Origin of the sequence: Bacillus yunxiaonensis (assembly GCF_037104695.1) — a bacterium.
Classification (GTDB): domain Bacteria; phylum Bacillota; class Bacilli; order Bacillales; family Bacillaceae_G; genus Bacillus_A; species Bacillus_A yunxiaonensis.
Genome location: NZ_JBAWSV010000007.1, coordinates 1 through 57671, shown reverse-complemented (window position 1 = coordinate 57671; position 57671 = coordinate 1). Strand labels below are relative to the sequence as shown.

The window sequence follows — 57671 nt, the reverse complement described above, 5'->3', positions numbered from 1 at the left end:
CGTGAAGAAACAATAAGGATACCACCCGTTAGAATAAGATAAATTTTATATAGAGAAGGGAATTAAAAATATGAAGCTACAACCAGGAGCGATTGAACAAGTAACAGTTTTACGCGAAACAGAGATTGGGTATATGGTCGGTTACGAAGAAAATGAAGTGTTTTTACATAAAAATGAAGTAGCTGGAGAGATTGCAGAAGGTGACACAATTGAAGTGTTTTTATATCACGATCATCAAGAACGTTTAGCAGCAACGATGAAAACACCACTTATTACAACAGATGATTGGAATTGGGTAAAAGTTGTGGAAGTGAAGCCTCGTTTAGGGGTGTTTGTTGATATCGGCGTTTCGAAAGATATATTAATTCCAGCTGATGAGTTTCCAATTTATACACCAGTATGGCCACAAGAAGATGATGAATTGTATTGTACATTAAAATTAACGAATCGTGGTCGTCTTATTGCTCTTCCGGCAAGGGATTCAGATATGCAAGAAATCATCGTTGATGCAACGCCATCTATGCGCAATAAAAATGTAAACGGTCGTGTGTACCGTTCATTGCAAGTAGGATCGTTTGTATTAACGGATGAGCATTTCCGTGCCTTTTTGCACCACTCTGAGCGCAAAGAACAAGTGCGTATTGGAGAGCGCGTAACAGGCCGTATTGTTGATGTAAAAGAAGATGGAACAATCAACATTTCACTTCTTCCTCGTAAACAAGAAGGAATGGAAGATGATGCAGCGGTTATTTATGAGTATATGGAAAGCCGCGGTGGTGCAATGCCGTTTTGGGATAAGAGTCATCCGGAAGATATTCAAGAGCGTTTTAACATGAGTAAAGCAGCCTTCAAACGTGCTCTTGGTAAATTGATGAAAGAAGAAAAGATTTATCAAGAAGAAGGTTGGACATACTTTAAAAAATAATGAGAAAACAGCCGAACAAATTAGATTTGTTCGGCTGTTTTTATCGGAAAATGGGCGAGAAAACCCCATCTTCAAAACGCACAGTGCATAGCTCAGTTTAAGGTGGGGGATTGCCATTACATTCGTAAAAAAATTTTTGATATCGATGCGAATATATGTTCTTTTTCGTTGTTTTGTAGTATCATGAAGGCAAGAAGGAGGTGAAAATTATGACAAAAGAAAAAGAATATGCAACCTATCAAATTTGGATTAAGAAAGGTCACAAATTATACGCCTACTTCATGGGAATGTGCCAAAATGCAAAAAATCTCTACAATACAACAAACTTCTATATTCGCCAAGTGTATACGGCCTTACGTACTGAGAAACCATTACAGCCTCTTCAACAAGAAGTTCTTCATACATTACAAGCACATATTGAAATCATGAATGAAAATCAACTTCATGCGTATCAAAAACGTGTACAAAAACAGAAAGAAAAACCTGTTAACGAACAAAAAGAAATGAAATGTAACTTGTTTACATTCCCGACAAAAGAGAAATCGTTTCTATCCTATAACTTTCTAGATTGTTTGTTTAAAACAATGAAGCAACAAGATTATATGAATTTGCCAGCGCAAACGAATCAAGCAGTTATGAAGAAGCTATATCAAAACGGGAAATCATTCTTCGCTTCTATGAAAGCATATCAGAAACATCCTTCCACTTTTACTGGCAGACCTCGCATTCCTAAATATATTAAATTATCTATGAGAGAAATTGTATTCACAAATCAAGTATGTAAACTCCAAGATAAATACATTCGTTTTCCAAAAACAAGCATAAAATTAAATATTGGTAAATTGTTTGGACGGATTGGCAATCACAAAGAGGTACGTGTTTCTCCTGCTTATGGTAAGTTTAAAATTGAAATTGTGGCAGAACAATCTGAGCCAGTACCTGAGCGTGTCGACAATAATCGCTATATGAGTATTGACTTAGGTATCAATAACATTGCAACTATCACAACGAATACAGGGGCTACTCCTGTGTTAGTGAAGGGCAATGTGATCAAAAGCATCAATCAATACTACAACAAACAAAAGGCTCATTTACTGGGGATTCTTCGTCATGGAAAAGAACCAAAAGAAGGACCACACACATCAAACCGTTTAGAGAGGCTTCATGAGAAACGGTTTCTCAAAATAAAAGATATCTTCCACAAAATGAGTCACCACATTGTTCAGATGGCGATTCAACAGGAAATCTCTATGATTGTGATGGGGAAAAATACATCATGGAAACAAAACAGTGAAATGGGGACACGACAAAATCAATCATTTTGTCATGTTCCACATAGTCAACTCATTGAAATGATCATCTATAAGGCAAAACGAAAAGGTATTACTGTGCAAGTCGTAGAAGAATCGTATACAAGCAAAGCATCCTTCCTAGACAATGATGATATCCCCACTTATGGTGAGGAAGACATTCCTGTATTCAGTGGGAAACGTATCAAACGTGGCTTGTATCGCACGAAAGAGAACAAACTACTGAACGCAGATGTGAATGGCTCCTATAACATCTTAAAAAAAGCAGTTCCAAAGGCGTTTGCCGATGGAATAGAGGGGTTGTGCCATCAGGCAGCTGTGTCAACTCCACTCGTGTTAAGCATCTTTTGAAGGTGATACACGAGAAACCCCCACTTCAAGATCCGAAGGAGAGAAGTGGCGGGAGTTTTCATGATTGTAGAGCATGTGTAAATGTATCTTTTAAGTCACTATCTTTTACTTTAATATTTGCTTTCTTCAATTCGTCTGTTAATACTTTTTGGCGCCACGTATTATCTTGTATGCGTTCATTTTCAATCGTTTTACGAATCGAATCTTTTACTTCATCATATGGTTTTAATGCTTTTTTATCTGTTAATTTAATAATATGGTAGCCCTTTGATGATTTTACAGGATCGCTAATTTCACCGACATTTAATTTATAAGCGGCTTCTTCAAATTCGGGTACCATTTTTCCAGGACCGAAGTAACCCAAATCTCCGCCGTTTGCTTTTGAAACCGTATCTTCGGAATATTGTTTTGCTAATTCTTCAAATGATGCTCCGCTGTTTAGTTGTTTTTTTATATCGTTAGCTGTTTGTTCGTCGTTTACTAAAATCTGGCTAGCTCTAATGTCTGGTTTATACCGTGCTTTTATGTCTTTTTCCGTTACTGTTTCTTTGATTGCTTTGTCAATGGACAAGCTTGAACGAATTTGTTTTTTTAAGTCTTCTTCGTCTTTCATCCGATTGCTTTCGAGAAATGATTTAAAATTATCGCCTGCTTGATCTTTCACCTTATTAAATTCCTTATCAACTTCATCATCGGATACTTTGTATTTTTTAATCATAATATCTTGTGCCATCATTTCATAAAGCATATCTTTTCCGAACCGTTCTTTTAATGCTTGATCAAATTCTCCTTTTGTTACCGTACCGGCAGTTGAAGTTGCAACTGGATCGGAACTTCCTTTTGGATCGCATGCAGATAACATTAATGTGCCGAGCGTCGCTGCAGCGATAAATAATTGTCTTCGTTTCATGTAAACACCTCATCCAAAAATCGTTATTACTATTGTAAAAAAAGGAAGTGAACATGATGTGAATTTGAGGTGGTTTTTTGCATAAAAAAGTACATCAACGAAAATGTTGATGTACGGGGAGGAAGTATCAAAATGAAACAGAGGGTGTAAGACTGAATGATAAGAACGAAATGAGCACGATTAACCGTCAGTAAGAAAATTGCTTACTGATGAAAGTTCCACTTTACTTCATAGATGATCAGTCTTTTTGGAGTAAGCGTGTTTTCCTTGCTGGATATTTTTTTGCTGTTCTTCATTTTTTTGTGTACGTTTGGCGTTGTTATCACGCGCTTTTTTGTCGTTGTCGCTTGTGTGAGGCATATGGTTCAACTCCCTTCGTAACAGTTGTACGTTTATCATTTCCGTTTTCGTTAAGACTATGTATACAATGCAATTCATATAAAGGTGGGCTAGGAGATATGGATTTAAAGCTAAACTATGGTGAACTTGTAAAAAAATTAGTCGTTGTTATCGTTGCTGGTTTGTTGAATGCAATTGGGATGAACTTATTTTTAACACCAGCGAAAGTGTATGCTAGTGGTTTTGCTGGATTGTCACAATTACTCTCGCAAGTGTTAGCGGATTTTATGTCAATTCATATTTCCACAGGAGTTCTTTTTAGTTTATTCAATATCCCAGTTGTTATTTTAGCTTGGAAAAAAGTAGGGAAGTCATTTACTATATTTAGTTTTTTAAGTGTTGTATTTATGACACTATTTTTAGAAATAGTGCCAGTAAAAGCGATCTCTCACGATATCATTTTAAATGCCATTTTTGGAGGAATCATTTCTGCGTTAGGGGTAGGGATGGCCTTGAAGTGGGGGGCTTCAACCGGCGGTCTAGATATCATTGCGATGATTTTATCCAGAGTAAAAGATAAGCCAGTTGGAACGTATTTTTTCTTTTTTAATGCTATCATTATTATAGCGGCCGGTTATTTATATGGCTGGGAAAAGGCGCTCTATACGCTAGTGACATTATATGTATCTTCACGTATTATTGATGCCATACATACGCGCCATGTGAAAATTACTGCATTTATTGTAACGAAAAATGGTGGAGTAGTGCGAAAGGCAATTCATGAACGGTTAGTTCGCGGAATTACAACCATTCCAGCGATAGGTGGGTTTACGAATGAAAATAAAGAAATGCTAATGATTGTTATTACTCGCTACGAGTTGTATGAATTAGAAAGGGTTATAAAAAAGGTAGATCCAGGTGCGTTCACAAACGTCATCCAAACTGTTGGAGTGTTTGGATTGTTCCGTAAAGAATAATAAAAGAGGACCACATGTGGTCCTCTTTTATTTGTTCGTCTAGTCGGAGTTGCTCAGCTAAGCTTTATTCTGCTGTTGAAATGCTTTGAAGTTCTTCTTGCATTTCGTGTAATTGTACTTTTTCGGCAGTAGAAGAATTGGTATAAGCGGACAGCAAAGCATTTTTCGCTTTAGCAACAAGTGCTTGTTGTTCGCTATGGTTTGAACAAGATACAGCTTGTGAAACAGCATCTCGTGCTTGTTGGAACAGTAAGTTACCCATTAGAACCCTCCAAGAGAAGAGTTATTTCGTTCTTTTTCTGCTTCAGCTAATGTACCACGGTATGGGAATCTTGCGTCATGTTGCATAACAGAATCTGCCCCTTGTTGTACGAAACGTTTTGACTTATTCTTTTTGCCCATTCGTAATTCCCCCTTTTAGCAGAAAAGCATTGACACATTTGCTGTGTCTCCTATAGTATGTGCGCTTGGCGTCATACTATAAGCAGGGAATTTTCGCCTTACAATCCAAGTACCTCCTCTAAATACAGAGCGATTCCATCTTCTTCATTTGTTAATGTTACGTGATTTGCTAGTGATTTTAATTCTGGAATGGCGTTCCCCATTGCGATTCCGTGTCCGGCGAATTCAATCATTTCAAAATCATTGTCTTCATCGCCAAATGCGATGATATGTTCTTTTGGAATATTATAGTAACTTGAAATTTTTTGTAAGCCAATTGCTTTATTTAACCCGCTTTTTACAATTTCAATAATCGGCCAAGGAGCGCCCCATTTGCGGTGATCGATAACTTCTGCATGCATATCCGTCAAATGTTGGCGGATAGAATCTGATTTTGATTCGTGTGCATCGATTAATAAACAGGTAGGGTGTTCTTGTAAAATATCGAGTAAATCACCTGTGAAAATTTTAGGTGATCCAAATTCGAAAATATGTTTTTTATCTGAATCAATTTGTTTTACATATACATCATCAATAACTTCCGCGTAAATATTTTCTACACCAAAATCCATACATGCGCGAACGATTTCTTGCGCGGTAGCAAGTTCAAGCGGAGAGTGATGCGTTCCCCAATTTCTATCAAGTGGGTGATGGACGTATGCACCGTTGAAATTTACAATCGGTGTGTTCAATCCAAGTTCTTTATAATATGCATGACTCGCACGAAATGGACGACCGGTTGAAATAACAACGATATGACCTTGTTCTTTTGCTTTTGCAATAGTTTGTTTTGTACGCGCTGAAATAATTTTTTGATCTGTAAGTAAAGTACCATCTAAATCTAATGCAATTAAATGTTGTTTTTTCATGCGTCTCTCACCTTTTATAAAAAGTTTTGTATATCATATTCATCTTAATTCCTACATTCTTGTGCTGTCTACTATTTGTCACTGGTAAATGGAAAAGTCAAGTAATTTTATGAAAGTTTGAATAATGTTTCTTTCATTTTGTACAATTTGTGAAAAGGGTTACAATGAACAGATTATTGTGTTTATAATGAGAGTGTAATCTTCTCGTAATAAGTTGTTTGACTCTCCTTTGACACTGGTCGTTATGGCCAGTTTTTTTTGTTTCTACATATACTGATGTATCTCCTGCTAAAATGTGTAATTTCATTATATGAGTACGGTTTCCTAAACATAACAGAAAAGGTTTTCTAAAATGGGACATACTAAAGATGTAATGATGGAATGGAAGGAGAATGGATATGGGACAAAGTCATCGATTCCGAGCTGGTCAAAAAGCACCAAACGACGGCATATATGTTGAAATTGGTGAAACAGGAAGTATGGTTAAGGATCCAAAAATGGTAAAGCTTTCTGCTGGAGATAAATTTCCAGAAGTTACAAATCAAAACAGACAATGGACATATAAAAGAAGACCATAATAAATCCCGCAGTTATAAGCTGCGGGATTTATTATGACGTAATGAAATGGATTTTTTTCACAAATAAGATCGTGTTATAAAATCATCTTTATTGTATAAAATACGTGATTTGTCGTATAATCAAATCAAAGGTCAAAAAAAGTCAAAGTGTAAAGGAGCTGTGGCTGCAATGGACTTAAATCGAATGACAACAAAAACACAAGAAGCGATTATGAGTGCACAATCAATTGCTACTAAGCATCATCATCAGGAAATTGATACTGTACATCTTTTTGCCTCGCTTCTTCAGCAGCAAGATGGACTAGCAATCCGTATTTTTCAAAAGATGAATGTAAATATAGATCAGCTTATGCAAGGAGTAGAACGCTTGTTAAAGCAAAAGCCATCGGTTACCGGAGGCGGCGTCGAAGCAGGGAAAGTATATATTACAAGTGCGCTTCAAGGGCTGCTTGTAAGAGCGGAAGAAGAAGCGAAGCATTTGCAGGATGATTATATTTCGGTAGAACATATTCTTCTTGCGTTTTGTGATGAAAAGAAAACGAGTGATATGCATCAGTTGTTTACATCGCTTCGTATTACGAAAGAAGCGTTATTACAAGCATTAACAGAAGTTCGGGGGAATCAAAGAGTGACGAGCCAAAATCCAGAAGTAACATATGAAGCTTTGCAAAAATATGGCCGTGATTTAGTAGCAGAAGTACGGCAGGGAAAAATTGATCCGGTTATTGGACGTGATAGTGAAATACGGCGCGTTATTCGCATTTTATCGCGTAAAACGAAAAACAATCCTGTATTAATTGGTGAACCTGGTGTTGGGAAAACAGCAATTGTTGAGGGGTTAGCGCAGCGTATTGTCCGTAAAGATGTACCGGAAGGATTAAAGGATAAAACGATTTTTGCGCTTGATATGAGTGCGCTTGTTGCGGGTGCAAAATTCCGTGGTGAATTTGAAGAGCGTTTGCAGGCGGTCTTAAATGAAATTAAAAAAAGTGAAGGGAAAATTTTACTATTCATTGATGAACTTCACACCATTGTGGGAGCTGGAAAAACAGAAGGAGCAATGGATGCCGGGAATATGTTAAAACCGATGTTAGCACGCGGGGAGCTGCATTGCATCGGAGCGACGACACTTGATGAATATCGGAAATATATTGAGAAAGATCCGGCATTAGAACGTCGTTTCCAGCAAGTATTAGCAGAAGAACCAACTGTTGAAGATACCATTTCCATTTTGCGAGGACTAAAAGAACGCTTTGAAATTTATCATAGTGTTAATATTCATGATCGTGCTCTTGTCGCAGCTGCAATGTTATCAGATCGTTATATTTCTGATCGCTTTTTGCCAGATAAAGCGATTGATTTAGTTGACGAAGCATGTGCAACGATTCGGACAGAAATTGACTCATTACCAACAGAACTGGATGAAATAACACGTCGTATTATGCAGTTAGAAATTGAGGAAGCTGCGCTTAGTAAAGAAACGGACCGCGGAAGTCAGGAGCGTTTGCAAACATTGCAGCGTGAGTTATCGGATTTAAAAGAAAAAGCGAGTGGAATGCGAGCGCAGTGGCAAAAAGAGAAAGAAGAAATTCATAAAGTGCGGGATTTGCGTGAAAGTCTAGAGCGTTTGCGCCGCGAGTTAGAAGAAGCGGAAGGAAATTACGATTTAAATAAGGCAGCAGAGCTTCGTCACGGTAAAATTCCAGCTATAGAAAAAGAGTTACAAGCAGCGGAAGAAGCAAATGCCAATAAACAGCAAGATAATCGCCTTCTTCGTGAAGAAGTAAGCGAAGAGGAAATTGCAAATATCGTATCGCGTTGGACTGGAATTCCGGTTGCAAAACTCGTAGAAGGAGAACGTGAAAAGCTGCTTCGTTTAGAGCAAATTTTATCAGAGCGTGTCATTGGACAAGAAGAAGCGGTGGGTCTTGTGGCAGATGCGGTATTACGTGCCCGTGCTGGTATTAAAGATCCGAATCGTCCGATTGGCTCATTCATTTTCTTAGGACCTACAGGCGTTGGGAAAACAGAACTTGCGAAAACATTGGCGCAATCATTATTTGATAGCGAAGAACAAATCATTCGAATCGATATGTCTGAGTATATGGAAAAACATGCAGTATCCCGTTTAATCGGAGCGCCTCCTGGATATGTTGGATATGAAGAAGGTGGACAATTAACGGAAGCTGTACGCCGTAAACCATATTCTGTTATTTTATTAGATGAAATTGAAAAAGCGCACCCAGAAGTGTTTAATATTTTACTGCAAATGTTAGATGATGGGCGTATTACAGACTCGCAAGGACGTACAGTCGATTTTAAAAATACAGTGATTATTATGACGTCTAATATCGGATCGCAATATTTACTAGAAGGATTAGGAGAAGATGGTTCTATTCAAGAAGAAGCAAGAAATCTTGTAATGGGACAACTTCGCGGCCATTTCCGTCCGGAGTTTTTAAATCGAGTGGACGAAATTATTTTATTTAAACCACTTACAACAAATGAGATAAAAGGTATTGTCGATAAAATTGTGAAAGAGCTGCAAAATCGTTTAGCAGACCGTCATATTACGGTTGAACTGACAAATGCAGCAAAAGAGTTTGTTATAGAATCGGGATTCGATCCAATGTACGGTGCACGTCCGTTAAAGCGCTACGTACAGCGTCAAATTGAAACGAAGTTAGCGCGTGAACTCATTGCAGGTACAATTACAGATCATGGTCATGTATTAATTGATGTATTCAATAACGAGTTAGTTGTAGAAGCTCAATAAAGTGAAACTTCCATCGTTGGGGGTCTTACTGTCCGCGAATAGCGGGATAAAAAAAGAGTCCGGATCATTTCCGGACTCTTTTTTATTAATGCTGCTCTGCAGGTTCGTTTGGAATTAATGCTCCCAGTACGATTACAAGTACAGCAAGAATTACAGAAAAAATAGACGCTTGTTGGAAATCGTATGTAACGCCTGGCGTCATGGAGCTAAGTACGTAGCTCATCATTTGCACAAGCAGGAACGACCAGATAAGGGCCCAAATTACACGCATCTTTTCACACCTCTATTCGTTCAATTTATTTTTATTGTAACATAACTCTAAAAAGAATATAAAAAAATATTTGTTGTTTTCGCAAAGCAAATTGCCATTAGCATCATACATTATAAAAGAGTAATTTTGATGTTGTTATATAAGGCGGGAGAAGTATGGGGATCAAGGAACGTTTTTTCTTTTTAGAGCAAGAGCCATGTGTGATTCACTTGCCGGAAAAGCCGAATGGATTCGGTATATTGCTGCTAGGGGATTACAATTATTTTATTGAGAATGGTACAAGTTTATGGCTTCAACATGCAGGACGATTACACTTTTTAAATGAATTGCGTAAGGAAGGCTATACGATTTTTTCTTCTAATTTACACGGGAGACATTGGGGGAATGAACAGGCGGTTCTTTTGGCGAAGCGATTGTATCATGTTGTCATGAAAAAGGAGATTTTGAACGAAAAAATTCATATCATAGCAGAAGGGATGGGCGCGCTTGTTGCCCTGCAAATGATGAAACAATATCCAGAGTGTGTTCGTTCTGTTCTCATGTTTAATCCGTGTCTTCACTTACCGGCACATGTTGAACTTGAAAAAGAGCATAAATTTTTTTATAAGCGGTTAATTCGTGAATTGATGCAAGCGTATGATGCGACAGAATCAGAATTAGAATCGAAAATTGAAAAGAAAGCATTTCCGTACTTAGCATCATCTGTTCCGGTCAAAATAGTTGTATCCATTCAAGCAAAAAAAGAACGAAAACAGTTGCTGCGGGAGTATGAAAAGAAACGTTTGCAAGAGAATTGTCCCACTTTATTATCCTTTCATCTACAAGATAAAAAATATAAAACAGCGAAAAATGCGTGTCAGTTTTTTAAGTGGTATGAAGATTTATAAAGCTCCTATACATAAGGAGCTTTTTATATATATTTGAGGAGGATAGAAAATGAAACGAGTAATTGTTGTTGGGGCGTTGACATTTATAGGCTATCATCTTGTACAGAAGTTTCTTGAAGAAGAGGTTGAAGTGTATGCATTGGATTTTGATGATATGAAAAGTGTTTCCAAAGTGAATGAAGAAAAATTATGTTTAATTGGTCGAAATGCATTATTTACGTATTCTTCGCTGCGGGATGATGAAGGATGGGAAGTGTTGGAGAACACTGATATTGATGCTGCGTATTTTTGCTTATGTGAGCCAAATCAGCAAAAGGATTTTCGAAACGAACGTATCATATTGCAATATGTAAAGCGATTTGAGAGTTTTTGCAGAAGAAAAGAAATAAAATTAATCGTTTTATCTTCCGTAGAAGTGAATCATGTTTGTAGCAGTGATGAAAATAGTATGCTTTTTTCAAAAATTGAGAGAGAAGTAAAAAAGGGTAGTGCAGATTATTGTATACTGCGTGTTCCGACAGTATATGGACCATGGCAACCGTTGTTTATGACGTACCATCATTTAATTCTTTCGCAGATAAAGCAACAGACTATTTCTGCTTCCGTAGAAGAATATGCATGTGATTTATTATATGTTGAAGATGTTGCTAGATGTTTATATGACTTTGGCCGAAAAAGGACGGAAACCAAAATATATTCTCTTTGCAGCGGGGAGGAAAACCAGTGGCAAAAGGGCATTGAACTATTACAGGAAACAGGTAAAATTCAAATACATCGTAAAGAGTGCCAAAAAGATGAGGGAACAGAGAAAATTGCTATAAATCAGATGGCATTAGAAGACGGATTAAAACGTCAAATTTCTCATATAAAACAATATAAGGAGTTATACGAGGACAGCAACACATGGTAAACTAGAGAAGAAAGCTTTGATGTGGAAAGGATGAGAAGATATGAACGATAAAAACATGCAGTTTTTACAAATCGCAATGAAACATTTGCCGGAAGCAAAGGCAATTTTAGATGATCACGGTATTGCATTGGATATGGAAAAAGCACAGCCTGTATTGGAATTATTAATGAAGGTTATGAGTGAAGCTTATGAACTTGGGAAAGCGGATGCAGGAGAGTAATATATCTACGAAATATTTATAAAAGAGATCTTTTTGTACTATGTAATATTAAAGACAAGTGATATTACATGAGACTTTTAAAACCAATAAAATGTCTATAATGTTGCACATAATATTAATAAAAGTACATCACTAATAATTATTATCAAGACCTAAATAAAAAAAGATAAGTAAATAAAAGGGCATTACATATTTTATATGACTAATATGTAATGTCCTTTCTTTTTTTGCTAACGTACCCGTTAGTTCAATAAGGCTTTATCGTTTAACCTTTAACCCTAACAACGTTGCAAATCCAATTGCTTGTTCGGGGGAAACTTCACATCCAGCTAAACTCTCAAAAGCCACATTAAGTCTGTCAAATGTACATGTGCTAATATCTATACCTTTTAGTGAAGTTTGAGTAAAATCAACATCATTAATATCACTTTGATAAAATTTCACCTTGCTAAGTTTACAATCGTAATAGTTAGCACTCTGTAACGATGAACTATCATATATCACTTGTTTTAAACGAGCCTCTGTAAAATTACTTAAATTTGCAATACAATTTTCAAAAGAAACGTTTCCCAAATTACCTTCTGAAAAATCCACGCCCAATAATTTACAGTCTTTAAAAGTGACTCTATGTATGATACCTTCACTTAAACTGGTATTGGACAGGTCACAGTTTTCAAAAATTACATCAGTCATATCAATCTTCTTAAAAGAAACATTTATGAATGTTACATTTTTAAAAATAACTTTGGATAAAACTACCCTATCAATTTCCTCGTTATCAATTATTGTGTTTGTAATCATACAGTTCGATAAATATGGTTCTTCTTCATAAAAAATATCTTGAAAATTTGTTCTTTCTAAATTAGATGGGATTTTTGGAAGTTCAATTTTGAATCCTTTTGTCATAATACACACCTTTTAATGAGTTACTTAGTAATTAAGGATATTACTTAAACTTAACTCTACATAAAACAACTTAAAATTATAAGCCTTTAATTTTTTTTGGAATTATGCCCACATAATCTAATTTTAGATTTTTACATCTTCTACTAACCTGATCCGTTAGTTAACGAACGTACAGTAATAATTTGGTAAAAATATAGTTTTATATGATAACATAAAAATCATATGGGACAGTTAGGTTTTTTGGAAAAAGTATAAAGTAGGTGAATGAACTGGCAAATTATGAACAGAGAATGATTAATACAGAAAGAGGTTCCTTTGAAATCTTTATTAGTGGTACCGGCAAACCTTTGTGTATAACACACCTTTACCAAGAATTTTCTATTAGTGGATCAGCTTTTGCAGATTGTTTATCACCCTTTTATAAAGTTATCTTAGTTAATTTAAAACAGGCTGGGAATTCATCAAAAACTTGGAACTCAAATGAACTGACAATGAATGAGACAGTTAAAGACCTTGAAAGCATACGAACTGAGTTAGGATACTCAAAATGGTCTTTTGCTGGGCATTCTACGGGTGGTTTTTTAGGGTTAACATATGCTACTAGTAACCCGCAGGTTTTAGAGTCCCTTATATTATGTGATACTTCGGCATCTAAGGAGTTTTTAAATTCGGAAAGTTGCATATATAATTTCAAGACTGGTCAACATCGTAAGGAGGTATCCAAGATATTTTTAGCATTGATGTTACCCTTTGTTTCGAAAACAAAAAAAAGAATAGCTAATAAGAAGTTGATTGAACTGTCTCTCTATAAACCAGAAAAGTATAATGAGTATTTTAGTGAACGACCCTTTAGTAAAATTATTAGAAAAAGAATGAGGGCTTATAACAAAGATCTTAAAACATATGATGTTCGAGATAAATTAAAACATATTAATTTCCCTACTCTTATTCTTTGTGGTCAATATGATGTTCAATGTCCTGTTTTGTACTCAAAAGAAATGCACACATTGATTCCAGATTCTAAATTAGTAATTTTTGAAAATAGCAATCATTTTCCTTTTGTTGAAGAGAAGGAATCTTTCATAATAGCTATCCGAAAATTTACCACCATCTAAATAATTTGTAAAAAGTAAATAAGAAAAGTGTGTTACTACATTTTTTGTTTCGTTATTAGAGATGAATACCTTATATCTTGTCTTTCTTATTGAACTAATGGGTGCGTTAGTTCAATAAGGAAAAATGTTGTTGTGGTAAATGAGGTCATTTGTTGTACAAAAAAGGATAGATGTAAGCAGGTATTCCTCCTTGTTCATCTATCCTTTCTTTTTACACTATTTAATGTGTAACATTAAATCTAACTCTTTAATTTTAAAGATTTTTAATTACTTTCTTGACTATTAATAAAATCTTGATGGAAAGGTCTCGCTTTTTAGTCAGCTACTTTATTTTTTCGTTTCAATTTACTTAATACTTCATATACAATCGGTACAATTAATAACGTTAATAGCGTAGAGCTTGTTAATCCCCCGATTACTGTTACGCCAAGACCTTTGGAAATAAGACCGCTTCCTTCAAAGCCTAATGCAAGTGGAAGTAAGGCACCAATCGTTGCGATAGCTGTCATTAAGATTGGGCGTAATCTTGTTGCGCCAGCTTCTAGTAATGCATCGCGTGTTGTAAGTCCTTCACGTTCCTTATGAATAACGCGGTCGATTAATACGATGGCGTTTGTGACAACGATACCGATTAACATGAGAGCACCGATCATTGCAGAGATGCTTAATGTTTCTCCGGAAATTAATAAGGCAACAACGGCACCGATTATTGTAAATGGAAGCGAGAATAAAATCGCAAGTGGTGCTAATGCCCCGCCGAATGTTATAACGAGAACGAAGTATACAATCGCAATCGCAGCTAACATCGCTAAGCCAAGTTGTGTAAAGGATTCTTGAATATCTTTAGATACACCGCCCATTGAAACATCAATGCCAGAGGGTAATTTCATCTTATCTACTTCTTTTTGAATGTTTCTAGAAGCCTTTGCGACATCGTCTGTTGTTGGTTTTGCAGTTACTTCCGCATATACGCGGCCGTCACGTCTTGTTATTGTATTAGACGTTTCTCCTTCTTTTACAGTCATAACGTCTTTTACAGCCACTTCTGTACCAAGTGGTGTTTGTATTTTTCGGTTTGTTAAATCATCAATGTTTTCGTAGTTTTGTTTGTTCACTTCAACATACACATTCATCTCTTTGCCATCTTGTTTAACTGTTGTTAAGACAGGGCGTTCGTGAGAGTCGGAAAGTCCCATGCCTACCTGTGCAGCAGTTAGACCGAGTTTACTTAGCTTCTCTTGATCTGCGACTAATGTGTATTCATCGTATGTTTTTGAAAGACTAGAGTCGATATCTTTTAACGTTTTATCTTTTTTCATGATATTTTGGATGTCTTTTACGACAGGTTTAATCTCTTGTAAGCTGTCGCCGTATACATATAACTTAATTTCATTGCTGCTTCCGCTAGATGAGACGTCTTGGTTTTTCCATTCGCCTTTTTCCGTCATCTTTTGTAAGTCTTTAACAACTTTTTCTTTTTCCTTCTCGAAGTTCTTTGTATCGTTTTTGTATTGAACAAAGAATAATGCCTGGTTCGATTTACCTGGGCTCATTGGGTTTTCCCCGCCAAGTGAGAATTGAATTGTTTTCACATCTTTATTTTTCTTAAAGTAATCTTCTGCTTTTGTTGCGATGTTTTCAACATCTTGCAATGTTTGTCCAGGCTCTGGATTATAAGATGTAATTACTGTTTTCTCTTCTTCAGATGGTAAGAAGCTTACACCTACAATTGGGATAAGAGCAATGCTTCCTACTAATAATAAAACCGCGATGCTAGATGTAATAATTTTATGATTTAATACCCATTCTAGAAGGCGTTTATATCCATTAGCGAGTTTGCTTGGATGCTCTTCGTGATCATGCTGCTGTTTTTCTTTCGTACTTTCTTTTTTAAATAAAGAATGTGCCATCATTGGAACAATTGTAATAGCTACAAGAAGAGATGCTAATAAAGCGAAAACAATCGTTAAAGCAAATGGTAAGAACAGTTCACCGATCATTCCTTTAACAAGACCAAGCGGTAAGAAGACCGCGATGGTTACGATTGTAGATGACATAATCGGAACGAACATTTCTTTCGTTGCTTCGCGAATTAAGTCTTTTCCTTTTAATTTCTCATTGGATAAAGCCATGCGCCGGTAAATGTTTTCAATAACAACGATTGAGTCATCGACAACGCGGCCGATAGCAACGGTCATTGCCCCGAGCGTCATAACATTTAATGTAATATCCATTTCTTTTAATAGTAAAATTGCAATTAATAAAGAAAGTGGAATGGAAACAACGGAAATAAGCGTTGTTCGAATGTTACGTAAGAACAACATGATGATAATGATGGCGAAAATTGCCCCGAAAATAGCTTTACTTAACATTGTGCTAACCGATTTTTCAATTGGTGCACCCTGGTCGAATGTTGAAGTAATTTCGATGTTATCAAATTTCTTCTCAAAATCTTTTGTTTTATTTTTTACAGCATTTACAACGTCAACGGTATTTGCATCAGCAGCTTTTACAATTTGAAGGCTGATTGCATCTTTTCCGTTTGTACGTGAAATAGACTCTGCTTTCCCAACTTGTTTAATATCAGCAATATCCTGTAATGCTACAGTTGGAATTGCGAATCCTTGTCCCGTTGCAGCAGGATTCATATTAGGCTGCTGCGCCTGAGTTGGCCCTTGTGAACTTCCTTGGTTTGTAGAAGGAACAAGCGGGATTTTCATTTCTTTTAAAGCACTTAACGTTGTAATGTTGCCATCTACAACAACGGATTTTTCTTTATCTTTAAATGTATACAGTCCTAGCGGCATAGAAACATTTGAACCTTTAATCATGTTCTTAACTGTATCTTCGTTAAGGCCTAATTCTTTCATTTTCTCTTTGTTGAAGACAAGTTGTACTTCTTCAACTTGTTGTCCTGAAATTTGAACAGATGCAACGCCGTCTAGTCCTTGTAAGCCTGGAACAATATCTTTTTCTACTCGTTCTGTCAGCTGCGCAAGAGACTCATTCTTACCTGTGACACTTAATGAAATAACAGGGAAAGCATTAAAGCTAAGGCGAGAAACTTTTGGTTCTTTTACGCCCTCTGGTAAAGATAGATTAGCGAGTGCCTCTTTTACTTCTGTTTCTGCTTTTTCCATATTTTTATCAAAGTTATATTCTACTTGAATAGAAGACGCGTTTTGATAAGAAGAGGAGCTGACAACGTTTACTCCACTTAAGTTTTGCAGTCGTTGTTCGATTGGTTTTGAAATCTTTTCTGCTACTTCAGCTGGAGTAGCACCAGGATAAACAGTTGTTACTGTTACAAGTGGTGTTGTGATGTCCGGGATTGTTTCTAGCTTCATGCGAAGACCAGAATAGATTCCTGCAATCGTAATAATAATCGTTAATAGCCAAACTGCGAACTTATTGTTTAACGAAAAGTTAATAATTTTCTTCATTTCTACGCTCCTTTTTATTGAAACTGACTCATTGGTCATAATGAACAAAGTATAACTGACTGGTCGGTCAATGGTCAACTGAAAGGACTGATACAAAGTAAAACTTCCATCAGTGGAGGTCTTACTGCCCGCGAATAACGAGATAAAATGTTGAGAAATACTTGCAATTTTTGACCAATGAGTCATAATTCGAATAAGAGTGTTTTTTTAGGAGAGAAAAAGATGAAGGAAAAAGAGCGGTTAATTATTGAAACAGCAATTAAATTATTTGCAATGAAGGGTGTTAGTGCGACGTCTATTCAAGAAATAGCAACAGAATGCGGTATTTCCAAAGGCGCATTTTATTTGCATTTTAAGTCGAAAGACGCTTTAGTATTGGCAACGCTCGAGTATTACTACGATCGGATTCAAAATGAAATGATGGATATTGAAAAAGAATCATTACCTCCACGTGAGAAATTTGAAAAACAAATACAATGTCAGTTTTACGAATTACAACAAAAAAAAGAATTCATTATTATGTGTATGAGAGAAAATGTAATTCCCTTTAATAAAGAAGTAGAAACATTTATGACGAGAATGAAATTAGAATCACATGCTTTTTATCGAAACAGTTTACTTTCTATTTACGGGGAAGAGATTACCTCTCATCTTGTTGACTTAATTATCATGCTAGAAGGAATATCACGTGGATATTTAGAGCTAATTATCTTTAATACGGTAAATTTAGATATACTGTATACGGCAAAATTTATCTTAAAGAGAATGGATGATATCGTAGCGGGGCTGCAACGTTCAAAAGACGAACCAGTCATTACAGAACGAGAACTCAATCATTTATTATGCAATACGAATGTAATGAACGAGCATAAGGAAGAAATATTTATAAATGAAATTATTAAGTTAAGACGTACGCTAGTAGATCAATTAGGAAATGATGAATTAATGGTTACACTAGATGTGCTAGAGTCAGAAATGAAAACGAATCATCCGCGAGTTCCAGTTATTCAAGGGATGTTGTCTAACTTAAAATCGTATCCTGAATTGCATGATTTTCGTGAAAGACTTGCGTTGTATTATAAAATAACAAATTAATATTATAGACAAAAGGAAACTTATCATTTAAAATTAGTACCAAGTCATAATAATTGATATAAAACGGAGGGTTGCAATGTGAACGTAGGCATTTTAGGGATCGGGAGATATGTGCCGGAAAAAGTTGTCACAAACCACGACTTAGAGAAAATGATGGACACATCTGATGAATGGATTCGTACAAGAACAGGAATTGTAGAAAGACGAATTGCTGATGATACAATAGATACTTCATATATGGCTGCGGAAGCTGCAAAAAAAGCACTTGAAAATGCAGGGATTAGCGGGGAAGAAATTGATCTTATTTTAGTTGCAACAGTAACGCCAGATCGTTCGTTTCCAGCGGTTGCTTGCGTAGTTCAAGAGCAAATTGGAGCGAAGCATGCAGCAGCTATGGATTTAGGTGCAGCTTGTGCTGGTTTTATGTACGGAATGATTACCGCACAACAATTTATTCAAACTGGAACTTATAAAAATATATTAGTAATTGGTAGCGATAAGTTATCTAAAATTGTAGACTGGAATGACCGAAATACAGCGGTTCTATTTGGCGATGGAGCAGGTGCAGTCGTTATGGGAGCTGTTTCAGAAGGAAAAGGTATTCTTTCATTTGAATTAGGAGCGGATGGAAGTGGTGGTAAGCACCTTTATCAAGATGAATATATTACGATGAACGGAAGAGAAGTCTTTAAATTTGCTGTTCGTCAACTTGGTGATTCTTGCCTTCGTGTTTTAGAAAAGGCAAACCTTACGAAAGAAGATGTGGACTTTTTAGTGCCTCACCAAGCAAATATTCGTATTATGGAATCGGCGAGAGAGCGATTAAATTTACCACAGGAAAAGATGAGCACGACGATTTCTAAGTTTGGGAATACGTCAGCTTCTTCGATTCCAATTGCTATGGTAGAAGAATTGCAAAATGGACGCATTCAAGATGGTGATCTTATCATATTAGTTGGTTTTGGCGGTGGATTAACCTGGGGAGCACTTGCTCTTCGTTGGGGTAAATAAGGATTGAGAGAAAAGGAGTGTATTTTGTATGGAAAAAAAGCGTGTTGTAATTACAGGATTAGGAGCAGTAACTCCAGTAGGGACGGATGTAGAAACTGCTTGGGAAAATATTAAAAATGGTGTATCTGGAATCGGACGTATTACACGCTTAGATGCAGAACAGTTTCCGGCAAAAGTAGCAGCGGAAATTAAAGACTTTGAAGTCGAGAAATATATCGATAAGAAAGAAGCGCGTCGTATGGACCGCTTTACACAATATGCTGTTGCAGCTGCAAAAATGGCTGTAGAAGATGCGAAATTAGAAATTACAGAAGAGAATGCTCCTCGTATCGGAGTGTGGGTTGGATCTGGAATTGGTGGTATGGAAACATACGAAGAACAATTCAGAGTATATATGGAAAAGGGTGCACGTCGCGTGAGTCCATTTTTCGTACCGATGATGATTCCCGATATGGCAGCTGGTCAAGTGTCGATTGCTACTGGGGCAAAAGGAATTAATACTTGTTCAGTAACAGCTTGTGCATCAGGAGCGAATTCAATCGGTGATGCATTTAAAGTAATTCAGCGCGGTGACGCGGATGCGATGATTACAGGCGGAGCAGAAGCACCGTTAACAAATATAGCATTTGCAGGGTTTAGTTCTGCGAAAGCATTAACATTTAATGAAGATCCGGCAACAGCTTGTCGTCCGTTTGATAAAAATCGCAGCGGTTTTGTTATGGGCGAAGGTGCTGGTATCATTATCTTGGAAGAGTTAGAGCATGCGTTAGCACGTGGTGCTCATATCTACGCAGAAATCGCTGGTTATGGTGCAACAGGCGATGCATTCCATATTACAATGCCAGCTCCTGGCGGTGAAGGCGGTGTTCGTGCAATGCGTCAGGCATTAGCTGACGCTGGATTACAGCCGGAAGACATTGATTATATTAATGCGCACGGTACAAGTACAGAAGCGAATGAAAAGTATGAAACGATGGCAATTAAAGAAGTATTTGGTGAGCATGCATATAAAGTAGCGGTAAGCTCAACAAAATCAATGACAGGACATTTACTAGGTGCAGCTGGTGCAGTAGAAGCAATTATATCTGTTAAAACAATTACAGATGGTATTGTTCCGCCAACAATTAACTATGAAACACCAGATCCAGAGTGTGACTTAGATTGTGTGCCAAATAAAGCAAGACAACAAGAGGTACGTGCTGTATTAAGTAACTCATTAGGTTTTGGTGGTCATAACGCAGCATTAGTATTTAAAGCATATAAATAATAAAAGAAAAAAGTGCAGATGAAAATCTGCACTTTTTTTATGCCTTCTTTAAGTTAGTTGCATATGTATGGAACTAAGGGGGGGGAGAAAGATGGGCGTGGTTAAAACGGTAGAATGGATGCGTACGTATTATCAAGAGCCAGAAAAAATTTGTGAGAAGTTTACAAAATATTTTCCGCTTCAACAAGAAGCGTTGTATCGATTTCTTGTTTCAAAAGGAATGTTTCGCCCAGTGATAGATGGCGAGAAGGAAATCGACATATTGCAAAAAAAACGAGTATGGGAGAAGCTGGCATTAGAGTACAAAGAATTACGGGAATGGTTAAAAGGACCTGATATACCAGTATTTATTTTATTATCTGATCCATTTAACCGAACTATTCAGCGAGAGTATAACGGGAAAGCAGGATTATCAATTCGAGATGCTTTATTTTTATTTGTGAGTTCACAAAATTCGATTGGTGAGTTAAAGGCATTGCTTACCCATGAATACCACCACATATGCCGTATCCATGAAACTGAAATAAAAGAAGAACAGTATACGATTCTGGATACGATGGTTATGGAGGGCTTAGCAGAACAAGCAGTGTATGAAAGGTATGGAGATTCTTATCATGCTCCGTGGGTGTCTTATTATAGCAAACAGGAAGCAATTAGGCTTTGGCATCGGTTTCTACATGATAGCTGTAATGTGAACCGAATGACCCGGGAGCATGATATGTTGTTAAATGGATGGAGATTCTATCCACGTATGCTTGGATATGCTGTAGGATTTCATATCGTAAAGGATTGTGTAGCGCATACGAAATATAATACAAATGCTTTACTAGAAATGGATGCGAAAACGATTTTAAAAGAAGCAGTTTCTTTTGAATCATAAGAATGATGTATGGACTTAGCTGTGGCTAAGTTTTTTTATTTTGTCTCGCTATTCACGGCCCCACCTCAAGATTCAAAGGGAAACGTTGTCCAGCTCTAGCGGCTAGAATCTCCGGTTGTTTCGCCCCCTCGGACGAGGCAAAAAGCGCCTCTCTGCCTTGGGCGCGGGCGTCCTGCGATTCTGGGCGAGCCGCTTCCGTTTTTCTACAGAAAATAGGTGAAGGATAATGTGTCCGATTGGTTCAGTGGAAGATGAAAAAAACTACTAATGAAAGTTTACTTGATGAGAATGAAAGGTGAGAGACAATGAAGAAATTAATAATAAGAATATATTTCCTTCATTGGAATAAATTTTACGAAAGATGACCATAATGAGAGCTACAAACAGTTGTGAAGTGAGGGGTAAACAATGTTATATCTGCATGATGTATGGGTAAATTGGTTTGAAGGTGAAGAAAACGGGTATAACGTCTGTCATTTCTATGAATGGCGGAAGGATGATACGATCGAATTGTTAGATCAAGTACCATTAGTAAAAGTAGATTCCACATTATATCATTACATCGAGAACGAATTGCTAGAGCTTCCGCCAAAACTATTGGAAGACGTACATCATAAGGCGTATATTCGAAAAAACCATGAACGACTGCAACAAGAGTATTGTTTTGTTGTATCAGATGGAAAAGGAATTATTGCAATTGATACAATCGGATACAATATTCCGATACGCAAAAGCCGACTGATTCCAAGACAAGAGCAAATGGTGTATGAAATGGTAGAAAACGTACAGGCAGAAACATATGATTTTGAAGTGGAAGGATCGCAAAAGGAGCATCATATTTTATCACCTTCCCCGCATATGATGAATGGGCTAACGCGGAAAGAAAGACAATTAAAACAACTGCTCTTTATGGCGCTAGATCAACTACATACAACGAAAAACCCAGCGGAGATTCGCTATTGGTATACAGAATGGGATCCAGCAGCATATCCATCTGTGCAGCACTTGCCATTTGAAGAAGTGTGGAACCGTTTATATGAAGAAGCAAAGTATGGCTGGTCAGATAAACATGAACAGCTTTGTGAACGACTTGTGAGAGGACAACCGTTCTTTGAAAAGTTGTGGGAAATGGAAAACGAGCAAAAGGTAAATTAGAAGGTTGCCAAGTATTGTACTGCACCTCAATAGTTAGATTTTTGGTCTAACTATTAGGGTGTACATCAGTATTTGGCATTTTCTTTTATACATGCGGCAAAATATATCGGTGCTTGAACAAAAAATAAAGGACGTTCGATGATAAACAACATAAGAAAAAAGAGCTCATATTCAAAAAGAGCTCTTTTTGGTCACCGCTGTTTTCTTATTCTGCTGCGTCTACTTCGTCGTAAGATAGTTTCACGACTTTTGTATATTCTCCGCGTTCAATTTCTTCAGGGGCAGCGCTTCGTTCTAGTTCTTGTCCATCGTCCATGCCAGGTGCAAGGACAGGTTCTGCTTTTTGTGTTCTGCGACGGTCCATGGTTGTCACTCCTTTCAGTTTAGCTGTGTCCCATACAAGTAGAAGTATGCATATAAGAGATACATGAACGAAAAAAGAGGAGGTTGCAACCATGTCTTTGCAGCAGATTCTTTTTTATCCCGCTATTCGCGGGCAGTAAGACCAACACCTCAAGATTCAGAGAAAATCGTTGCCCAGCTCTAGCGGCTAGAATCTCCGGTCGTTTCGCTCCCTCGGACGAGGCAAAAAGCGCCTCTCTGCCTTGGGCGTGGGCGTCCTGCGATTCTGGGCGAGCCGCTTCCGCTTTTCTACAGAAGATAGGTGGGGATAACTGCTGGCATGCGCCCGATTGGTGAGTGCTTTCCATCAGTGGGGGATGAAGAAAAGCCCCACTGATGGAAGTTTCACTTTATCCGCTTATCGACGTTTGCGGCTTAATCCCATTGCATTTTCGACTTTACGAAGTTGTTTCATTGCGACGCGGTTTGCTTTTTCAGCACCTTTATCAAGGATTTCATCTAATTCGGCAGAGTTAATAAGTTCATTATATTTATCTTGAATTGGACGGATTGCTTCAACAACAACTTGTGCTAAGTCACCTTTAAAGTCGCCGTATCCTTTTCCATCATATTGAGCTTCTAGTTCTTCAATTGTTTTCCCTGAGAATGAAGAGTAGATTGTTAATAAGTTAGAAATACCAGGTTTGTTTTCTTTATCGAATTTTACGATACCGTCAGAGTCTGTTACGGCACTTTTAATTTTCTTTTCGATTGTTTTAGGATCATCAAGCATACTGATCATTGACTTTGGATTTGGATCTGATTTGCTCATTTTTTTCGTAGGTTCTGTTAATGACATAACGCGTGCACCTACTTTTGGAATGCGAATTTCCGGAATCGTAAATACTTCGCGATAACGATTGTTAAAACGTTCTGCTAAATCACGTGTTAACTCGATATGTTGTTTTTGGTCATCTCCAACTGGAACAATCTCTGTATTGTATAGTAAAATGTCTGCTGCCATTAATGGTGGGTATGTTAATAAAGCAGCCGGAACAGATTCTCTTCCTTGTGACTTATCTTTATATTGTGTCATACGTTCTAATTCGCCTACGTACGCAGTACATTGCATAATCCATCCAAGCTGACCGTGTGCTGGAACTTCTGATTGTACAAATAATGTAGCTTTCTCTGGATCGATGCCACATGCTACGTATAGTGCTGCTAGGCTGCGAATATTTTTGCGAAGCTGTACTGGGTCTTGCGGTACAGTAATCGCATGTTGGTTAACAATACAGAAGTAGCAATCATGCTCATTTTGCAGTTCTGTAAACTGCTTCATTGCTCCTAAATAGTTACCAAGTGTAATTGTTCCGCTTGGCTGAATGCCTGAAAAAATAACTGACATATGTATTTCCTCCTTAAAAAGTTGTATAGTTTTCATTTTTGATATTTTGGCTTAGAGTTCTAGCGCCTTGTAATTTTGAACAAGCCGCTTCCGCTTTTATAATACAAAAAAGCCCATTCATCCCTAAAAATAGGGACGAATGGACCGCGGTACCACCCTAATTATTTTGCTAAAGCAAAATCTCTTTATCCATTGTAACGTTGGATGTAACGCCAAAGCCTACTCCTAAAGCGTTTCGGTTTGGTGCTCAAAAGCCCATTCCATACTGTACAATTACTTGTTTTCACCGACCACAAGCTCTCTGAAATTGCCTCAATATGTACTCTTCTTTCTCATCGCATGCATATAAATTTGTAAAATGTTTTTGCACTATTATAACACACAATGAGTGGTTTGCAAATTATATAAGAACAGTGAAGGTAAGGATTGTTGATAGTGCTCCTAATATGATAGCAGTAATAACGATAGGATATGTCCATGCAAAAGAATATGTGCGGTACAATATTTCTTTCGGATCGCGCTTTTCTTCATCTTCAACTAAAGATTCAATTTTTTTATTTGATCGACCTAGTTTTTTAAAAGCATACATTGTTACATTGAAAAAACCACGCTGAAATAGAAATAAAAATCCTCCGATAATAATAAAGAGTAAAGCGATATAAAACATAATATTGACAAAATTCAACAAAAAGGAAGTAGAAAGAACAAAAGCCCATACACAAGAAACCGTAATTGTGATGCCTGTTAGTATACTAATGCGTGAAAAAAGCGTATTCAAATGCTGCACCTCCACAAAAAAATTACTAGAATTATTATACTATAAAAGTTATAATGAGTACTATAAAGAATTTTTAGAAAAATATACATAATTGCGTATTTTGTTGCAATTAGGCCACTGCAATGTTAATTTCTTTCTTTACAAAAGATACTAAAAATACATTTTAATTTAAAAATTTTAACAAAAAAATAAAAAACTATATTCACAATTGGCCTAATATATGTATAATGAAAATTGTAGAAACTTGGAGATTATTCTTTCAATTCTATATTTTCACATAGTGAGGGCGTAGGGGGTGCACGTAGGGGAGGTAATACAACTTGAAGAAGAAGCTGCTATTATTACTTGCATTGGCATGAATAGTTAGCATGCTAGGAGCTTGCAGACAAAAAGAGAATAAGCAAGCGAAGGCGGCAAGTAATAACAATGGGAAGCGAGGGTTTAATTTAACAGAAGTACATAAAATTCCGACAAGGGATGTATTTTTCGGTATAATATTCTGAATGTTCTAAAGTGTGAGGCGATAGGGTGGAAGAGCTATACCGAGTTGGAATGAACTGTTAAAAGTTGAGAAAGTTTTTATTCAAGAGGATGCAGTTATTGCTCCTGTGTTCCAAAAAGGAACATCATATATGCAACAAAGCGCTGTAAAAGATGTTGTCAAACATAATTATAGCGACAAGTTTTCTTACGAATGGGCTTTTGTCCAGCAATAATATACTTTATTCCATCGGTTACAACGGGTATATGCCTATGATGGGCATATACTCTTATTTTAAAAATAATAGTAAGAATATTTTAAACTATCTTATTGCTTTTGAGAAAATGGGGAGGTGCTAGTTATGGGACGTTATACATTGCAACGTTTCGCGTACATGATTATTACTTTATTTTTAATCACAACATTAACATTCTTTTTAATGAAATTATTGCCGGGTTCTCCGCTTAAAAACCAAGAGAAGTTATCGCCAGCACAAAGAGAAATCATTTTAGAAAAGTATGGTTTAAATGACCCTCTACCAGTGCAATATGCACATTACATGAAGAATTTAGTTAAAGGGGATTTAGGGGTATCATTCCAATATGACAACCGTCCAGTAACGGATATGATTGTTGGCCGTATTGGTCCATCTGCACAATTAGGTCTTCAAGCAATTGTTTTAGGGACTTTTATGGGATTACTACTTGGTATTGTTGCAGCTCTTCGTACGAACACGTGGGCTGATTACGGGGCGACGTTCATTTCGGTACTCGGAATGTCTGTACCAGGATTCGTTTTTGCGGCATTATTACAATATTATGTAGCGGTACAAGCTGGATGGTTACCGGTAGCGTTCTGGAAGGGATTTGAATATACAATCCTACCGACGATCGCATTATCTGTAGGTGTAACAGCTACAATAGCTCGTTTTGCACGTACAGAATTAATTGAGGTTATGCAAGCTGAGTACATTTTAACGGCAAAAGCAAAAGGGCTTAGTCAAGGTGTAATCATTGTAAAACATGCACTGCGAAATGCTCTTATCCCGATCATTACAATTTTAGGTCCAATGGTTGCTAACTTGCTGACAGGAACACTTGTTATTGAGCAGGTATTTGCTATACCAGGTTTAGGGGAACAGTTCGTTAAGTCTATCTCAGTGAACGACTATACAGTTATTATGGGTACAACCATTTTCTATAGTGCGATTTTCATTTTTGTTATATTTATTGTCGATGTACTATACGGTGTAGTTGATCCTCGTATTCGTTTAGCGGGAGGGAAAAAATAATGAAAGATGTGCAAAAATTATCGCCAGATTTATTTCAACCAGCAAATCGCAGCAATACTGATAATGAAGTCATTGCCCGTCCGAGTATAAAGTTTTGGCAAGATGTAAGAAGACGCCTGTTTGAACATAAAGGTGCAGTTTTTGGGATGATTATTCTCCTTCTCATTACGTTATTAGCGATTTTTGGTCCGATGATGAGTAAGTATTCGTATAAAGATCAAGATTTAAATCGTGCGAAATTGCCACCGAAAGTACGAGTGTTAGAGAATATTCATTGGTTGCCGTTTGATGGTGTGGATCAATACGGTGTAGACCAATATGAAAAACATGATGTTAAAGAATATTTCTGGTTTGGTACAGATGATCTTGGCCGTGATATTTGGACAAGAACATGGCAAGGGACACGAGTATCTTTATATATCGCATTATTAGCAGCGGCAATTGATTTAATCATCGGGGTTGCATATGGTGGTATTTCCGCATTCTACGGAGGCCGCGTTGATAACTTAATGCAACGTTTCGTTGAAATCTTAAACGGTGTTCCGCACTTAATTATTGTAATTTTAATGGTAATTATAATGGACCCTGGTATTTTATCCATTACATTTGCGATGGCTATTACAGGATGGATTGGAATGTCACGTGTTGTTCGTGGACAAGTATTGAAAATGAAAAATCAAGAGTATGTATTAGCATCACGTACACTTGGAGCAACAAATACACAACTAATTGTAAAGCATTTAGTACCAAACTTAATGGGCACTATCATTGTTATGACAATGTTCACAATTCCGAGTGCGGTGTTTGGAGAAGCTTTCTTAAGCTTCATTGGTCTTGGAATTCAGCCGCCGTTAGCATCATTAGGTTCTCTAGTAAGTGATGGGTATAAGTCAATTCAAACATATCCGCATATGATGTTTATTCCAGCGGCCGTAATTAGTATGTTGATTTTAGCATTTAACTTAGTAGCAGACGGTTTACGTGACGCGTTAGATCCGAAAATGCGTAAATAAGGAAGAAAGGAGAACGAATGATGAAAACATTGTTAGACGTAAAAGATTTACATGTTTCTTTTGACACACATGCTGGTGAAGTACAAGCAGTGCGCGGAGTTTCTTTTGACTTGAAAAAAGGAGAAACGATAGCAATTGTAGGGGAGTCTGGTTCTGGTAAGTCCGTTACATCTAAAGCGTTGATGGACTTAATACCAAAGCCGCCAGGGCGCATTAAAAAAGGAGAAATTCTTTTTGATGGTCGTGATTTAACGAAGTTATCAGAAAAAGAAATGCAGCAAATTCGTGGGAAAGAAATTGCAATGATTTTCCAAGATCCAATGACATCGTTAAATCCAACGATGACAATCGGTAATCAAATTATGGAAGGTCTTATTAAACATCAAGGAATGAATAAGGCTGATGCTCGCAAAGTTGCGTTAGAGCTCCTTGAACTTGTAGGAATCCCAAATCCGGAAGCGCGCTTAAAGCAATATCCACACCAATTTTCAGGTGGGATGAGACAACGTGTTGTTATTGCAATGGCGCTAGCTTGTAACCCAAAATTATTAATTGCCGATGAGCCAACGACTGCACTTGACGTAACAATTCAAGCGCAAATTTTAGAATTAATGAAAGACATTCAGCAAAAAACAGAAGCAGCTATCATCTTTATTACGCATGACTTAGGTGTTGTTGCGAATGTGGCGGACCGCGTAGCCGTTATGTATGCGGGGAAAGTTGTAGAAATTGGAACGGTTGATGAGATTTTCTATAATCCAAAACATCCATATACATGGGGATTGTTAGCTTCTATGCCAAGTTTAGATGGCGAAGAAGAGGAATTGTATGCAATTCCAGGTACACCGCCAGATTTATTAAAGCCGCCAAAAGGTGATGCATTTGCAGCGCGTAATCCACAGGCGTTAAAGATTGATTTTGAAATGGAACCACCTTTATTTAAGGTAAGTGATACACATTATGCAGCAACGTGGTTACTTCATGATGATGCTCCGAAAGTGGAGCCGCCTGAAATTGTCCAAAAACGTATTCGACAAATGAAAGCGGGTGAACAGCATGACTAATAATCGTGAAAAATTGATTGAAGTAAAAAATGTAAAACAATATTTCAATGTGGGCGGCGGAGTTGTAAAGGCGATTGATGATGTTACCTTTGATATTTACCGCGGAGAGACATTTGGACTTGTAGGAGAGTCTGGCTCTGGTAAATCAACAACAGGAAGAACGATTATTCGTTTATATGATGCAACAGCAGGAGAGGTATTATTTAATGGTGAAAATGTGCACGGTAAAAAATCACGTGCTGAATTAAAGAAATTTAACCGTAAAATGCAAATGATTTTCCAAGATCCATACGCATCTTTAAACCCGCGTATGAGCGTTGCGGACATTATTGCAGAAGGTATTGATATTCATGGTCTTGCAAAGAACAAAGAGGATCGTATGAAGCGTGTGTACGAATTGCTTGAAACAGTTGGTCTAAACCGTGAGCATGCAAGTCGTTTCCCGCACGAATTCTCTGGTGGACAACGTCAACGTATTGGAATTGCGAGAGCGCTAGCGGTAGAGCCAGATTTTATTATCGCGGATGAGCCGATTTCAGCACTTGACGTGTCGATCCAAGCGCAAGTAGTTAACTTATTGAAGAAATTACAAAAAGAAAAAGGGTTAACATATTTATTCATTGCGCATGATTTATCAATGGTAAAATATATTAGTGATCGCATCGGTGTTATGTATCACGGGAAAATTGTTGAGCTTGCAACGAGTGAAGAGTTATATGAGTATCCAATTCATCCGTATACAAAATCATTATTATCAGCAATTCCACTTCCAGATCCAGATTACGAGCGCAATCGTAAACGTATCGTGTACGATCCATCTCAGCATCAATACGGTAATGAAGAGCCAAAGATGCGCGAAATTCGCCCAGGACATTTCATTCTTTGTTCAGAAGCTGAATATAAGAAATATAAAGAAATTTATCAATAAGAGAAAACGAGCACATGAAAAATGTGCTCGTTTTTTTGGTTTTTAGAAGAAGGTAAATCATTTGTTCTTTTTTAGGTAATTTGATAAAAACATATATGATGAAAGTACAGTAATTATATTCTGATAATTTAAATAAATTAAAAAATAGTAGAAAGTGAGAGAAAAACGCGTTATAAAACGCTTACAAGACATAAAATATTAACAGAAAATTTTCATAAGATAGAAAAATAAGTATACAAATAATCAATTTGTATGTATAATATGAATTGTTAGAACTTAATTACTTTTTATTCTTTTTAATGGAAGGGCTAACATTTTTGGGGAGGGTATAATACATGAAGAAAAAGGTGCCGATGCTACTTGCATCAACATTGACAGTAAGTATGATTCTAGGGGGATGCGGATATTCAAAAGATGATTCGCAGGCGAAAGCAAAAGGGGACACAAGCAGTGCAAAGCAGGTGATTAACCTGGTTGAAACAGCTGAGCTTCCAACGATGGATACAACATTAACAACAGATGCGACATCTTCTAGCGTAATGAACAATACAATGGAAGGGTTATATCGTCTTGGAAAAGATCAAAAATTAGTTCCAGGTGTTGCCGAGTCGTATGAAAAATCAGCAGATGGAAAGAAATATACATTTAAATTACGTAAAGATGCAAAATGGTCAAATGGTGACCCTGTAACAGCAAAAGATTTTGTGTATTCTTGGCAGCGAGCAGTAAATCCAGATACAGCTGCAAAATCTGCTTACATAATGTTTGATGTGAAGAATGCAGAGAAAATTAATATGAAACAATTGCCAGTAGATCAATTAGGTGTAAAGGCAGTTGACGATTATACATTAGAAGTAGAATTAGACAATCCAGTTCCATACTTTGTGAATTTAACAGTATATCCGTTGTTCTTCCCACTTGATGAAAAATATGTGAAAGAACAAGGTCAAAAATATGGATTAGAAGCGAATACAACATTATATAATGGTCCATTTGTATTAAGTGAATGGAAACATGAACAAAGCTTCCAATTAAAGAAAAATCCATCTTATTGGGATAACAAAACAGTTAAATTAGAGGAAGTCAACTATAATATCGTAAAAGATACAGCAACAGCGGTAAATTTATATGAAACAAAAGCAATTGACCGTGTTGGTTTATCGGCAGAACTTGTAGATAAATATAGAAAAGGTAGCGATTTTAAAACGGTACACGATCCAACAGTATATTTCTTACGTTTAAATGAAAAAAATCCAGCTTTAGCGAATAAAAATATTCGTAAAGCCATTTCCATGGGCTTTGAGCGCGAAGCAATGGTAAATACACTGTTAAATAACGGTTCAAAAGGAGCATATGGTTTAGTTCCAGATGACTTTGTTAAGGGAGCAGATGGAAAAGATTTCCGCAAAGAGAATGGAAAGCTTGTAAAAACTGATGCAAAAGAAGCGAAAAAGTATTGGGAAGCTGGTAAAAAAGAACTTGGAAAAGACACAATTGAATTATCATTATTAAACTCTGATACAGACTTAGCGAAGAAAACAAGTGAGTATTTAAAAGGTGAATTAGAAAAGAATTTACCAGGTTTAAAAGTGAATTTGAAAACACAACCTTTTGCGCAATTGTTAAAATTAGAGAGCAGCGGTGATTATGATATCTCATTTAGCGGTTGGGGACCAGACTATCCAGATGCAATGACATTCCTTGATATGTTTGTGACAAACGGTGCGCAAAATAAAATGGGTTACTCAAATCCTAAGTATGATGAAATTATTACAAAAGCTAAACAAGATGGTTCAGACTTACAAGGGCGCTGGAACAATTTATTGAGTGCAGAGAAAATGTTATTCGACGATGCAGTCATTGCACCAATCTATCAACGCGGAAGATCGTATCTACAGCGCGAAACAATACAGGATATTTATATCAATAAATATGGCGGAGAGCTAAGCTTTAAATGGGCTTCTGTAAAGTAAAATGAACTTTTGATCCTAGAGTTAGTTTAAAATAATGAACATAAAAATGAAGCAGGATTAGAATCCTGCTTCATTTTTTTAGTACGTATGTTTTTTATAAATTCCTTTACCCCCGACTTGATTCCAACCGGCTTGCACTTCAGAGGATTTATCTACGAATTTCATTTTGTCTTTACCGCCAAACAATTTTTCCCCAATCCCATTTGTAATAATTCCGACTGTTGCGGTAATCCCAATGACTAATGCTGCAACGATTGCAAAATCAAGAAAAAATGCCCCCATACATAAGCCCCCTTTGTATATGTATATATGTATTGTATGTGAAAAAAGATAGAAAAGAAAGAAAAGAAAGAATTCTCTCATAAAATGTGAGTACTTTTATAAATTAGTATGTTGTTTGCTTTTTGCTACTTCAAAAAGAAGTTTAAATTTCTTTTTGAAGTAGCAATTGCTACAATTACAATACTTTTTACTCATAAAGTGGATGAGCAAAATGTTGTGAAATTGGATGGACCTTTTGAAAAAAATATCCCTTATTATAGAAGGAAAAGGTAGTATTCTTTCATTATATTGGTTATGTTCATAAGCATAGAACGTGTCTTTTATATTCAAGTGCCCCCTTAGTATAGATAAATGTCCTCATCTAGAAAATGTAAAATTTTTCGGAAATCTATCTATTAGGCTTTCTGTTCAAATAGGCTCATTTTAGAGAGGTGAAAACCAATGAAATTTGCATTTTTATTAGTCATTATTATTATAATTGTATCACTCCTGGGTACGGTATTAGTTGCAAGAAATACGGAGGAGAATTATGGTAACTCTACGAAGCAGAATGTGACTAATTTGTCTGTTATTTATATCGTACTTCTTTTAAGTCTTCTTATAGGAGTTACATGGTATGCGACTGTCATCTTGTAGTCTTTCTGCTTAATAAAATCAATAGTGGACGGAGATAAATGAATGATAAAGGTTAGCGAACATCATTGTTAGTCGCCGCATAATTATTGTGTCAATTCATTTCGAAAGGGGATTATCTCATTTTCGAAGATATGATTCAGGAGTGGGATCAACAGAAGAATCGAAATCAAAAAATATTATTTTAGAACGAAACGGAGATGATAAAATATGACGACCTGGTTTATACTTTCGTTGTTTCTTATGTTTTTTGTTAAAATAATAGTAACGTGTCTACCAACCTCTGTTGCGAACTCATTTGCACAAAAATTTGAATTGCATCCAAAATTTAGTGATGAGAAGGTCACTGTAACTATTGACGGAAAACGCTTGGAAGGTGAAGACAAAATTCAAGTTATTACTCATTTTAACGAAGCGTTATTTTTAGAGAAATATTATTTTCCTCCAAATAGCAGTGGGACGCCATTGATTATTGATACGAAAAGAGGCAAAAACGATGTTAGGTTTTCTGTGTACAGTTACGACGATCATGTTGATGTAGTCAAACAGTACAAGAAGAAAGTAGTCGCGTATAGTCTGCGTTCCAAAAGCCTCCAAAAACGTTCTATGTTAGTAACAGGGGGATTGAATGAAACGACAGCTCAAGCTCTATAAGCATTTGCAAAGTTTTCGTCTAAAATAGAAAGAAAAGGATTCCTAAAATATAGGGAATCCTTTTTGTTTATATATGGAATTGTTTTAGATAAGTGGATGATGAAAATACCATGGAAGTGGATGGTTATTTTTTTGAGATGTATGTTTATTATAAGAAGGATAGTACTTTTACATGTATTTTAATTATTCATGTCACCGAAGTATAAATAAAGAAATGATGATAAGGATGAAACCGAATGGAATGGAAACCTGATCGAGCGAATAAGAAGCCTGTCTACAAACAAATTGCAGACTATATTGAATATGGGATTTCTTCGGGAGAGTTTTCACCAAATAGTATGTTACCCTCGGAACGTACTTTAGCAAAAGAGTTGCAAGTTAATCGCAGTACTATAGTATCTGCATATCAGGAGCTGCAGTCGCTTGGGATAGTAGAGCGACAAAAAGGAAGCGGAACGCGTGTAAGCACAGATATATGGGGAATATCGCATAAACGCATCCCGAACTGGGGCCGATATGTAGAGGATGGCTCATTTCTCCCCAATTTGCCACTCGTTCAGCGTATTCGTACAGAAACTCAAAAGACCGATTTAATTAATTTAGCTGGTGGTGAATTGTCGCCGGATTTGTTTCCAACCGATCAATTTCGTGCCATTCTCTCAGAGCAAACATTTACAGGGCATTTAGGTTATGATCATCCACAAGGTAATGAGGTATTGAGGGAAACAATTTCTTGGCATGTTGATAGCTATAAAAATATAGATGCTGATCCATCCTCTATTCTTATTACGTCAGGTGCTCAACAAGCACTTCATCTTATTGTTCAATGTTTGCTTAAGCCGGGAGATGCCGTTGCGATTGAAGATCCATCTTATTGTTTTTCCCTTCCGGTATTCCAATCTGCTGGGTTAAGAACATTTCATTTACCTATGGATCAACATGGCATTAATCCGGATGATATTATAGATTTACACAAAAAACATAGATTACGAATGATATTTTTAAATCCCGATCATCATAATCCTACAGGAAGTGTTCTTTCGTTGGAACGTCGTAAAAAGATTCTAGAATTGTCGTCCGACTTTGGTATACCTATTGTAGAAGATGATCCCTATAGCCTAACTTGTTTCAATGGAAAAGTAAATCCAACCTTAAAATCCATGGATTATAATGGAAATGTTTTATATATTAGTTCATTATCGAAAATTGTAGCATCCGGATTACGAATTGGCTGGGTTATTGGACCTTCGCAAGTCATTCAACGTCTGGCGGATGGGAAGCAGCAAGTGGATTTTGGACATAGTGTATTTCCTCAATGGGTGGCAAATCAATTTTTGAGATCGGAACATTTTAATGCACATATTTGTATGCTTCGAGAACAACTCAAACAGAGAAGGGACCAAATGACCTCAAGTCTCGATGAACTTTTAGGTAAACAAGTTGAATTTCTGGTTCCAGAAGGTGGAATTCATTTATGGTGTAGGATACCGAATTCGATTAATGAATATCATTTATTGGAAGAATCCATACGAAAGGGTATAGTCTTTGTTCCTGGGAGTATTTTTGGTTCAGAAAAAGGGTATGTACGTTTTACTTTTGGAAGAGGAGACCCGAACTTCATTCGTGAAGGCATTACAAGATTCGCGGAGGCTTTAAATAACATTCGAGAATCATGAATATAGAAAGTAAAAACAAAGGATTTCTCTAAATCTTGAGGTGGGGGAGCTTATTTCCCGCGAATAGCGGGATAAATAGAAATGATTCATGTGAAGTTCATGAATCATTTTTATTTTAGATAAAAATAAAAAACGTTAATTGCTTTATGTGCTGGACAACGACTTGATTGAATGTAAACTGTTGATTCCCCATTCATCCAAGTCTCTAAAATGGATGGAAAAACAAAGGGAAATTAGATAAATGAAGAGGTGGAAGCTAAAAATGTGTTCTCAATCTAACACGCCATTGTTTACTGCACTTGTAGAACATGCAGAAAAAGAACCAATTCAATTCCATATTCCTGGTCATAAAAAAGGAAAAGGTATGGATCCTGAATTTAGAGAGTTTATTGGTGAAAACGCACTTGCGATAGATTTAATCAACATCGCTCCCTTAGATGATTTACATCAGCCAAAAGGAATCATCAAACAAGCGCAAGATCTGGCAGCTACAGCATTTGGCGCTGAGCATACCTTCTTTTCTGTTCAAGGGACGAGCGGTGTGATTATGACAATGGTGATGAGTGTTTGCGGACCTGGGGATAAAATTCTTGTACCGCGCAATGTACACAAATCCATTATGAGCGGGATTATCTTCTCAGGCGCAATACCTATTTTTATCCATCCGGAAGTTGATCCGAATCTCGGTATTTCACACGGCATTACACCTGAATCCGTAGAAAAAGCGTTAGTACAGTATCCAGATGCTAAAGCTGTGCTTGTGATTAACCCTACCTATTTTGGGGTCTCTGGCGACTTGAAAAAAATTGTGGACATCGCTCATGAACGTGATATTCCGGTTTTAGTAGACGAAGCACATGGAGCTCACATTCATTTTCACGATGAGCTGCCTCTTTCTGCTATGCAAGCAGGTGCTGATATGGCAGCGACAAGTGTGCATAAACTAGGGAGCTCACTGACACAAAGTTCCATTTTAAATGTGCAAGGAAGTCGTGTTTCAGCGAAGCATGTACAAACGATTTTAAGTATGTTAACGACGACATCCACTTCTTATATCTTGCTTGCTTCTTTGGATGTGGCAAGAAAACGATTAGCGACTGAGGGACAAGCTTTATTGGAACGCACGATTCATTTAGCAGAGCAAACACGTGTTAAAATCAATGAAATTGACTATTTGTACTGCGTTGGTCGTGAAATTTTAGGAACGAATGCTGCGGTTGCTATGGATCCAACAAAACTTTTGATTTCGGTAAAAGAGCTTGGCGTTACTGGGTACGATGTAGAAAAATGGCTCCGTGAAAAATTTAATATTGAAGTCGAGCTTTCGGACCTATATAACATTCTTTGTCTCATTACACCTGGTGATACCGAAGAAGACCTAGCAAAACTTGTACATGCATTGAAAGAATTGTCGGCTACATTTCAAGATCAGGCTGACCTCAATATAAATGCTTCTGTGTTATTGCCGGACATCCCGGTGCTGGCGTTAACACCGCGTGATGCCTTTTATGCCGAAACGGAAATGATCCCATTTGAAGAATCGGTTGGAAGAATCATCGCCGAGTTTGTTATGGTGTATCCACCAGGCATCCCTATTTTCATTCCTGGCGAGATTATTACGGAAGAAAACCTTATATATACAAGAAAAAACAAAGAAGCAGGTCTTCCTGTACAAGGTGCTGAGGATTATGAGATGAAATTGTTACGTGTCATAAAAGAACATCGTCCTATAAAATAAATAGCCTTATAAAACTTATTAAATATCCGGAGGCGTCTTAGTAAAGTACTAAGACGTCTTTTTGTTTTTTAGAATGTTCAAGTATAGTGCTTATGTAAATACGTATGTAGACAGAAGGAATGTAGTTTGATAAAATAAAAAAAGAACAAATGTTCCTGTCAGCTGAATACACAAATTTTTCTTACAAAATACACATCTTATACATAACTTTTATGTATATTATGAAGAAAATTTACTGTATATTTCTTTCTTGTTCTATTGTATAATGATTATAGAAGTTACTTATTTAAAGTAATTGTTTTTTTAGAAAGGTTCGCTTACAAATTTTGAATTTCTTTATTTTTAGACAAGTAGTCATGAGCGATACAGAATTTGTTTGAACATAATTATGAAAATGTGAAATAGTACAGAATTTGTACTCTTTTAAGGAGAGTGAGTAATGTATGGTAACACTATATAGTTCTCCAAGTTGTACGTCTTGTAGAAAAGCGAAATTATGGTTAGAGGAAAACCATATTCCTTATACAGAACGTAATATTTTCTCTGATCCATTATCGATTGAGGAAATTAAAGAGATTTTACGTATGACAGAAAGCGGAACAGATGAAATTATTTCAACTCGTTCTAAAGTTTTTCAGGAATTGAATATTAATTTAGAATCTTTACCTCTTCAAGATTTATATAAGCTTATTCGTGATTACCCAGGTATTCTTCGTCGTCCTATTATAATTGATGAAAAACGCCTGCAAGTTGGTTATAACGAAGATGAAATTCGCCGCTTCTTACCACGTACAGTGAGAACATTTCAATTACGCGAAGCGCAGCGTCTTGTAAATTAATATAATATGAAAAGGAGCTAATCCCAATTCTGCTTTAGCGGAATGTGGGCTATTGGCTCCTTTTCTTTTTGTACGGATTATGCATGTCGTATTTTGCAAAAAGGTGATAATTCACTGATATTGTTATCCCGCTGCTCATGGGTAAAAACTCGATTGAGCGAGCTTTCCATCAGTGAAAAAAAGCGCCCACTGAGGAAGTTTCACTTTACTTTAGCCAAAGCGTCCGAGTAGTTGAACTTCATGTATTTCGCAGCTTTAATTGGTTTACAAAAATGCCAACTAGTAACACTGTAATCGTGAAGAGAAAGGGAATACTAGCTGTGAAAAATGGATTCCTCTCGAAAAAAGATATGAAAAATTTTTCATGTGTTACCATATTACCTGCTGTATAAGCTAAGATGGCAGCGCCAATATAAACGAGAAGAGGAAATCTTTCCATGCATAATAAAATGAGTTTACTTCCCCAAATGATAATAGGAATGGAAATGAGTAATCCGCTGATAACTAATGCAATATTTCCATGTGCAGCCCCGGCGATTGCAAGTACATTATCAAACCCCATAACAAGGTCTGCGAAAACGATTGTCCGTACGGCTTGAAATAAGGTTGTCTTTGGCTTAATACTAGAAAGATCATGATTGTTATCTGTGAGCAGATTGATTGCAATGAGAGTAAGGAAAAAACCGCCGATTACTTGTAGAAATGGGATGTTAAGTAAATAAACGGCTAGTACTGTGAGAAGAATCCGTAGTATGATGGCTAAACCAGTCCCTAAAACAATCGCTTTATTTCGCTCTGCTTCTGGTAAATTTCGACTTGCGAGTGCGATGACAATCGCGTTGTCACCGCCTAACACAACGTCGATACCAACGATTATAAGGATGGATGTGAGAAAGTCTAAATCCATTCAGTTTGCCTCCGTTTGTTCTGTCCTAATAGACAGAAATATTGTCTATAAGGATTGGATTTGTTTTCGTTAGAATCACTATGTAAGAAAAGAATTGTACTTAATATGAACGATAAATGTATTGTAAATCACAGAAGAAGGAATGTCCTTTTTAGTTTGTTTCGTTTACATCATATGCAGGAAAAAAGAATATAGGACAATCATTTATGTGGATAACGTGTCCAATGTTTTCTTGAAAGAAGGAAGAGTCATTATGGGATTAAGGGGAATACTTTAATGAAAAATTAGGTAAATGACTGTTTTTTTTCTAAATATGGTGATTTTATTTCCATTCTGGAGCATCTTATCATAAAATGAGAGTACAAGATTCTAACTTTTTTTGTAATATGATTGGGGAATCCCTTCATAACCATTCCAAATAGGAAGGGAGAGGTGTATTTTGGATATTGAAAGAGTTAATGATCATACGATGAAATTTTATATCTCGTACATTGATATAGAGGACCGCGGATTTAACCGTGAAGAAATTTGGTATAACCGAGATAGAAGTGAACAGCTATTTTGGGAAATGATGGATGAAGTGCGTGACCATGATGACTTTTTTATTGATGGACCGCTTTGGATTCAAGTTCAAGCACTTGAAAAAGGAATTGAAGTACTTGTGACGAAAGCGCAGCTTTCGAAAGATGGACAAAAATTAGAATTACCAATTGGCCTCGATAAAATTATTGATATTCCTCTTGATGAGCGAATTGAATCGTTATTTGAACAGGAAATAGAAGAAGCAGGAGCAATTTTTAACGAAGATGGTATATTCGGCTTTTTAATTAAATTCGAGGACTTTGAGCATGTTATTTCATTAAGTCATCGACTCATATTTGAAGAGATAAAAGATGAATTATATTCATTTGAAGATCGCTATTATCTATATGTCGAATTTGATGAGGTAGTGCACGATGAAGAGGAGATTGACCGTATTTTAAGTGTGATATTAGAATATGGAGAAGAATCCGCTTTAACGATTCATCGCGTTTGTGAATACGGAAAGCAAATTGTTGCTGAAAGTGCACTTGAAACAATTCGTAATCATTTTTCTCCTGGAATGTAGGCCGATTTCTTTATATTGAAATCGGCTTTTTAAATGTGTATATACGAAGAGGGATTGTATGTAAGGGGGCCAGATATGAAAAATATATTGAAACTATTGTTCTTTTTGATTGCTTTATTCGCTGTATTTATTTTGTTACGCATGTTTATTGATGTAACATTTTATACAGATGTAATTTGGATTAAAGATATTTCATTTTTAGGAATTTTAAGTACTTTATTTACAATATCAGCATTTTTAATTGGATTTGTCATTTTTTTAGAAAATCGTCATCCCTCGAAAACATTAACATGGTTAATGGTGCTTGGGGTTTTTCCAGTAGTAGGTTTTTTCGCATATCTTCTATTTGGACAAAATTTTCGGAGAAAACGAATGTTTCAAAAGAAGGCGCTTTTAGATGAGCAGGCGTTTTTACAGTATAAAGGGAATGAGTATTATCAGGACCGTATATTGAAAAAACATGAACATCAAGAATTATTGTTTCGGTTAGCCGATCGTCTTGGAGCACTAAATATTTCTTTTCATACGGAAACGAGAGTATTAACAAATGGGAAAGAGACATTTCAATCTATTTTAGATGGGTTGAAAAAGGCCAAGCATCATATTCATATGGAATATTACATTGTGCGTGATGACAAAATTGGTACAAAAATTAAAGACATTCTCATCCAAAAAGCAAAAGAAGGTGTGAAGGTTCGATTTTTATATGATGCAGTAGGGAGTTTTAAACTATCAAAGACCTACATTGAGGAATTAAATCATGCAGGTGTTGAGATGGTGCCGTTTTTTCCTGTACGGTTTCCTATTTTAAATGACAAAATTAACTATCGAAATCACCGTAAAATTGTTGTCATTGATGGAAATGAAGGCTTCGTTGGCGGTTTAAACATTGGAGATGAATATTTAGGAGAAAATAAATATTTTGGATTTTGGCGAGACACTCATCTATATTTACGAGGAGAAGCAGTGCAAAGTTTGCAACTTATCTTTTTACAAGATTGGTTTTACATGACAGGTGAAGCTGTATTAACACCAAATTATTTACAGGTGGAAGCTGTAGAAGGGGAAGGACAGGGAGGCGTACAGCTCGTTGCGGGCGGACCTGATAGTAAGTGGGAAACGATTAAGCATTTATATTTTGCGATGATTGCTTCAGCAAGGAAATCAATTTGGATTGCAACGCCATATTTTATTCCAGATGATGACATTTTGTCAGCATTAAAAGTAGCTGCCTTAGCGGGTATGGATGTTCGCTTGTTAATGCCGAGCAAACCGGATAAGAGGACTGTATTTTATGCGTCTCGTTCTTATTTTCCAGAATTATTAGAGGCAGGCGTAAAAATATATGAATATGAAAAAGGTTTTTTACACAGCAAGATTGTCATTGTTGATTCTGATTTGGCGTCAATTGGAACAGCAAATATGGATATGAGAAGTTTTCATTTGAATTTTGAGGTGAATGCTTTTTTATATGATACAGATAGTATTCGCAAGCTTGTGGCAGATTTTGAAGAAGATTTGCTGGTATCAAATGAAATTTATGTTGATCGCTTTAAGAAGCGCCGTCTTGTGATGCGGATTGTGGAATCAACATATCGTTTATTATCTCCTTTGCTCTAAAGGCTCATGAAAATGAGTCTTTTTTTATTCCGCTCTAATGCGTAGTATAGTTAGGTATTTTGCCCGTAAAGCCCAAGTGGTGAGAGCTTTCCTTCAAGGAAGTTTCACTGTATCCCGCTCTAACGGGCAGTAAATTTAGGTATTGCATGAAGGTAAACTGCCCGTAAGAGCCCGATTGGTTCAACTAACCTTCAGTGGGAAAGGCGTCCACTGAAGGAAGTTTCACTGTATCTGAGCAGGAATTCGTGTGTGGTTGTAGAATAGTCCATACGGAAGAAAGGAGTGATTCTATGTTTGTTGCAAAAAGAGAGAATGGAGAAGAAATTCATCTTCTTCATGGATGGAAGGAAAAACAGCTTATTATGCTACGGAAGAATGAACGCTTTTTCTGTCCCATTTGTCACTTAGAAGTGCAGCTAAAACTAGGAAAGCAAAAAAAATGGCATTTCGCTCATAAGAAATCACATAGTTGCAAAATTGAGTTTGAAAATGAATCGGCATACCATTTGCGGGGAAAAGAGCAGTTATATAGATGGCTTCAGTCACAAGTTTGTTCGATAAAAATGGAGCATTATCTGCCCGCAATTCAGCAGCGACCTGATTTGTTTGTTGTAATTGATAATCGACAAATCGCTATTGAATATCAATGTGCAACTTTATCGGCAGAGCAGTTGTTAAAACGAACGGAAGGGTATTGGAAAGAAGGGATTCAAATATTATGGATCTTGGGAGGGAATCAGTTAAAACGCCATGCAACATATTGGCTGTCACTTTCTTCTTTTCATTCTTGCTGCGCGCAATATTATTCAATCCCCTATATCCTCTATTTTTGTCCAGATGTAAAGGCATTTTTCAAATGTAATCTTCTTCTACCTTTTTCTTCGTCTATTGTCTTTTCACATGTAATTTATTTTCCGCTTCATACGACTACATTAACATCTCTTCTTACAACATCATCTATATCGACCCAACGTCTAGAAAAAGAATGGTTGAATAAAAAGCAGCGTCTCCGAGCAAATGGTATTTATATATGGAAGCGAAGTGAGCGCTCCTTTTTAGAGCTTCTTTATCATCATCATATACCCCCATCTTGTTTTCCTGCTGAAATTGGTGTTCCTTTACCATCACTCCTAGCATTTCGTACTCATTCTTTCATATGGCAAGCTTACATTTTAATTGAGCTACTAAGCAAATTTACGATAGGAGAATATTTTTCATTGCACACCATTTTTCAGTATGTAGAGAGGAACAGAGCGATTCATAGACGGTTACTACCGTATTTTCCGCAAACATTTTGGCAACAGGCAGTGAGAGAATATATGCAATTTTTATGTCAGATTGGAGAGATTGAGCAAGTTGATGTTTACAAATATCGAAAAGTACGTTGTTTTTTTGTGCCAAAAACAGAACAAGAGGTACAGAAGTTTGATCGCTTATTTTTAGCAGAGGCTCTTAGGCTTGTGGAAGCAAAGTATAACATGAGTGAAGAGAAAACGGATATAATAAAGAAGTACCCAGAAGGAATTACATAAGAAGAATCGAATTGTACTAGGAGATATGAATAAGGAGGGCTTACACATGACTGAGCAAAAAATAGTAAGAGCACTGCCAGCGCGTAGTGAAATTGAAGTAGAAAATACGTGGCGCTTAGAAGACATTTTCCAAACGGATGCAGAGTGGGAAACGGAATTTCAAGCGATTAAAGAGTTACTGCCAAGACTTACGGAATTTAAGGGAAAGCTTGGAGAATCAGCAAACGCGCTGTTAGAAGCGATGCAATATGAAGATGAAGTATCTATGCGCCTTGGTAAATTGTATACATACGCACATATGCGCTATGACCAAGATACAACAAATTCATCTTATCAAGCGTTAAATGACCGTGCGAAAAGTTTATATTCACAAGCATCAAGTAGCATGGCGTATATTGTTCCAGAAATATTAACGATTTCTGAAGAGACATTGCAGTCTTTTTTACAAGAAAATAAGGAATTAAAAGTGTACGAACATGCATTAGAGGAAATTTCACGTCAGCGTCCTCACGTATTATCAGAAGCGGAAGAAGCGTTATTAGCTCAGGCTTCTGAAGTTATGAGTGCGTCTAGTAATACATTTGGTACATTAAATAACGCCGACCTAAAGTTTCCATCTATTCAAGATGAAAATGGGGAAGAGGTAGAAGTAACTCATGGACGCTACATTCAATTTTTAGAAAGTGATGATCCTCGCGTTCGTCATGATGCCTTTCATGCTGTATATGAAACGTATGGAAAATATAAGAATACATTTGCCAGCACATTAAGTGGTGCAATTAAACGAAATAATTTTTATGGAAGCATTCGTAAATATGATTCTGCTCGCCAAGCAGCACTGAGCAATAATAATATTCCTGAGTCTGTTTATGATCAGCTTGTGGAAACAGTAAATGAAAACTTACATTTATTACATCGTTACATTGATATTCGTAAACGAGCACTTGGATTAGAAGAATTGCACATGTACGATTTATATACACCGCTCGTACCAGAAGTGAAAATGAACGTAACATATAAAGAAGCGCAAGATATATTATTACAATCATTAGATGTACTTGGAGAAGAGTATGTTGATATTTTAAAAGAAGCTTACGAAAATCGCTGGGTAGATGTATATGAAAATAAAGGGAAGCGAAGCGGTGCTTATTCATCTGGTGCATATGGAACAAATCCATATGTATTAATGAACTGGCATGATAATGTAAATAATTTATTTACGCTTGCGCATGAGTTTGGTCATTCTGTGCATAGTTACTATACAAGAAAAACGCAGCCTTATGTGTACGGTGATTATTCAATTTTCGTTGCGGAGGTAGCGTCTACATGTAATGAAGCACTTCTAAATGATTATTTATTAAAAACGACAGATGATAAGAAGAAGCGTCTATACTTATTAAACCATTATTTAGAAGGTTTCCGTGGTACAGTATTCCGTCAAACAATGTTTGCTGAGTTTGAGCACGTTATTCATCAAAAGGTGCAAGAAGGTCATGCAGTAACGCCAGATATGTTAACGGAAATTTACTATGAGTTAAATAAAAAGTATTTCGGTGATAGTTTAGTCATCGATAAAGAAATTGGTTTAGAGTGGTCCCGTATTCCGCATTTCTATTACAATTATTATGTATATCAATATGCAACGGGCTTTAGTGCAGCGACTGCTTTATCAAAACAAATTTTAGAAGAAGGTAAGCCAGCTGTAGAACGTTACATTAATGAGTTCTTGAAAGCAGGAAGCTCTGATTATCCGATTGAAGTATTGAAAAAAGCTGGTGTTGATATGACATCATCAGAGCCTGTAAAAGAAGCAATGCAAGTGTTTGAAGAGAAATTAAATGAATTAGAAGCACTTCTATTTGAAGAGAAGTAGAACAAAAACGAGAGTCGTATGACTCTCGTTTTTGTTTAAAATCCTTTAAATCGCTTTTGGGTATTGAAGTATGATACAGCCAATACGATTGCTCCAAATAAAAGGGGAAGTGACAAAATGAGTGGAAATACTTGTAACAATGATAGAACGTATAAACAAAAGAAGAGGAAAACAATACAAATAAATAATAAAAGATAGGACTTTTTCAATGGAAACCCTCCTATTAAATACTCTATATATATTGTATTCAAAAATGAAAACGTTTAGAATGTGACAGAAATGTGAAATTCGACAAAAAGGGTTGTCATCTGACGTCGAATCTTGTAATATAATAAACGTGAACGAATTCACATACAAACATATACCCCTTTGTTTGAACGTGAAATTTCTCCCATCCCCTTTAATATTTTTATAAGCCGTAAAGAAAACGACCTGGTGTTTTACACCAGGTCGTTTTCTTTTGTAATCCATTTCCAATAGCGCTCTCGTTTTGTCTCAACCATGCGTACTTTTCTTTTCAATAGCAATTTTTTCATTTCTCGTTCTATTTCATTTTGAGAGTAGTTATAAATAAAAGCAATTTCATTTGTTGACATAAACTGTACATGCTCTAGTAATACCTCTAGAGAGGGAAGTGGTTGTGGTTCAATTTCTTCTTTCACAATTTCTTTTAATACTTGTACATATACATCGTAAGAATAAATACCAGCAATTTTAATTCCTTCTTCATTTGAATTAGCATGGAAGAAAACGAGAGAAGGGATCTCTGTAATGTGCATTTCATTTGTAAATTTCAAATCACATTGAAATGCTTTTGCAGCACTAATAGAGTGTAAATCCTGTTTAAATTCTTTCATATCAATTCCGCTTTGTTTCGCACATATAAGCAGCGTATCTATATCTGGCTTTGATATATCTTCAAGCAAAATGTATTCTTGAAGTTTTCGTAAAAATTTCGAACCTGCTTTTCGACCTTGTAATTCTGCCGCTTTAATGGCCAGCGAAGTTATATACGGAGTTGATGAAGCCCCGTGCATGTATACTTTTCCGTCGCAAGAAAATCCGTGTAAACTCGTTGTTTTCTCCCACACAAATCGAATATTAGCAGGTTTATTCCATTTGTGTGATGGGGAGGTGGCCCCTTCTACCTTACCGGTAACAATGTGACGGAGTGAAAAATATTTTCCATATTCAAGCCATAGTTTGATCACTAATGGCTCGATATCCCAACAATCTTTGCAAAGTGGATCAATAAATAAATATGCTTCGACAGACTTAGGCTCACATTTGGAAGGCGAGATTGATGCACTATATTTTGCTTCCTGTTTTTCCATTAAGCTTCACCTGTTTCGGGAGTATTGACCATATGCTGCGCCGTTAACGTCAAACGTTCAAATACAAAATCACGAATCGGTCCGTGTACATTCGTATCATCCATCGCTTGTTCCATACACGAGAGCCAAGCTTTTGCTCGCTTTGGTGTAATTTCGAACGGCAGATGACGAGCGCGTAACATTGGGTGACCATGCTCTTCTGTATAAAGATTTGGTCCTCCTAAATATTGTGTTAAAAATTGTTTTTGCTTCCTAGCAGTTTCCGTTAAATCGTCTGGGAAGATGGGAGATAAGTCAGGGTGTTTACTGACATAGGAATAAAATGTATCGACTAATTTTGCAATGCCTTGTTCACCGCCAATTGCTTCAAATGGTGTCGTTGGTTGCTTGTTCATCCTTGTAACTCCTTTTTCCATCAAATGTATATCTATCCCGCTACTTGTGGGCAGTATCTTCATGTATTTCACGATGCAAAACTCTCTGTAAGAGCCCGGTTGGTGAGAGCTTTCTATCAGTGGGAAAAAACGTCCACTGATAGAAAGCTCTAATGGGCAGTATTTTTAGGTGTTTCACGATGCAAAACTCTCTGTAAGAGCCCGATTAGTTCAACTAACCTTTCATGAAAAAAACGTTCATGAAGGGAAGTTTAACTTTATTGTAGCAACGGATTGTCACGAAGAGCAAATAAATAGCTCCTAATCAACCCTTTGCTAGTTTATTGTTCTTTTTGGCCTTTGGCAAGAAAAAAGCGTTGTACTTTGTTTTTTGTGTGTCTGATAGGAATATTATGTTCTTTTAATAAAGAAGCAAATGCTGCTTGTCCAGTCTGTTCATCGCTTACTTCATATTCAAGTTCATAATCATCATGTTCGTAATAAAAACTATGATCAAACACGAGTATACCGCCTTCAAAGGTTGTTTCTGCCCGCTTTGTTGTTAAGCTTCCCATGTATTGTAATGAAGAAACAGGAATTTGTAGGGTTTCTAATTGCTTAGAAACAGCTCCCTTGATTAGCTTATTTGTTTCCATCATTATGTTAGCTTCTTCTTCTGTTAAAGTTTGATGCGTCTCTAACAATCCAATCTCTGCCGGTTGTTTTAGTGTTAGTGTATAAGTATTATTTTTACAACGAATACGAAGTGCAGAGCCAGCATTTTTTAATGAAAATGTAGGCGTTTCGAAATAATGATTTACTTGTTTTGCGAATGTTGTAATAGAAAATGCATGACATAAAGAATGGAATTCTTCTTTTGTGACCATGTTTTTAAATTCAATTTCAATTTCTTGTTGCATATGCGCTCTCCTTTTATGAAATATCTGTTACTCATTATCGCTTTTTCCTAAATTTCATTCAATGTTTTATTTGTTTCGTTGTATGTTATGTTACAATAAAAGTGTTGATTATGACAGGAAGTAGGATATGGAGGAGTTAAAGTATGCAAAATAAAATTCAAGTTAAGAGCGTAGAAAAAAGAGAAGATGCTCTTATTTTTTGTGCGGAAAATACGGATCTACGTGTAGAGGGTTTAAAGGCACGTAGTCACGTACTTGTAGATTCAGACAATTTATCATTTTTATATATTTTAGAGAATGAAACATCATTCATTTACGTGAGTATCCCGCATACGTGCTGGGAAGAATTAAAAAATGCAATGAAGAACGATGAAACAATGTTTGTTCGTATTCATGACGTTGAAATCGAGTTAGAACAAATGAAAGAAGAATTGGAATATTTAATCGGAAATATTGAAGGAAATGCGAATTACGGTGAGGAACTCGTAAATACAGTAGAAAAAGTGTTTCTGTAAAGTGAAACTTCCATCAGTAGGCGTGATGGAAAGCTCTCACTAATCGGGCTCATACGGGCAGGTATCTTCCGTCTATCTTCTTCGATTTGTGGAGGTCTTACGTCCGTTAGAGCGAGATAGAAAGAAACTGATTTGTTTTGGTGGTGGTTACATTGGATCGAAATTGGGAAGAATTTTTAGCTCCCTATCATCAAGCTGTAGGAGAGTTGAAGGTGAAATTAAAAGGAATGCGTTCTCAGTTTGAAATGTTGGCTGAACATTCGCCCATTGAGTTTGTAACAGGTAGAGTCAAATCCTTCGCAAGTATTATTGATAAAGCAGAAAAACGCAATATTCCACTCGACCGTTTGCAAGAAGAAATGCAAGATATTGCTGGGCTTCGTATGATGTGCCAATTTGTTGATGATATTAAGCCGGTTGTAGAGTATTTACGAAAGCGTAACGATTTTGAAATTGTGGAAGAACGCGATTATGTGACGCAAAAGAAAGAAAGTGGATATCGTTCCTATCACGTTGTCGTTAGTTATCCTGTGCAAACGATTCGTGGGGAGAAAAAAGTGTTAGTTGAAATTCAAATTCGAACGTTAGCAATGAATTTTTGGGCAACAATCGAGCATTCTTTAAATTATAAATATCGTGGGCGCTTTCCAGAGGATATTAAAGTGCGTTTGCAGCGCGCAGCTGAAGCAGCTTATCTATTAGACGAAGAAATGTCTTCGATTCGTCTTGAAATTAAAGAAGCACAAAAGATTTTTTCGCGCAAGCAAGAGGCGAAAGAAACAGAATAATAAGCTAAAGGGTGTTGGGCGATGAAATTTGCAATTATGTCAAAGGGAGATCAATCATCAAATGCGCTTACAAGTACGATGACAGAGTACCTATGCAATTTTGAATTTACAATGGATGAAGAAGAGCCAGATATTGTAATTTCCGTTGGAGGAGATGGAACATTGCTGCATGCGTTTCATCGCTATCAGAATCGGTTAGACAAAACAGCATTTGTCGGTGTACATACTGGGCATTTAGGATTTTATGCAGATTGGTTACCAACAGAAGTTGAGAAGCTTGTCATTGCGATTGCGAAAACGCCTTTTCAGGTTGTTGAATATCCATTATTAGAGGTCATTATTCGTTACATGAATGGGAATAAAGAATCACAATATTTAGCGCTAAATGAAGCAACGGTAAAAAGCAACGAGGGAACGCTTGTTATGGATGTAGAAATTCGCGGTGAATACTTTGAGACATTTCGCGGAGATGGTCTTTGTATTTCAACGCCTTCTGGGAGTACGGCGTATAATAAAGCACTAGGCGGGGCCATTATTCATCCATCTTTAGAAGCCATTCAAATTACGGAAATGGCGTCTATTAACAATCGAGTTTTCCGTACAGTTGGATCTCCGCTCGTATTACCGAAGCATCATACGTGTGTCTTAAAACCAACTACTGGAATGAACTTGCAAATTACAATCGATCATTTGACGATGGTTCATCAAGATGTTAAATCGATTCAATATCGGGTGGCAAATCAAAGGGTTCGTTTTGTGAGATTTCGTCCATTTCCATTTTGGAAACGAGTGCGTGATTCCTTTGTAGCGGACCAGTAAAGTGAAACTTCCTTTCATGAACGTTTTTTTCATGAAAGGTTAGTTGAACCAATCGGGCTCATACGGGCGGTTTTGCATCGTGAAATACATGAAGATACCGCCCGTTAGAGCGGGATAAAGCGAAACTTCTTTTTATGAACATTTTTTTCGTGAAAGGTTAGTTGAGCCAGAGGGGTGCACCGCTTAAAGAACACTTGGCAGAGAGGAATAGAGTTATGCAGTTGAGAAGGTTTACTTTAACTTGGTGTATAACAAAAACAGATGAAGGAATGCTTATTAGAGAATTTTTAAAAGCGAAAGGTATTTCTAAAGCAGCGTTAACAGATATAAAGTTTCATGGCGGAGCGATTGAAGTGAATGGACATTCTGTAAATGTACGTCATGCTTTGCAAGAGGGAGAGAAGTTAGCGGTATGCTTCCCGCCTGAGCAAAGAAGTGAAGGAATGCTAAGCGAGAACATTCCTCTTTCAGTTGTGTATGAAGATGATTCTGTTCTTGTTATTAATAAGCAGCCGTACATGTCAACAATCCCATCAAGAGAGCATCCAAGTGGGAGTGTAGCTAATGCTCTTTTGCACTACTATGATCAGCAAAATCTTTCAAGTACAGTACATATTGTAACAAGGCTCGACCGAGATACATCTGGTTTAATGTTAATTGCAAAAAATCGTTTTATTCACCATTTGCTATCAAAGCAGCATCAGCAAAAACAAGTGCAAAGAACATATGAAGCGATTGTCCATGGAACGATAGTAGAGGACAGTGGAACAATTGATGCTCCCATTGCACGAAAAGATGATAGTATTATTGAGCGCATGGTCCGTGAAGATGGGCAGCGAGCAGTTACTCACTTCCATGTGCAAAAGAGATGGAAAGATAAGACGTATGTGTCACTTCAATTAGAAACAGGGCGGACGCATCAAATTAGAGTACATATGGCACATCTCGGCCATTCATTACTTGGTGATGATTTGTATGGCGGGAAAACGGATGAAATAAAGAGGCAAGCATTGCATAGTACAAATTTAACGTTTTATCATCCTATATTAGAAAAGCAGCTTACATTTCATGCGGAGTTGCCGGAAGATATGAAAAAGCTGATGGAATCATGATTCCATCAGCTTTTTTTAATCAATAGAACGAAATTTCTCCGGGACAAACGGCATCGAAGAAGGAACGGAAATTGTTTCCATTTCTGGATAACGAAGTCCTGTTAATTTCCCGCCAAATACTGATCCAGTATCGATATTTACAGTATGATTGACGAATCTAGGTTCTTGTACGGGTGTATGTCCATATACAATCCAAGCATCTCCAGTATAATGTTTCGCCCAGTCACGGCGGACAGGAGAACCGTCAGGGTGTCTTTCACCTGTAATATCCCCATATAAGACGAAAGTTTGTACTTTTTTATCACTTCTTCCGATATAATCTTGGCGAATACCAGCGTGACAAACAACGAGTTTTCCATCATCCAGTACGTGATAGAGAGGTGACTGTTCGTAAAGATCAATAAATTTTTTCTGCACGATTTTTTGCTCACGTACAGGTAATGCTTCGTATTCAGCGACGGTTGTTTCTAAGCCGTGCGCTACTTGCACTTTGCGCCCAAGGAAGTAACGATATAATTTGTTACAATGATTACCAGGGGCATAATATGCTTCTTTTTTATGTAAGACAAGGTCCCACACAATTTCAATCATACGAAGAGAATGAGGACCGCGGTCTGTAATATCCCCTACGAAAGCAAGTTGCCGTTTTTGTGGATGAACAGGTAACCCGCTATCCCATTTATAGCCAAGTTGTTTTGTTAATGTTTGAAACTCCTCTAAACAGCCATGAATATCTCCGATAACATCATACTTCATATTGGATCACCTACTCTTTTTTTGATTAGTATACCGCTACAAAGGCAAGAAAAAAACCATATCCACCAGGATATGGTTTAATCAAACATAAATTTCTTCGTTCGTGACTGGATATTCAGAATGAAGCCAATCGCAATCATATAGGTGAGCAAGGAACTACCACCGTAACTTAAAAGCGGTAATGTAATCCCAGTAATAGGAAGTAGCCCGATTGTCATCCCAATATTTTGGAACACCTGGAATGTAAACATTCCTATGGTTCCTGCACATATATAACTGCCGTATGGATCATTACTTTCTAACGCAATATGAATCATACGGTAAATCAGTAGGAAGTAGAGTGAAATGACGACACTGCCTCCTAAAAATCCGAATTTCTCAGCGATATTTGTAAAAATAAAATCGGTATGAGGTTCAGGGAAGTATACTTGTCCACCGTCCCAACCTTTTCCGTATAACTCGCCTGATCCAGTCGCTAAAAGAGCCTGAGTTAACTGATAACCTTGTGTTTGGTATTCATAAGGTGCTAACCAGCCATAGAAACGATCTAGTTGATACTCTTTTAAAATATGTGCTTTAAAAAATGCTGTGTGTGCAAAGTATATATACACAAGTAGCGCACCAACGGCAGTGACAATACCAGCTAAACTGAAAATAAAACGCCAGCGAATGCCAGATACTAGAATCATTGCTGCAAGCATTGCTGAAATTACCATGGAATTTCCTAAATCAGGTTCTTTTGCAATTAACAGTAATGGTGGTAAACTCGCTGCAAATATTTTTCCGAGTAAGATTAAATCTTCTCGCGGCGTTCGAATTACATATTTTTCATTATGGTTTACGATAATACGTCCAATTACAAGAATTAAAAAGAGTTTCATGATTTCTGAAGGTTGGAAGTTCCCGAGACCCGGTAAATTGTACCAAGCTGTTGCCCCTTTAATTGTTACCGCACCTGGAAAATGAAGCTCAAGCCCAAGAAGAAGAACCATTGCAATCCCGTATAAATACCAGGAAATTTGTTTATATCGATCAAAGTCGACCACCATAATGACGGCAACTGCAATCGCACCAATTACATACCATTTCACTTGCTGTGCAACGAAGTTAACCTTTTGTAAATTTGGTGGCAAGGACGGCTGTGCCATTGCGATGGCTAAGCAACTTACTGTAGCGATTGCAAGTACAATCAGTATTAAGACGTAATCTATTTGATATTGAGAATTTTTATCTTTCACCGTACTGTATTCCTTTCTATTACTCATTGTTATTAAAAAAGACACTATTACTATCTTAGCGGATTTTTGGTTGTTTGCAAATATGTTGTTTAGATTTAAGCTGGAAACGTCAGATGAGAGTTAAAAAAATGGTATGGGGAATAGAATATGTAAACCTTAAAAGACAACTTGTGTATAAAGGATTAAGGAATTTGCGGCATATAGGTATTCTGTTATGAATAGAATGGCATAGCATAGACATAGCGGATTCACTCAAAAGGGAGGGAATTACAGTGCCAAGTTCTTTTTATCAAGCAATTCCAGATATATTACAGCATGTTATAGTGGAAGAACCTATGTCGATTTTAGATGTTGGAGTAGGATTTGGAAAGTATGGGTTGCTTCTAAGAGAAGCATTAGATGTGCCGTATGAGAGATATCATAAACATGAATGGCAAGTCGTAATTGATGGTATTGAAGTATTTGAAGATTATAGAAATCCAGTTCATGAACATATATATAATAATATGTATTATGACAATGTTTTTCAAAAAATAGATGATTTGACAAAATATGATGTTATTTTACTTGCTGATGTCATACAGCATTTTACGAAAGGGGAAGGCATACGTTTATTAAAACAGTTACTTCATCATACAAATAAAGCGTTAGTTGTATCAACACCTATTTATTCGTCGTATCAACTTGCATATAAAGGAAATTCTCTTGAAATACATAAAAGTAAATGGACAATTATGGATTTTCAAGACTTTGATTTCTCTTGTAAAGAGTTACCTATAGGAGGAAATGGATCGCAAATTATTAAAATATATCCCCAAAAAACAAGAGAGAATAAAGCAATAGATTTAGATCGGTACATAACAAAGGATATCGAAGTACTACACAATCAAGAAAAGAAGCTATGTATTACGTACGTACTGCCTCATAAAAATCTTACAGGCGGATTAAAGATGTTAGTCGATCAGATGAGTTGGCTGAAAAAAAGAGGACATACTGTGCAAGGGATTCTTCGTTCTGACAATTCGAGTAGTTCTATATTTCATGAGCATATGCAGATTGAAATAGACAAAGAGATTCATATTGCAGGGAATGAATCTTACATTCCGTACTTAAAGGGATCAGACGTAGTTGTCGCTGGTTGGTGGCAGCAAATTGCAGAGCTGCGGTATTCAATGATACCAACTTTATATTGGGAACAAGGTCATGAATGTTTATTTGGTGATATGCCTTTTCCTACGTCCGATGTGACGGCGATTCGCAATCATATGCATGCAAGTTATCGAAGTAATATATTTTTATTTGCTGTATCTGATTTTGTTGCGCGCGTTTTACAGGAAAAATTCGGTAGAAAAGCTCCTGTGATTACCAACGGAATTGATTTGACTGCATTTTATCCAACTAAAAAAGAGAAAAAAGGAAATACCATTTTAGTTGTTGGTAACCCGTATTTGAAATTTAAAGGAGCAGAGGTCGCAATACAAGCGCTTGAACATGTGCAGCGTAAAGGAGTATCTTTTCAAGTGAAATGGGTGATGCCGTATTATATGGATTTGAAGCCCTCGTTATTTTCGATTGAATATGTGATGAATCCAGATCGAACCGAGCTTGCGAAACAATTTCGAGAAGCCGATGTATTGTTATTTCCTTCCCACTATGAAGGATTTGGATTGCCGCCGCTTGAAGCGATGGCTTCAGGCACGCCTGTTGTTTGTACGAAATGCGGTGGAGTAGAGACGTATGCAAAGCATCTTTATAATGCGTTGTTATATGAACCAAGAGATATAGAAGGATTAGGAAGCGGCATAATAGATGTACTCACAAATAAAGCACTGAGAATGCGCTTAGCTGATAAAGGCTTGGAAACAGCGGGCCAATTTGCTTATGCAGCAAAAATAGAAGTGCTGGAAGAATATATACGAAAAGTGGCATCTTACTCCTATTGATAATGTTTTGAATATGAAAATATGAGTGGAAGGGGATAGGAAACGGTATGTTTGGTACATATATTGGGGATGACAAGATGTTAATTAAAATGAGTTATTACGGCTTTTTAATGATTTCATCTAAAGATCTTAGTTTAATGCCTTCTTTAGTTACGACAGGAGCAATTGAGCCTTTACTCACAAAATTTTTTATTCAACAAGTGAAACCAGGGAATACAATTGTAGATATTGGAACAAATGTTGGCTATTTTACGGTATTAGCTGGTTACTTAGTTGGAACACATGGAACAGTTATTGGATATGAGGCAAATCCTACTGTTTATAAAATGCTGCAAGATAACATTGCGATGAATTGGATTACGACACAAACGAAGCTGCATAACAAAGCGGTGTATTCCGAAGAAAAAACGTTAAGTTTTCGTTCTTCGGATAAATTTCATGGTGATTCTTCTACACATTTTAGGCCTGAAAATGAAAATCGTGTAGAGAATTATACATTGATTGATGTAGAGGCCGTTACGCTTGATCAACAATTACGTGATATTCCGCAAATTGATTTATTAAAAATAGATATTGAAGGCGGAGAGTATCACGCCTTTTTAGGGATGATGGAACTCATTAAACAAAAAAAAATAAAACGAATTGTATTTGAATGGAATGTCGTTATGCTTGGGGAAGATAAAGATCCATTTTTTTTACTATTACAAGAAATCCAGGAGAAACACGGTGGTTTATTTCACATATTAGATCAAGAAGGAAGACCAGTTCAAGTAGCGCTTGAAACCATTACATATTACGAGTTTTATCCGTACGGGCTTATACAGTTTTAATTATTATGTTCTACAAAGAAGGAGTATGATGCTTTTATATGGAAATAAAAATCATTGATGTTAGGTAATGATTTTTTATTTTGCCTTCTCGTGAATTTATGATATTATAAAAATAGTATCAGGTACTAATAACTACTGTTATTTAAAATAGGAGGATAAATACATGGATCTTCTCAATGTAAAAGGAAAAAATATTGTTGTAATGGGTGTTGCAAACCAACGAAGCATTGCTTGGGGAATCGCACGTTCATTACATAATGCAGGAGCAAACTTAATTTTCACATATGCTGGAGAGCGTTTAGAAAAAAATGTTCGCGACTTAGCGGAATCATTAGAAGGACAAAAATCACTAGTATTGCCATGTGATGTAACAAATGATGAAGATATCGCAAACTGCTTCCAAACGATTAAGGAAGAGGTTGGAGTTATTCATGGACTGGCTCATTGCATTGCATTCGCAGAACGTGATGATTTAAAAGGTGAGTTCGTTGATACATCTCGTAATGGCTTCTTATTAGCTCAAAATATTAGCTCATTCTCTTTAACAGCTGTAGCAAGAGCAGCGAAAGAAGTAATGACAGAAGGCGGAAGCATCGTAACGCTAACATATTTAGGCGGAGAGCGTGTTGTATCGAACTATAACGTAATGGGTGTTGCAAAAGCATCATTAGACGCAAGCGTAAAATACTTAGCAAACGATTTAGGCAAACATAACATTCGTGTTAACTCAGTATCTGCAGGACCGATTCGTACATTATCAGCGAAAGGTGTTGGCGACTTCAACAGCATCTTAAAACAAATCGAAGAACGCGCACCGCTTCGCCGTAACGTAACGCAAGAAGAAGTAGGAAATGCAGCGTTATTCTTATTCAGTGACCTAGCAAGCGGTGTAACTGGTGAAAATATGCATGTGGATTCTGGATATCATATTTTAGGATAATATAAAAATTTCATAGTTTAGAATGAAAAAGCCGTTTCTATCCGATTGTTTTATCGGATGGAAACGGCTTTTTTGAGAACAAATTCTGTTGTTCTTTGTTTGATAAAAACTGTCTCAAAAGCGTGAATGCAGCCACTCTTGAGGCTAACATAACTCACTATTTCTGACAACAAGGAGTAAATATATTGTTATGACGATTGTATTATTGTATTCGGATAATTGTGAGAGAAGCTCCAGCTCCTGCAATTAATGTAGCTCCTAATGCGACGGCTAGGTTAAGACTTAAAGTATCTCCAGCATTTAGTGATGTAGTTACATAGGCATTAAATGAAGCTAAGTTAAGAGCAGTAGTAATGTTAGATCCAGATATAATACCAGGTCCACCGTTTAGAAGTATGCTCGAAGTTGCTGCGATTGCGGCTGTCGTATTAATAGAGTATCCGATATAATATACCCCAGTTTGAGTAATCGTAAACGTATCGTTTGCACCATTAACTGTTACATTGTTTAAATTTTGGTTTAATGGTAGTGTTATAAGACCGCCGCCTAAACCAATCGTGGTACCAGAAGCACTAGCAAATGCATGTGTTGCTGTTATATTTGTACCCGTAGCACCGGTAGCGCCAGTGGCACCTGTAGGTCCAGTAGCCCCAGTCACGCCTTGAAGTCCTTGAGGTCCAGTGTCACCAGTTACGCCTTGAAGTCCTTGAGATCCAGTAGCCCCAGTAACCCCAGTAACCCCTTGAATCCCCTGAGGTCCAGTAGCGCCAGTTACGCCTTGGATACCTTGAGGTCCGGTAGCGCCAGTGTCGCCGGTAGCCCCCGTTATGCCTTGGATACCTTGAGGCCCAGTAGCGCCAGTGTCGCCGGTAGCCCCCGTTATGCCTTGGATACCTTGAGGTCCAGTGTCACCAGTTACGCCTTGGATACCTTGAGGCCCAGTAGCCCCCGTGATGCCTTGAATCCCCTGAGGTCCAGTAGCGCCAGCGTCACCAGTTACGCCTTGGATACCTTGAGGTCCGGTAGCGCCAGTGTCACCAGTTACGCCTTGAAGTCCTTGAGGCCCAGTAGCGCCAGTGTCGCCGGTAGCTCCCGTTATGCCTTGGATACCTTGAGGTCCGGTAGCGCCAGTGTCACCGGTAGCCCCCGTTATGCCTTGGATACCTTGAGGCCCAGTAGCACCAGTGTCGCCGGTAGCCCCCGTTATGCCTTGGATACCTTGAGGTCCGGTAGCGCCAGTGTCACCGGTAGCCCCCGTTATGCCTTGGATACCTTGAGGCCCAGTAGCACCAGTGTCGCCGGTAGCCCCCGTTATGCCTTGGATAC

Annotated in this window: 54 protein-coding genes and 1 other annotated feature; of the genes, 35 read left to right on the top strand and 19 right to left on the bottom strand. The window is 37.0% G+C overall.

The window, feature by feature from the left end; genetic code table 11:
* The first annotated feature begins 70 nt into the window (after positions 1-70).
* Both WAX78_RS18870 and WAX78_RS18865 read left to right on the top strand, forming a co-directional pair.
* On the top strand, positions 71-925 hold the full coding sequence (locus tag WAX78_RS18870) for a CvfB family protein (protein ID WP_336483540.1): 855 nt from the start codon (positions 71-73) through the stop codon (positions 923-925).
* Between the two features lie 209 nt (positions 926-1134).
* Positions 1135-2586, top strand: coding sequence for an RNA-guided endonuclease InsQ/TnpB family protein (locus WAX78_RS18865; protein WP_336483538.1), 1452 nt, complete (start codon positions 1135-1137; stop codon positions 2584-2586).
* Positions 2587-2644: 58 nt separating this feature from the next.
* On the opposite strand, the gene prsA is transcribed toward WAX78_RS18865, so the two are convergent.
* Entirely contained in the window at positions 2645-3496 is an 852-nt protein-coding gene (gene prsA / locus WAX78_RS18860; RefSeq protein WP_336483537.1) for a peptidylprolyl isomerase PrsA, read from the bottom strand.
* A gap of 228 nt (positions 3497-3724) precedes the next feature.
* Positions 3725-3856, bottom strand: a complete 132-nt coding sequence (locus WAX78_RS18855; RefSeq protein WP_336483536.1) for a DUF3941 domain-containing protein — start codon at positions 3854-3856, stop codon at positions 3725-3727.
* Positions 3857-3954: 98 nt separating this feature from the next.
* Here WAX78_RS18855 and WAX78_RS18850 point away from each other — a divergent pair, with 98 nt between their 5' ends.
* Positions 3955-4812 (top strand): YitT family protein, encoded by an 858-nt coding sequence (locus WAX78_RS18850; protein ID WP_336483535.1) that lies wholly within the window; start codon positions 3955-3957, stop codon positions 4810-4812.
* A 64-nt stretch (positions 4813-4876) separates the two neighbouring features.
* On the opposite strand, the gene WAX78_RS18845 is transcribed toward WAX78_RS18850, so the two are convergent.
* The 3 genes from WAX78_RS18845 to WAX78_RS18835 form a co-directional block, all read right to left on the bottom strand.
* Positions 4877-5074 carry a DUF3813 domain-containing protein gene (locus WAX78_RS18845; protein ID WP_336483534.1) on the bottom strand — a complete coding sequence of 66 codons (198 nt, stop codon included), beginning with the start codon at positions 5072-5074 and terminating at the stop codon, positions 4877-4879.
* The gene (locus tag WAX78_RS18840; protein WP_020059838.1) at positions 5074-5214 is read right to left on the bottom strand and encodes a hypothetical protein; all 141 of its coding nucleotides are present in this window, start codon (positions 5212-5214) and stop codon (positions 5074-5076) included. Before WAX78_RS18840 ends, WAX78_RS18845 begins: the two co-directional genes overlap by 1 nt.
* 98 nt (positions 5215-5312) lie before the next feature.
* A complete protein-coding gene (locus WAX78_RS18835; protein WP_336483533.1) occupies positions 5313-6122 on the bottom strand; it encodes a Cof-type HAD-IIB family hydrolase in 810 nt (269 codons plus the stop codon).
* Positions 6123-6520: 398 nt separating this feature from the next.
* Between WAX78_RS18835 and WAX78_RS18830 the strand changes: the two genes are divergently transcribed.
* Positions 6521-6700, top strand: a complete 180-nt coding sequence (locus tag WAX78_RS18830) for a YjzC family protein (RefSeq protein ID WP_020059836.1) — start codon at positions 6521-6523, stop codon at positions 6698-6700.
* Positions 6701-6869: 169 nt separating this feature from the next.
* Positions 6870-9476, top strand: coding sequence for an ATP-dependent chaperone ClpB (gene clpB / locus WAX78_RS18825; RefSeq protein WP_336483532.1), 2607 nt, complete (start codon positions 6870-6872; stop codon positions 9474-9476).
* Positions 9477-9561: 85 nt separating this feature from the next.
* On the opposite strand, the gene WAX78_RS18820 is transcribed toward clpB, so the two are convergent.
* Positions 9562-9747: a YjzD family protein gene (locus WAX78_RS18820; RefSeq protein WP_336483531.1), complete on the bottom strand. Its 186-nt coding sequence runs from the start codon at positions 9745-9747 to the stop codon at positions 9562-9564.
* 155 nt (positions 9748-9902) lie between these two features.
* Between WAX78_RS18820 and WAX78_RS18815 the strand changes: the two genes are divergently transcribed.
* From WAX78_RS18815 to WAX78_RS18805, 3 genes are read left to right on the top strand one after another with little or no spacing between them, the layout of a single operon-like run.
* Positions 9903-10634, top strand: coding sequence for an alpha/beta hydrolase (locus WAX78_RS18815; RefSeq protein WP_336483530.1), 732 nt, complete (start codon positions 9903-9905; stop codon positions 10632-10634).
* A 49-nt stretch (positions 10635-10683) separates the two neighbouring features.
* Positions 10684-11544, top strand: a complete 861-nt coding sequence (locus WAX78_RS18810) for an NAD(P)-dependent oxidoreductase (protein WP_336483529.1) — start codon at positions 10684-10686, stop codon at positions 11542-11544.
* Between the two features lie 40 nt (positions 11545-11584).
* Positions 11585-11764 carry a ComZ family protein gene (locus tag WAX78_RS18805; protein WP_336483528.1) on the top strand — a complete coding sequence of 60 codons (180 nt, stop codon included), beginning with the start codon at positions 11585-11587 and terminating at the stop codon, positions 11762-11764.
* A gap of 258 nt (positions 11765-12022) precedes the next feature.
* Here WAX78_RS18805 and WAX78_RS18800 read toward each other — a convergent pair whose 3' ends face one another.
* Positions 12023-12670 (bottom strand): pentapeptide repeat-containing protein, encoded by a 648-nt coding sequence (locus tag WAX78_RS18800; RefSeq protein WP_336483527.1) that lies wholly within the window; start codon positions 12668-12670, stop codon positions 12023-12025.
* A 260-nt stretch (positions 12671-12930) separates the two neighbouring features.
* Here WAX78_RS18800 and WAX78_RS18795 point away from each other — a divergent pair, with 260 nt between their 5' ends.
* Positions 12931-13785 (top strand): alpha/beta fold hydrolase, encoded by an 855-nt coding sequence (locus WAX78_RS18795; protein ID WP_336483526.1) that lies wholly within the window; start codon positions 12931-12933, stop codon positions 13783-13785.
* A 314-nt stretch (positions 13786-14099) separates the two neighbouring features.
* Here the strand turns inward: WAX78_RS18795 and WAX78_RS18790 are convergent, their stop codons facing one another.
* Positions 14100-17228, bottom strand: coding sequence for an efflux RND transporter permease subunit (locus WAX78_RS18790; RefSeq protein WP_336483525.1), 3129 nt, complete (start codon positions 17226-17228; stop codon positions 14100-14102).
* A gap of 222 nt (positions 17229-17450) precedes the next feature.
* On the opposite strand from WAX78_RS18790, the gene WAX78_RS18785 reads away from it, so the two are divergent.
* The 5 genes from WAX78_RS18785 to WAX78_RS18765 all read left to right on the top strand — a co-directional run bounded on the left by WAX78_RS18785 (position 17451) and on the right by WAX78_RS18765 (position 22636).
* A complete protein-coding gene (locus WAX78_RS18785) occupies positions 17451-18323 on the top strand; it encodes a TetR/AcrR family transcriptional regulator (protein ID WP_336483524.1) in 873 nt (290 codons plus the stop codon).
* A gap of 78 nt (positions 18324-18401) precedes the next feature.
* Positions 18402-19334 carry a beta-ketoacyl-ACP synthase III gene (locus WAX78_RS18780; RefSeq protein WP_336483523.1) on the top strand — a complete coding sequence of 311 codons (933 nt, stop codon included), beginning with the start codon at positions 18402-18404 and terminating at the stop codon, positions 19332-19334.
* Positions 19335-19362: 28 nt separating this feature from the next.
* The gene (gene fabF / locus WAX78_RS18775) at positions 19363-20601 is read left to right on the top strand and encodes a beta-ketoacyl-ACP synthase II (RefSeq protein WP_336483522.1); all 1239 of its coding nucleotides are present in this window, start codon (positions 19363-19365) and stop codon (positions 20599-20601) included.
* Positions 20602-20692: 91 nt separating this feature from the next.
* A complete protein-coding gene (locus tag WAX78_RS18770) occupies positions 20693-21481 on the top strand; it encodes a DUF2268 domain-containing putative Zn-dependent protease (RefSeq protein WP_336483521.1) in 789 nt (262 codons plus the stop codon).
* A 408-nt stretch (positions 21482-21889) separates the two neighbouring features.
* Entirely contained in the window at positions 21890-22636 is a 747-nt protein-coding gene (locus WAX78_RS18765) for a YjbA family protein (protein WP_336483520.1), read from the top strand.
* Positions 22637-22841: 205 nt separating this feature from the next.
* On the opposite strand, the gene WAX78_RS18760 is transcribed toward WAX78_RS18765, so the two are convergent.
* From WAX78_RS18760 to WAX78_RS18750, 3 genes are all read right to left on the bottom strand, one after another.
* Positions 22842-23000, bottom strand: coding sequence for a hypothetical protein (locus WAX78_RS18760; protein ID WP_336483519.1), 159 nt, complete (start codon positions 22998-23000; stop codon positions 22842-22844).
* A gap of 396 nt (positions 23001-23396) precedes the next feature.
* A complete protein-coding gene (gene trpS / locus WAX78_RS18755; protein ID WP_336483518.1) occupies positions 23397-24386 on the bottom strand; it encodes a tryptophan--tRNA ligase in 990 nt (329 codons plus the stop codon).
* A gap of 128 nt (positions 24387-24514) precedes the next feature.
* Positions 24515-24731: a binding site (T-box leader), on the bottom strand.
* 55 nt (positions 24732-24786) lie between these two features.
* Positions 24787-25164 (bottom strand): DUF3899 domain-containing protein, encoded by a 378-nt coding sequence (locus WAX78_RS18750; protein ID WP_413789211.1) that lies wholly within the window; start codon positions 25162-25164, stop codon positions 24787-24789.
* Positions 25165-26006: 842 nt separating this feature from the next.
* Here WAX78_RS18750 and opp3b point away from each other — a divergent pair.
* The 5 genes from opp3b (at position 26007) to WAX78_RS18725 (ending at position 31914) form a co-directional block, all read left to right on the top strand.
* Positions 26007-26936, top strand: a complete 930-nt coding sequence (gene opp3b, locus WAX78_RS18745; protein WP_336483517.1) for an oligopeptide ABC transporter permease — start codon at positions 26007-26009, stop codon at positions 26934-26936.
* A complete protein-coding gene (gene opp3C, locus WAX78_RS18740; RefSeq protein ID WP_336483733.1) occupies positions 26933-27949 on the top strand; it encodes an oligopeptide ABC transporter permease in 1017 nt (338 codons plus the stop codon). The genes opp3b and opp3C overlap by 4 nt, the downstream gene beginning before the upstream one ends.
* Before the next feature lie 20 nt (positions 27950-27969).
* Positions 27970-29013 carry an ABC transporter ATP-binding protein gene (locus WAX78_RS18735; protein WP_336483516.1) on the top strand — a complete coding sequence of 348 codons (1044 nt, stop codon included), beginning with the start codon at positions 27970-27972 and terminating at the stop codon, positions 29011-29013.
* The gene (locus tag WAX78_RS18730; RefSeq protein WP_336483515.1) at positions 29006-29941 is read left to right on the top strand and encodes an ABC transporter ATP-binding protein; all 936 of its coding nucleotides are present in this window, start codon (positions 29006-29008) and stop codon (positions 29939-29941) included. Before WAX78_RS18735 ends, WAX78_RS18730 begins: the two co-directional genes overlap by 8 nt.
* Positions 29942-30276: 335 nt before the next feature.
* Complete coding sequence (locus WAX78_RS18725; RefSeq protein WP_336483514.1) at positions 30277-31914, top strand: peptide ABC transporter substrate-binding protein; 1638 nt, start codon at positions 30277-30279, stop codon at positions 31912-31914.
* A gap of 78 nt (positions 31915-31992) precedes the next feature.
* On the opposite strand, the gene WAX78_RS18720 is transcribed toward WAX78_RS18725, so the two are convergent.
* Complete coding sequence (locus WAX78_RS18720; RefSeq protein WP_230574982.1) at positions 31993-32196, bottom strand: hypothetical protein; 204 nt, start codon at positions 32194-32196, stop codon at positions 31993-31995.
* Between the two features lie 441 nt (positions 32197-32637).
* Between WAX78_RS18720 and WAX78_RS18715 the strand changes: the two genes are divergently transcribed.
* The 5 genes from WAX78_RS18715 to spx all read left to right on the top strand — a co-directional run bounded on the left by WAX78_RS18715 (position 32638) and on the right by spx (position 37736).
* Positions 32638-32832, top strand: a complete 195-nt coding sequence (locus WAX78_RS18715) for a hypothetical protein (protein ID WP_336483513.1) — start codon at positions 32638-32640, stop codon at positions 32830-32832.
* A 207-nt stretch (positions 32833-33039) separates the two neighbouring features.
* Positions 33040-33483 carry a YfmQ family protein gene (locus tag WAX78_RS18710; protein ID WP_336483512.1) on the top strand — a complete coding sequence of 148 codons (444 nt, stop codon included), beginning with the start codon at positions 33040-33042 and terminating at the stop codon, positions 33481-33483.
* A 236-nt stretch (positions 33484-33719) separates the two neighbouring features.
* The gene (pdxR, locus tag WAX78_RS18705; protein WP_336483511.1) at positions 33720-35159 is read left to right on the top strand and encodes a MocR-like pyridoxine biosynthesis transcription factor PdxR; all 1440 of its coding nucleotides are present in this window, start codon (positions 33720-33722) and stop codon (positions 35157-35159) included.
* 262 nt (positions 35160-35421) lie between these two features.
* Positions 35422-36897 carry an aminotransferase class I/II-fold pyridoxal phosphate-dependent enzyme gene (locus WAX78_RS18700; protein ID WP_336483509.1) on the top strand — a complete coding sequence of 492 codons (1476 nt, stop codon included), beginning with the start codon at positions 35422-35424 and terminating at the stop codon, positions 36895-36897.
* 443 nt (positions 36898-37340) lie between these two features.
* Positions 37341-37736, top strand: coding sequence for a transcriptional regulator Spx (spx, locus tag WAX78_RS18695; RefSeq protein ID WP_020059817.1), 396 nt, complete (start codon positions 37341-37343; stop codon positions 37734-37736).
* A 238-nt stretch (positions 37737-37974) separates the two neighbouring features.
* Here spx and WAX78_RS18690 read toward each other — a convergent pair whose 3' ends face one another.
* Entirely contained in the window at positions 37975-38643 is a 669-nt protein-coding gene (locus tag WAX78_RS18690; RefSeq protein WP_336483507.1) for a TerC family protein, read from the bottom strand.
* Between the two features lie 439 nt (positions 38644-39082).
* Between WAX78_RS18690 and mecA the strand changes: the two genes are divergently transcribed.
* From mecA to pepF, 4 genes are all read left to right on the top strand, one after another.
* Positions 39083-39751: an adaptor protein MecA gene (mecA, locus tag WAX78_RS18685; protein WP_336483505.1), complete on the top strand. Its 669-nt coding sequence runs from the start codon at positions 39083-39085 to the stop codon at positions 39749-39751.
* A gap of 75 nt (positions 39752-39826) precedes the next feature.
* Entirely contained in the window at positions 39827-41371 is a 1545-nt protein-coding gene (gene cls, locus WAX78_RS18680) for a cardiolipin synthase (protein ID WP_336483503.1), read from the top strand.
* 290 nt (positions 41372-41661) lie between these two features.
* Positions 41662-42903 (top strand): competence protein CoiA, encoded by a 1242-nt coding sequence (locus WAX78_RS18675; RefSeq protein WP_336483501.1) that lies wholly within the window; start codon positions 41662-41664, stop codon positions 42901-42903.
* 46 nt (positions 42904-42949) lie between these two features.
* Positions 42950-44776, top strand: a complete 1827-nt coding sequence (gene pepF, locus WAX78_RS18670; protein ID WP_336483500.1) for an oligoendopeptidase F — start codon at positions 42950-42952, stop codon at positions 44774-44776.
* Positions 44777-45216: 440 nt separating this feature from the next.
* Here pepF and WAX78_RS18665 read toward each other — a convergent pair whose 3' ends face one another.
* The 3 genes from WAX78_RS18665 to WAX78_RS18655 all read right to left on the bottom strand — a co-directional run bounded on the left by WAX78_RS18665 (position 45217) and on the right by WAX78_RS18655 (position 47404).
* Entirely contained in the window at positions 45217-46110 is an 894-nt protein-coding gene (locus tag WAX78_RS18665) for a ClpXP adapter SpxH family protein (protein WP_336483499.1), read from the bottom strand.
* A complete protein-coding gene (locus tag WAX78_RS18660; RefSeq protein WP_253628950.1) occupies positions 46110-46505 on the bottom strand; it encodes a globin domain-containing protein in 396 nt (131 codons plus the stop codon). Before WAX78_RS18660 ends, WAX78_RS18665 begins: the two co-directional genes overlap by 1 nt.
* A 320-nt stretch (positions 46506-46825) precedes the next feature.
* A complete protein-coding gene (locus WAX78_RS18655) occupies positions 46826-47404 on the bottom strand; it encodes a CYTH domain-containing protein (protein ID WP_336483498.1) in 579 nt (192 codons plus the stop codon).
* Between the two features lie 143 nt (positions 47405-47547).
* On the opposite strand from WAX78_RS18655, the gene WAX78_RS18650 reads away from it, so the two are divergent.
* The 4 genes from WAX78_RS18650 to WAX78_RS18635 all read left to right on the top strand — a co-directional run bounded on the left by WAX78_RS18650 (position 47548) and on the right by WAX78_RS18635 (position 50638).
* A complete protein-coding gene (locus WAX78_RS18650; RefSeq protein ID WP_336483497.1) occupies positions 47548-47919 on the top strand; it encodes a UPF0738 family protein in 372 nt (123 codons plus the stop codon).
* A 152-nt stretch (positions 47920-48071) separates the two neighbouring features.
* Positions 48072-48707: a GTP pyrophosphokinase gene (locus WAX78_RS18645; RefSeq protein WP_336483496.1), complete on the top strand. Its 636-nt coding sequence runs from the start codon at positions 48072-48074 to the stop codon at positions 48705-48707.
* 21 nt (positions 48708-48728) lie between these two features.
* Positions 48729-49526 carry an NAD kinase gene (locus WAX78_RS18640; RefSeq protein ID WP_336483495.1) on the top strand — a complete coding sequence of 266 codons (798 nt, stop codon included), beginning with the start codon at positions 48729-48731 and terminating at the stop codon, positions 49524-49526.
* A gap of 221 nt (positions 49527-49747) precedes the next feature.
* Positions 49748-50638: an RluA family pseudouridine synthase gene (locus tag WAX78_RS18635; protein WP_336483732.1), complete on the top strand. Its 891-nt coding sequence runs from the start codon at positions 49748-49750 to the stop codon at positions 50636-50638.
* A gap of 15 nt (positions 50639-50653) precedes the next feature.
* On the opposite strand, the gene prpE is transcribed toward WAX78_RS18635, so the two are convergent.
* Positions 50654-51394 carry a bis(5'-nucleosyl)-tetraphosphatase PrpE gene (gene prpE / locus WAX78_RS18630; RefSeq protein ID WP_336483494.1) on the bottom strand — a complete coding sequence of 247 codons (741 nt, stop codon included), beginning with the start codon at positions 51392-51394 and terminating at the stop codon, positions 50654-50656.
* Positions 51395-51471: 77 nt separating this feature from the next.
* The gene (locus WAX78_RS18625; protein WP_336483730.1) at positions 51472-52632 is read right to left on the bottom strand and encodes an FtsW/RodA/SpoVE family cell cycle protein; all 1161 of its coding nucleotides are present in this window, start codon (positions 52630-52632) and stop codon (positions 51472-51474) included.
* A gap of 272 nt (positions 52633-52904) precedes the next feature.
* Here WAX78_RS18625 and WAX78_RS18620 point away from each other — a divergent pair, with 272 nt between their 5' ends.
* The 3 genes from WAX78_RS18620 to fabI all read left to right on the top strand — a co-directional run bounded on the left by WAX78_RS18620 (position 52905) and on the right by fabI (position 56345).
* Complete coding sequence (locus WAX78_RS18620; RefSeq protein ID WP_336483493.1) at positions 52905-54575, top strand: glycosyltransferase family 4 protein; 1671 nt, start codon at positions 52905-52907, stop codon at positions 54573-54575.
* 47 nt (positions 54576-54622) lie between these two features.
* Positions 54623-55405, top strand: a complete 783-nt coding sequence (locus WAX78_RS18615; RefSeq protein WP_336483492.1) for an FkbM family methyltransferase — start codon at positions 54623-54625, stop codon at positions 55403-55405.
* A gap of 163 nt (positions 55406-55568) precedes the next feature.
* Positions 55569-56345, top strand: a complete 777-nt coding sequence (gene fabI / locus WAX78_RS18610) for an enoyl-ACP reductase FabI (RefSeq protein WP_336483491.1) — start codon at positions 55569-55571, stop codon at positions 56343-56345.
* A gap of 202 nt (positions 56346-56547) precedes the next feature.
* Here fabI and WAX78_RS18605 read toward each other — a convergent pair whose 3' ends face one another.
* Entirely contained in the window at positions 56548-57669 is a 1122-nt protein-coding gene (locus WAX78_RS18605; protein WP_461781927.1) for a BclA C-terminal domain-containing protein, read from the bottom strand.
* Between the last annotated feature and the right edge of the window lie 2 nt (positions 57670-57671).

Coding starts and splice junctions, on each gene's coding strand:
- WAX78_RS18710 (WP_336483512.1), top strand. CDS start 33,040: ATGACGACCTGGTTTATACTTTCGTTGTTTCTTATGTTTTTTGTTAAA.
- WAX78_RS18830 (WP_020059836.1), top strand. CDS start 6,521: ATGGGACAAAGTCATCGATTCCGAGCTGGTCAAAAAGCACCAAACGAC.
- opp3b (WP_336483517.1), top strand. CDS start 26,007: ATGGGACGTTATACATTGCAACGTTTCGCGTACATGATTATTACTTTA.
- WAX78_RS18655 (WP_336483498.1), bottom strand. CDS start 47,404: ATGCAACAAGAAATTGAAATTGAATTTAAAAACATGGTCACAAAAGAA.
- WAX78_RS18785 (WP_336483524.1), top strand. CDS start 17,451: ATGAAGGAAAAAGAGCGGTTAATTATTGAAACAGCAATTAAATTATTT.
- WAX78_RS18835 (WP_336483533.1), bottom strand. CDS start 6,122: ATGAAAAAACAACATTTAATTGCATTAGATTTAGATGGTACTTTACTT.
- WAX78_RS18765 (WP_336483520.1), top strand. CDS start 21,890: ATGTTATATCTGCATGATGTATGGGTAAATTGGTTTGAAGGTGAAGAA.
- WAX78_RS18855 (WP_336483536.1), bottom strand. CDS start 3,856: ATGCCTCACACAAGCGACAACGACAAAAAAGCGCGTGATAACAACGCC.
- WAX78_RS18845 (WP_336483534.1), bottom strand. CDS start 5,074: ATGGGTAACTTACTGTTCCAACAAGCACGAGATGCTGTTTCACAAGCT.
- WAX78_RS18805 (WP_336483528.1), top strand. CDS start 11,585: ATGAACGATAAAAACATGCAGTTTTTACAAATCGCAATGAAACATTTG.
- WAX78_RS18760 (WP_336483519.1), bottom strand. CDS start 23,000: ATGGACCGTCGCAGAACACAAAAAGCAGAACCTGTCCTTGCACCTGGC.
- pepF (WP_336483500.1), top strand. CDS start 42,950: ATGACTGAGCAAAAAATAGTAAGAGCACTGCCAGCGCGTAGTGAAATT.
- WAX78_RS18700 (WP_336483509.1), top strand. CDS start 35,422: ATGTGTTCTCAATCTAACACGCCATTGTTTACTGCACTTGTAGAACAT.
- spx (WP_020059817.1), top strand. CDS start 37,341: ATGGTAACACTATATAGTTCTCCAAGTTGTACGTCTTGTAGAAAAGCG.
- WAX78_RS18690 (WP_336483507.1), bottom strand. CDS start 38,643: ATGGATTTAGACTTTCTCACATCCATCCTTATAATCGTTGGTATCGAC.
- WAX78_RS18865 (WP_336483538.1), top strand. CDS start 1,135: ATGACAAAAGAAAAAGAATATGCAACCTATCAAATTTGGATTAAGAAA.
- WAX78_RS18810 (WP_336483529.1), top strand. CDS start 10,684: ATGAAACGAGTAATTGTTGTTGGGGCGTTGACATTTATAGGCTATCAT.
- trpS (WP_336483518.1), bottom strand. CDS start 24,386: ATGTCAGTTATTTTTTCAGGCATTCAGCCAAGCGGAACAATTACACTT.
- WAX78_RS18870 (WP_336483540.1), top strand. CDS start 71: ATGAAGCTACAACCAGGAGCGATTGAACAAGTAACAGTTTTACGCGAA.
- WAX78_RS18725 (WP_336483514.1), top strand. CDS start 30,277: ATGAAGAAAAAGGTGCCGATGCTACTTGCATCAACATTGACAGTAAGT.
- pdxR (WP_336483511.1), top strand. CDS start 33,720: ATGGAATGGAAACCTGATCGAGCGAATAAGAAGCCTGTCTACAAACAA.
- WAX78_RS18800 (WP_336483527.1), bottom strand. CDS start 12,670: ATGACAAAAGGATTCAAAATTGAACTTCCAAAAATCCCATCTAATTTA.
- WAX78_RS18790 (WP_336483525.1), bottom strand. CDS start 17,228: ATGAAGAAAATTATTAACTTTTCGTTAAACAATAAGTTCGCAGTTTGG.
- WAX78_RS18850 (WP_336483535.1), top strand. CDS start 3,955: ATGGATTTAAAGCTAAACTATGGTGAACTTGTAAAAAAATTAGTCGTT.
- prpE (WP_336483494.1), bottom strand. CDS start 51,394: ATGAAGTATGATGTTATCGGAGATATTCATGGCTGTTTAGAGGAGTTT.
- WAX78_RS18675 (WP_336483501.1), top strand. CDS start 41,662: ATGTTTGTTGCAAAAAGAGAGAATGGAGAAGAAATTCATCTTCTTCAT.
- WAX78_RS18730 (WP_336483515.1), top strand. CDS start 29,006: ATGACTAATAATCGTGAAAAATTGATTGAAGTAAAAAATGTAAAACAA.
- clpB (WP_336483532.1), top strand. CDS start 6,870: ATGGACTTAAATCGAATGACAACAAAAACACAAGAAGCGATTATGAGT.
- WAX78_RS18640 (WP_336483495.1), top strand. CDS start 48,729: ATGAAATTTGCAATTATGTCAAAGGGAGATCAATCATCAAATGCGCTT.
- prsA (WP_336483537.1), bottom strand. CDS start 3,496: ATGAAACGAAGACAATTATTTATCGCTGCAGCGACGCTCGGCACATTA.
- WAX78_RS18660 (WP_253628950.1), bottom strand. CDS start 46,505: ATGAACAAGCAACCAACGACACCATTTGAAGCAATTGGCGGTGAACAA.
- WAX78_RS18820 (WP_336483531.1), bottom strand. CDS start 9,747: ATGCGTGTAATTTGGGCCCTTATCTGGTCGTTCCTGCTTGTGCAAATG.
- WAX78_RS18770 (WP_336483521.1), top strand. CDS start 20,693: ATGGGCGTGGTTAAAACGGTAGAATGGATGCGTACGTATTATCAAGAG.
- WAX78_RS18665 (WP_336483499.1), bottom strand. CDS start 46,110: ATGGAAAAACAGGAAGCAAAATATAGTGCATCAATCTCGCCTTCCAAA.
- WAX78_RS18735 (WP_336483516.1), top strand. CDS start 27,970: ATGAAAACATTGTTAGACGTAAAAGATTTACATGTTTCTTTTGACACA.
- fabI (WP_336483491.1), top strand. CDS start 55,569: ATGGATCTTCTCAATGTAAAAGGAAAAAATATTGTTGTAATGGGTGTT.
- cls (WP_336483503.1), top strand. CDS start 39,827: ATGAAAAATATATTGAAACTATTGTTCTTTTTGATTGCTTTATTCGCT.
- WAX78_RS18815 (WP_336483530.1), top strand. CDS start 9,903: ATGGGGATCAAGGAACGTTTTTTCTTTTTAGAGCAAGAGCCATGTGTG.
- WAX78_RS18650 (WP_336483497.1), top strand. CDS start 47,548: ATGCAAAATAAAATTCAAGTTAAGAGCGTAGAAAAAAGAGAAGATGCT.
- WAX78_RS18840 (WP_020059838.1), bottom strand. CDS start 5,214: ATGGGCAAAAAGAATAAGTCAAAACGTTTCGTACAACAAGGGGCAGAT.
- WAX78_RS18720 (WP_230574982.1), bottom strand. CDS start 32,196: ATGGGGGCATTTTTTCTTGATTTTGCAATCGTTGCAGCATTAGTCATT.
- fabF (WP_336483522.1), top strand. CDS start 19,363: ATGGAAAAAAAGCGTGTTGTAATTACAGGATTAGGAGCAGTAACTCCA.
- WAX78_RS18615 (WP_336483492.1), top strand. CDS start 54,623: ATGTTTGGTACATATATTGGGGATGACAAGATGTTAATTAAAATGAGT.
- WAX78_RS18715 (WP_336483513.1), top strand. CDS start 32,638: ATGAAATTTGCATTTTTATTAGTCATTATTATTATAATTGTATCACTC.